28 protein-coding genes (2 of these 28 running past the window's edge) are annotated in these 57671 nt (G+C 61.6%); 24 read left to right on the forward strand and 4 right to left on the reverse strand.

The genetic code is table 11. The features are described from left to right. Nucleotides 1-215: the start of a helix-turn-helix transcriptional regulator gene (locus PI739_RS19005; RefSeq protein ID WP_003369600.1), read on the reverse strand. The gene continues 559 nt to the left of window position 1, outside the view; 215 of the gene's 774 nt are visible here — the first part of the coding sequence; the start codon lies at nucleotides 213-215; the stop codon falls past the left edge of the window. Between the two features lie 289 nt (nucleotides 216-504). On the opposite strand from PI739_RS19005, the gene PI739_RS19010 reads away from it, so the two are divergent. Further along, the gene (locus tag PI739_RS19010; protein WP_271352099.1) at nucleotides 505-10002 is read left to right on the forward strand and encodes a non-ribosomal peptide synthetase; all 9498 of its coding nucleotides are present in this window, start codon (nucleotides 505-507) and stop codon (nucleotides 10000-10002) included. Further along, a complete protein-coding gene (locus tag PI739_RS19015; protein WP_271352100.1) occupies nucleotides 9999-27779 on the forward strand; it encodes a non-ribosomal peptide synthetase in 17781 nt (5926 codons plus the stop codon). Before PI739_RS19010 ends, PI739_RS19015 begins: the two co-directional genes overlap by 4 nt. Nucleotides 27780-27896: 117 nt before the next feature. Here PI739_RS19015 and PI739_RS19020 read toward each other — a convergent pair whose 3' ends face one another. The 3 genes from PI739_RS19020 to PI739_RS19030 form a co-directional block, all read right to left on the reverse strand. Then, nucleotides 27897-28565 carry a helix-turn-helix transcriptional regulator gene (locus tag PI739_RS19020; protein WP_003434001.1) on the reverse strand — a complete coding sequence of 223 codons (669 nt, stop codon included), beginning with the start codon at nucleotides 28563-28565 and terminating at the stop codon, nucleotides 27897-27899. Nucleotides 28566-28923: 358 nt separating this feature from the next. Further along, on the reverse strand, nucleotides 28924-30360 hold the full coding sequence (locus PI739_RS19025) for a coniferyl aldehyde dehydrogenase (protein ID WP_054081429.1): 1437 nt from the start codon (nucleotides 30358-30360) through the stop codon (nucleotides 28924-28926). A 181-nt stretch (nucleotides 30361-30541) separates the two neighbouring features. Continuing rightward, nucleotides 30542-31225, reverse strand: a complete 684-nt coding sequence (locus PI739_RS19030; protein ID WP_054081428.1) for a TetR/AcrR family transcriptional regulator — start codon at nucleotides 31223-31225, stop codon at nucleotides 30542-30544. A gap of 160 nt (nucleotides 31226-31385) precedes the next feature. Between PI739_RS19030 and PI739_RS19035 the strand changes: the two genes are divergently transcribed. The 22 genes from PI739_RS19035 to PI739_RS19140 form a co-directional block, all read left to right on the forward strand. After that, nucleotides 31386-31811 (forward strand): DUF2147 domain-containing protein, encoded by a 426-nt coding sequence (locus tag PI739_RS19035; protein WP_054081427.1) that lies wholly within the window; start codon nucleotides 31386-31388, stop codon nucleotides 31809-31811. Between the two features lie 28 nt (nucleotides 31812-31839). Then, nucleotides 31840-32721: a TorF family putative porin gene (locus PI739_RS19040; RefSeq protein ID WP_054081426.1), complete on the forward strand. Its 882-nt coding sequence runs from the start codon at nucleotides 31840-31842 to the stop codon at nucleotides 32719-32721. A gap of 10 nt (nucleotides 32722-32731) precedes the next feature. After that, nucleotides 32732-34360 (forward strand): xylulokinase, encoded by a 1629-nt coding sequence (locus PI739_RS19045; protein ID WP_003372836.1) that lies wholly within the window; start codon nucleotides 32732-32734, stop codon nucleotides 34358-34360. Continuing rightward, nucleotides 34357-35040: a class II aldolase/adducin family protein gene (locus PI739_RS19050; protein ID WP_003372838.1), complete on the forward strand. Its 684-nt coding sequence runs from the start codon at nucleotides 34357-34359 to the stop codon at nucleotides 35038-35040. The genes PI739_RS19045 and PI739_RS19050 overlap by 4 nt, the downstream gene beginning before the upstream one ends. Next, the gene (locus tag PI739_RS19055; RefSeq protein ID WP_054081425.1) at nucleotides 35037-36518 is read left to right on the forward strand and encodes an aspartate aminotransferase family protein; all 1482 of its coding nucleotides are present in this window, start codon (nucleotides 35037-35039) and stop codon (nucleotides 36516-36518) included. Before PI739_RS19050 ends, PI739_RS19055 begins: the two co-directional genes overlap by 4 nt. Before the next feature lie 10 nt (nucleotides 36519-36528). Further along, complete coding sequence (locus PI739_RS19060) at nucleotides 36529-37149, forward strand: hypothetical protein (protein ID WP_003372840.1); 621 nt, start codon at nucleotides 36529-36531, stop codon at nucleotides 37147-37149. A gap of 22 nt (nucleotides 37150-37171) precedes the next feature. After that, nucleotides 37172-38347 carry an MFS transporter gene (locus PI739_RS19065; RefSeq protein ID WP_003372842.1) on the forward strand — a complete coding sequence of 392 codons (1176 nt, stop codon included), beginning with the start codon at nucleotides 37172-37174 and terminating at the stop codon, nucleotides 38345-38347. A 280-nt stretch (nucleotides 38348-38627) separates the two neighbouring features. After that, complete coding sequence (locus PI739_RS19070) at nucleotides 38628-39137, forward strand: sigma-70 family RNA polymerase sigma factor (protein ID WP_003318943.1); 510 nt, start codon at nucleotides 38628-38630, stop codon at nucleotides 39135-39137. Next, on the forward strand, nucleotides 39134-40099 hold the full coding sequence (locus PI739_RS19075; protein ID WP_054081424.1) for a FecR domain-containing protein: 966 nt from the start codon (nucleotides 39134-39136) through the stop codon (nucleotides 40097-40099). The genes PI739_RS19070 and PI739_RS19075 overlap by 4 nt, the downstream gene beginning before the upstream one ends. A gap of 69 nt (nucleotides 40100-40168) precedes the next feature. Beyond that, entirely contained in the window at nucleotides 40169-42577 is a 2409-nt protein-coding gene (locus PI739_RS19080) for a TonB-dependent receptor (protein ID WP_054081423.1), read from the forward strand. A gap of 348 nt (nucleotides 42578-42925) precedes the next feature. After that, the gene (locus PI739_RS19085) at nucleotides 42926-44302 is read left to right on the forward strand and encodes a diaminobutyrate--2-oxoglutarate transaminase (RefSeq protein ID WP_003372849.1); all 1377 of its coding nucleotides are present in this window, start codon (nucleotides 42926-42928) and stop codon (nucleotides 44300-44302) included. A gap of 195 nt (nucleotides 44303-44497) precedes the next feature. Beyond that, nucleotides 44498-46282 (forward strand): IucA/IucC family protein, encoded by a 1785-nt coding sequence (locus tag PI739_RS19090; RefSeq protein WP_044308133.1) that lies wholly within the window; start codon nucleotides 44498-44500, stop codon nucleotides 46280-46282. Next, nucleotides 46275-47483, forward strand: a complete 1209-nt coding sequence (locus PI739_RS19095; protein WP_054081422.1) for a type III PLP-dependent enzyme — start codon at nucleotides 46275-46277, stop codon at nucleotides 47481-47483. Before PI739_RS19090 ends, PI739_RS19095 begins: the two co-directional genes overlap by 8 nt. Continuing rightward, nucleotides 47480-48886, forward strand: a complete 1407-nt coding sequence (locus PI739_RS19100; RefSeq protein ID WP_054081421.1) for a DHA2 family efflux MFS transporter permease subunit — start codon at nucleotides 47480-47482, stop codon at nucleotides 48884-48886. Before PI739_RS19095 ends, PI739_RS19100 begins: the two co-directional genes overlap by 4 nt. 21 nt (nucleotides 48887-48907) lie before the next feature. Continuing rightward, nucleotides 48908-50773: an IucA/IucC family protein gene (locus tag PI739_RS19105; RefSeq protein WP_054081420.1), complete on the forward strand. Its 1866-nt coding sequence runs from the start codon at nucleotides 48908-48910 to the stop codon at nucleotides 50771-50773. Then, nucleotides 50773-51546, forward strand: a complete 774-nt coding sequence (locus tag PI739_RS19110) for an HpcH/HpaI aldolase family protein (protein WP_003433971.1) — start codon at nucleotides 50773-50775, stop codon at nucleotides 51544-51546. Before PI739_RS19105 ends, PI739_RS19110 begins: the two co-directional genes overlap by 1 nt. A gap of 3 nt (nucleotides 51547-51549) precedes the next feature. Then, on the forward strand, nucleotides 51550-53433 hold the full coding sequence (locus PI739_RS19115; RefSeq protein WP_054081419.1) for an IucA/IucC family protein: 1884 nt from the start codon (nucleotides 51550-51552) through the stop codon (nucleotides 53431-53433). Further along, nucleotides 53423-54328: an ABC transporter substrate-binding protein gene (locus tag PI739_RS19120; protein ID WP_054081418.1), complete on the forward strand. Its 906-nt coding sequence runs from the start codon at nucleotides 53423-53425 to the stop codon at nucleotides 54326-54328. Before PI739_RS19115 ends, PI739_RS19120 begins: the two co-directional genes overlap by 11 nt. Then, the gene (locus tag PI739_RS19125) at nucleotides 54325-55314 is read left to right on the forward strand and encodes a FecCD family ABC transporter permease (protein ID WP_054081417.1); all 990 of its coding nucleotides are present in this window, start codon (nucleotides 54325-54327) and stop codon (nucleotides 55312-55314) included. The genes PI739_RS19120 and PI739_RS19125 overlap by 4 nt, the downstream gene beginning before the upstream one ends. Beyond that, nucleotides 55307-56338, forward strand: coding sequence for a FecCD family ABC transporter permease (locus PI739_RS19130; RefSeq protein WP_054081416.1), 1032 nt, complete (start codon nucleotides 55307-55309; stop codon nucleotides 56336-56338). The genes PI739_RS19125 and PI739_RS19130 overlap by 8 nt, the downstream gene beginning before the upstream one ends. 10 nt (nucleotides 56339-56348) lie before the next feature. Next, nucleotides 56349-57140, forward strand: a complete 792-nt coding sequence (locus PI739_RS19135; protein ID WP_054081415.1) for an ABC transporter ATP-binding protein — start codon at nucleotides 56349-56351, stop codon at nucleotides 57138-57140. Beyond that, nucleotides 57137-57671, forward strand: the 5' portion of a protein-coding gene (locus PI739_RS19140; protein WP_054081414.1) for an IucA/IucC family C-terminal-domain containing protein. The gene runs 245 nt beyond the window's last position; only the first 535 of its 780 coding nucleotides appear in the window; its start codon is at nucleotides 57137-57139; its stop codon lies beyond the right edge, outside the window. The genes PI739_RS19135 and PI739_RS19140 overlap by 4 nt, the downstream gene beginning before the upstream one ends.

Here is a 57671-nt window from a genome sequence, read left to right on the forward strand (position 1 = left end):
CCCGCGCTGCCCAGCAGATTGATACGACTGATACTGCTCTCGCGCAGGTCCAGCGTCCATTCACTGAGGCCAAGCCCGTGAATGGGCACCAGCGAATCCACCAATTGCAGCATGTGCCCGGCAAAAGTGTCGTCGCCAGTACTGGATACCAGCTTGGCCAGTTGCAGATAAAAGCGTGGGTCGTCGTTGTACTCGAAATGTTGCGCCGTGTTCATCTTGAGCTTTCCTGATTCCGACCGCGCAAAGACGGACCATGTCGACTGCTGCGCGGCAACTACTGATTGCACTTACTGATAAGCCTGATGATGGCACTTGGTCTTTGGGTATTCAGCCTAAGCTTTCATCCTGCGTCTGTAACAAAAAACAGGGACAGGATTGCAATCCGCCGAAAGTGTATCTGCGCTGGCATTTGGCCGTACGGCACTGTCCGGGTTTAAGGGGCCATACACAGCTGGGACGGCAGTGCTTAATCCGCTGCCTACCTGCCAAGAAGGACCTTGAGTCATGCTCGCCTCCAGCGCCGCAACATTCCCATTGACCGCTGCTCAGCGCGACGTCTGGCTTGATCAGATCAGCCGCGGTGACTCTCCGCTTTATAACATTGGCGGCTATCTGCAACTGTCCGGAGCGGTTGACCCGGCAACCCTGCACAAGGCGCTGGAGCAACTGGTTGGTGCACATGAGGCGCTGCGCACGGTGCTGATGCCGGGTGCCGGAGCGGATGGCGTGCCGCTTCAGACTTATGCGGCCTCCATGCCGGTGTCACTGCCATTTTACGACCTCGGCAGCCACCCCGAGCCGGAGCAGGCAGCGCGAGCACTGATCAACGACAACATGCGCCGCCCGTACGTGCTCGACGGCAGCCCGCTACTCGACTTTTGCCTCATCCGTCTGGCGGATGATCGCCACTGGCTGGCAGGCCAGGCCCACCACCTGATTCTCGATGGCTGGGGTTTCGCACAGTTGTTCAAGTCCCTGGGTGAGCTTTACAGCGCATTGATGGCAGGTAAAGACCTCGAACTGGTTGCACCGGGGTACAGCGACTTCATTGCAGACGATGCCCGGTATCAGGCGTCAGAACGCTATTCGCTGGACAGGGCCTATTGGCTGGAGAAATACCGCGATTTGCCGGAGCCGTTGCTGGTGTCGCGCTATCACAACCGCCGGGCGACTGACCCGGCGCCGTCCCATGCCTGGGTGCAGCCGCTTCCCGGCACCTTACATGCGCGTATGAAACAATTTGCCGAGCACCACAACGCCTCTGCGTTTCATGTACTGCTGGCGGTTCTGCATGTCTATTTCACGCGCACTGCGCAACGCGACGAGTGGATTGTCGGGCTGCCGCTGCTCAACCGCAGCGGCGCGCGCTTCAAGGCGACGCTGGGTCACTTCGCTCAGGTCAGTGCCGTGCGCATGGCTTTCGACGACGGGCTGGACTTCGCTGCTTTGGTGGTCGAGGTGCGTGACGCACTGAAACGTGACTTCCGTCATCAGCGCTTCCCCTTGAGCGAGCTCAATCGCAGCCTCGAATTGTCGCGTGAGGGACGGGCGCAACTGTTCGAAGTTTCGGTGTCCTACGAGCTGGAGGACCACGGTTATTGCTACACCGATGCGCAGGCGCGGACGGTAAAAGTGTCCAATGGTTACGAGGCGACGCCGCTGGCCATCCATTTGCGCAGCAACAGTTGCAACGACGATGCCTCGCTGCACCTGGTTCACCACCGTGCCTGGATCGATGACGACGAGGCCTCGGCGATTGCCGGACGCTTGCTGCACGTTCTGGAACAGGGGCTGGAAAACCCGGCTTTGAAGATTCAGGACTTCCACCTGTCTGCACGTGCCGAGCAATTGCAACTGCAGACCTGGAATCAGACTGAAACGGCTGTGGGCGACGAGCAACTGATTCATCGACGCATCGAACAGCAGGCCCGTACTCGCCCCTATGCCGTGGCGGCGATATTCCAGGGGCAACACCTGACCTACGCGCAACTCAACCGGCAGGCCAATGCCCTGGCTCAGCGTCTGATCTACCAGGGCGTACGCCCTGACGATCGCGTGGCAATCATTTCGCGCCGTGGCCTGGAAACCCTGGTAGGGCTTTTGGCCATCCTCAAGGCGGGGGCGGCTTATGTGCCCATCGACCCGTCGCACCCGCGTGAACGCCTGCATTATCTGCTCAGTGACAGCGCGCCGGTGGTGGTGCTGACCCTGTCTTCGCTGATCGAGCGTCTGCCGCCGCTGGCAATGCCGCTGATCGAGCTGGACCATTGCACCGGCGGCCAGGGCGCCGAGAATAATCCGCAGGTAGCGGGGCTGGGCAGCGACAATCTGGTCTACGTCATTTACACATCCGGCTCCACAGGCCAGCCCAAAGGCGTGATGGTAGAGCATCGAACCCTGGCCAATCTGGTTGACTGGCACTGTCAGGCTTTCGATGTGAAGGCGGGCAGTCATACTTCTTGCCTGGCCGGCTTCGGTTTTGACGCGATGGCCTGGGAGATCTGGCCGACCCTGTGTGCTGGTGCAACCCTGCATCTGGCGCCGGTCCAGGACGGTGGTGAGGACATTGAAGCCATGCTCGACTGGTGGCGCGCGCAACCGCTGGACGTGAGCTTTCTTCCCACCCCGGTGGCCGAGTACGCCTTCAGCCAGAATCACGACCATCCGACCTTGCGTACGCTGCTGATCGGCGGCGATCGTCTGCGCCAGTTCACTCACAACCGCCGTTATGCCGTGGTCAACAACTATGGTCCGACCGAAACCACCGTTGTCGCCACCTCCGGTCAGGTGCAGGCCAATGGCGCGCTGCACATTGGCGGCCCCATCGCCAACACCCGTGTTTACGTACTCGACAAGCACTTGCAAGCGATGCCCGTCGGAGTACCCGGTGAGCTTTACATTGGCGGTGAGGGTGTTGCGCGGGGCTATCTGAACCAGCCGCAACTCACCGACGAGCGCTTTGTTGCCGACCCTTTCAGCGATGTCGCGCAGGCACGCATGTACCGTAGTGGCGATCTTGTACGCTGGAACGGCGACGGGACTCTGGATTACCTGGGCCGTAACGACGACCAGGTGAAGATTCGAGGCATGCGCATCGAGCTGGGCGAAATCGAGTCGGTGCTGGCCAGTCTGGACGGTGTGAAAGACGCAGTCGTGCTGGTTCGCGATCTCCATCTGCTTGCCTGGTTCACCGAAACCGCCACGGTCGACACCGACACGCTGTCAGCGGCAATGCGCGCACGTCTGCCGGGCTACATGGTGCCGCGCGCCTTCACCCGGCTGGCGTCGCTGCCATTGACGGCCAACGGCAAACTTGACCGTCGTGCGCTGCCCGATCCCGACCCGGCGTACCTGCTCGGCAACGCTTATGAAGCACCACAGGGCGAAGTGGAAATTGCCATGGCGGCCATCTGGGCACAAGTGCTGGGCATCGAGCGCGTAGGGCGGCACGACAACTTTTTCGAACTGGGCGGCCATTCACTGCTGGCCGTCAGTCTGGTAGAGCAACTGCGCAAGGCCGGACTCAAGGCGGATGTGCATGTGCTGCTCAGCCAGCCGACACTGGCCGCTCTGGCGGCATCTCAGACGGACGTCAACACCTTCAAAGTGCCGGCAAACCTTATTCCGGCAGGCTGCAAGCAGATCACTCCGGGCATGTTGAGTCTGGTGGCGCTCGAACAGTCAGCCATTGACCGCATCGTCGCCAGCGTACCGGGCGGTGCTGCCAATGTGCAGGATATCTACCCGCTGGCACCGCTGCAGGAAGGCATTCTCTATCACCACCTGATCGCAGAGCACGGCGATACCTATCTGCTGCAATGGCGCCTGGCGTTCGACACGCCGGAGCGCCTGTATAGTTGGGCCGCGGCCTTGCAGGAGGTTATCGACCGCCACGATATCCTGCGCACCTCAGTGGTATGGCAAGGCCTGGAAAGCCCGCAACAGGTGGTCTGGCGCAATGCCGAGCTGACAGTACAAGCCATCGAGTTCGAGGCCGAAGACCCCGAAACGGCTGTCATCGACCGTCTGCAACGCCAGTTCGACGCTCGTCATCATCGACTGGATCTGACCCAGGCCCCCTTGATGCGTCTGGTGCATGCCCAGCAATCGTCGAGCGGCGAAACCGTCGCCATTCTGCTCTTCCACCATCTGGTGCTGGATAACACGGCGATGGAGATCGTCAGCCGCGAGATGCAAGCGTTGCTGTTCGGCCACCGCTATGACTTGAAAACGCCAGTGCCGTATCGCAACTACGTCGCGCAAGTACGCCTGGCCAATGATGAGGCAAGCCACACAGCGTTTTTCACTGAAATGCTCGGTGACGTCGATGAGCCAACCCTGCCTTTTGGCATACAGGACGTACACGCCGATGGCAGTGGCATCGAGGAGGAGCGACGGGCCCTCGACCCTGAGCTGGCGCTGCGGCTGCGCGAACAGGCACGCCAGCTCGGGGTGAGCGCTGCAAGTCTGATGCACGTCGTATGGGCGCGGGTTCTGGGCGTGCTCGCCAATCGTCGCGACGTGGTGTTCGGCACTGTGTTGCTGGGACGCATGGGCGGTGAGGGCGCTGATCGGGCACTCGGTGTGTTTATCAATACCTTGCCGCTGCGCGTGGATACGGCGCAGGACACTCGTTCAGCCGTCAAAGCGGTTCACACGAAGCTGTCTGCGCTGATCGCCCACGAGCAGGCTTCACTGGTACTCGCCCAGGGCTGCAGTGCGGTGGCATCGGGTTCCCCGCTGTTCAGTGCCTTGCTCAATTATCGCCACAGCGGGGAGGTAAAACCGCAGGACGGCGAAGGGCTCTGGCAAGGCGTGCGGGTGCTCGGTGGCGATGTACGCAGCAACTACCCGCTGACCCTCTGCGTGGACGATCTGGGCGAAGGTTTCGACCTGCATATGCTGGCGCAGCAGGGTATGGGAGCCAAGCGTATCGCTTGCTGGGTGCTCAACACGCTGGAGCATCTGCTGGACACTCTGGAACAGGCACTGCCGCTGCGGCTGGAGAACGTAGCGATTCTCGATGCGGCAGAGCGCAACCATTTGTTGCTCGATTTCAATGGCAGCGAGCAGCCGTTCCCGCAGGACTGCACCGTGAATGCGTTGATCGAAGCGCAGGCTGCCAGCCAGCCAGACAGCCCAGCGGTGATTCAGGGCGGCCATGTCCTGACCTATGCTCAGCTCAACCAGCGCGCCAATCGCCTGGCCCACCATCTGATGGGTCTGGGCGTCAAAACCGATGAACGTGTTGCCCTGTGCCTGCACCGTGGTCCCGAACGCCTGGTTGCCATGTTGGCGGTGCTCAAGGCCGGTGCGGCCTACGTGCCGGTCGACCCGGTCTATCCGGCTGAGCGTATTGCCTACCTCCTACAGGACAGCGCGCCCCGCGTGGTTCTGACTGAAAACTTGACTCATGATCTGGCCGGCGATACTGCCCGGGTGAACATCGAGCAGGCTGACTGGCCTGGTTCTTCCGGCAATAACCCCTGCGTTGCGGACCTTGATGCGCAAAAACTGGCGTACGTCATCTACACCTCCGGCTCCACCGGTCAGCCCAAGGGCGTCATGGTCGAGCACTGCACGCTGGTCAATCTGGTGCACTGGCACTGTCAGGCGTTCGCTCTGCAGGCTGGCAGTCATACTGCGAGCGTGGCCGGTTTCGGCTTCGACGCCATGGCCTGGGAAGTGTGGCCGGCGCTGTGTGCCGGTGCAGTGCTGCATCTGCCACCGGCCGAAGTCGGCAACGAGCACATCGATGAACTGCTCGACTGGTGGCTGGAACAGCCACTTCAGGTCGGTTTCCTGCCCACCCCGGTGGCCGAGCAGGCCTTCAGACGCCCGCGCCAGCACCCGACGCTGCGCACGTTGCTGATCGGTGGCGACCGTCTTCGCCAGTTCGACAGCGACCCTGGCTTCGCCGTGATCAACAATTACGGCCCGACTGAAACCACTGTGGTGGCGACCTCTGGTGCCATGCAGCCGGGCGGCCCGTTGCATATCGGCGGCCCGATCACCAACACTCGCGTGTATGTGCTGGACGAGCAGTTGCAGCCGGTGCCGGTGGGTGTCGTCGGCGAGCTGTATATCGGTGGCGCGGGGGTTGCCCGTGGCTATCTGAATCGTCCGCAAATGACCGAAGAGCGTTTTATCGCCGACCCGTTCAGTGCCGCAACGCAGGCGCGCCTGTATCGCAGCGGCGATCTGGTGCGCTGGAATGCCGATGGTAGCCTCGACTATCTGGGGCGCAACGACGATCAGGTGAAAATTCGCGGCATGCGCATCGAGCTGGGCGAAGTCGAGTCGGCGCTGGCCAGTCAGGCCGAAGTGCAGGACGCCGTGGTGCTGGTGCGCGGTGACCGTTTGCTAGCCTGGTTCACCGAAAATGCTCCCGTCGAACCCGAAGCGCTGCGCGAGGCGTTGCGTGCACGTCTTCCCGCGCACATGGTGCCGCTGGCCTTCACACGCCTGGACGCGCTGCCGCTGACCAGCCATGGCAAGCTTGACCGCCGTGCCTTGCCGGACCCGGAGCTGGAAGCGCTGACCAGTCAGGCCTACGAGGCACCCGTGGGTGCAACGGAGATCCTTATGGCTGATCTCTGGGCGCACGTGCTTGGCCTGGAAAAAGTCGGCAGGCATGACAACTTCTTTGAACTGGGCGGCCACTCGCTGCTGGCGGTCAGTCTGGTCGAGCGCCTGCGCAACGCCGGACTCAGCGTCGATGTACGTGTCCTGCTCGGCCAGCCGACCGTCGCCGCGCTGGCCGCATCCGTGGGTAAAGGGCGTGAAGTCCCGACGCCGCTCAATCGCGTTCCGGCCGGTTGCACCCACATCACGCCAGAGCTGCTGAGCCTGTCACAGCTCGACCAGACGACCATCGAGCGCATTGTCGCCACGGTGCCTGGCGGTGCGGCCAATATTCAGGAAATCTACCCGCTGGCGCCCCTGCAGGAAGGCATCCTCTATCACCACCTGACTGCCGAGCAGGGCGACCCGTACTTGCTGCAATTGCGCATGAACGTCGACAGCCCGGAGCGTCTGGAGTCAGTGGCCGCTGCCTTGCTCAAGGTCATCGCGCGGCACGACAGTTTGCGCACGGCGATCGTCTGGGAAGGCCTGGAAACGCCGCAACAGGTGGTCTGGCGCCAGGCGGATCTGCTTGTCGAGCGTGTGACAATGGCGCAAATCGACACCCCGGCGGGCGCGGCGCGTATGGACTTGAGCTGTGCGCCGCTGATCCGCCTGGCCTACTGCCCGGACGCGGAAGGCCCAGGCCTGTCGGCAACGCTGCGCTTCCATCACATTGTGGTGGACGCCACTGCACTCGAAGTCATGCGCGAAGAAATGCTCGCCCATCTGCGCGGCGAGCCGGGCCCGACTCAGCCCGCTGTGCCGTATCGCAACTATGTGGCTCAGGCACGCCTGGGTGTCAGCGAGGCGGAGCATGAGGCATATTTCCGCGAACAACTGGGCGATATAGACGAGCCGACGTTGCCATTCGATCTGCGCGATGTGCAGGGTGACGGCTGTTGCATCGAGGAAGCCCAGCAGGTGCTGCCCGATGCGTTGCTACAGCGCCTTCGCAGTCAGGCACGGCAACTGGGTGTCAGCGTCGCCAGCCTGTTGCATCTGGCCTGGGCGCGGGTTCTGGGCGCGGCCACCGGCAATGACCGCGTGGTATTCGGCACTGTGCTGCTGGGTCGTTTGCAGGGCGGTGCGGGTGCCGACCGTGGTATGGGCATGTTCATCAATACGCTGCCGTTGCGGGTCGATCTGGGCAACCTCAGTGTGCGCGACGGCGCACGTGCCACGCATGCCCGACTGGCGGCACTGCTTGGCCATGAGCACGCATCCCTGGCTCAGGCACAGCGCTGGAGCGGGGTGGCAGCGCCATTGCCGTTGTTCAGTGCAATCCTCAACTATCGACACGCAGCAGGCCAGGCGCGCCAGGATGCGCAGCTCGATGCATGGCAAGGCCTGGAGATTCTGACCAGCGAGAAGCACACCAACTACCCGTTGAGCCTCAACGTCGACGATCTGGGCGACAGCCTGCGTCTGAGCGTTACCGTGCCACCCCGGGTAGGGGCGCAACGTATCTGTGCTTATGTGCAGCAGACGCTGGTGACCATGCTTGACGCCCTTGAAGGCCAGCCGGATCTACCGGTGCAGCACCTGTCGGTACTCGGCGCTGAAGAGCGGCAGCGTTCGCTGGTCGACTTCAACGCCACGGCGATCCACCACGATCTTCAGCAAACCCTGCACGGGCTGTTCGAAGCCCAGGCGGTGCGTACGCCGCAGGCGATAGCCCTGCGCGCCGGACGTGCACAATTGAGCTATCGCCAGCTCAATGAACAGGCCAACAGCCTGGCTCATCACCTGATCGATCTGGGCGTGCGGCCCGATCAACGGGTCGCGATCTGCGTCGAGCGCGGCCTGTCGATGGTGATCGGTCTGCTGGCGATCCTCAAGGCCGGTGGCGCTTACGTACCACTGGACCCCAGCTACCCGCGCGAGCGTTTGCAGTACATGGTCAAGGACAGCACACCGGTCGCCTTGCTGGTACAAGCCGGCACCCGCGATCTGCTCGACGACGAGCACGCCCTGCGGATCGATCTGGACAGCGTGACCTGGGACGCACAGCGTAATCAGAATCCGCGCGTTACCGGCCTGACCGCGGAGCATCTGGCGTATGTGATCTACACCTCGGGCTCCACCGGCACGCCGAAAGGAGTGATGGTCGAGCACCGCAACGTCAGCAACCTGGTGCAGTGGAGCTCGGTATTGTGCCCACCCAGCTCGGACACCGTCTTGCTGCAAAAGACCCCGATCAGCTTCGACGCCTCGGTCTGGGAGATCTTCTGGCCACTGAGCAGTGGTATTGCGCTGGTGCTCGCGCGTCCTGACGGCCAGCGCGATCCTGCCTACCTGGCGCAAGTGATTCAGGAACGCCAGGTCAGCGTGGTGCAGTTCGTTCCTGCGCTGTTACAGCAGTTCCTCGATCTGCCGCAGAGCAGCGCGTGCAGCAGCCTGACCGACGTGGTCTGCGGGGGCGGTGAGCTGACCGTGGAGATGGCCGCGCAGCTACGCAAACGTTTGCCAGAGGTACGCCTGCACAACGTGTACGGCCCGACCGAAACCACCGTCGATTGCAGTGTCTGGACGCTGCGACCCAACGAAGCTGTGCCGGACAGCGCCTTGCCTATCGGGCGTCCGATCAGCAACACGCGGCTTTACGTGCTCGATGCCCATGACCAGCCCGTACCGCAGGGGGTTATCGGCCAGCTGCATATCGGCGGTGCCGGGGTGACGCGTGGCTACCTGAACCTGCCAAAGACCGACGCCGAGCGTTTTATCGACAGCCCCTTCGTGACGGGTGATCGCCTGTACCGCAGTGGCGATCTGGTACGCCAGCGGGCAGACGGTAACCTCGAGTTCCTTGGCCGCAACGACGATCAGGTGAAGATCCACGGATTGCGTATCGAACCGGGCGACATTCAGGCCTGCCTGATCAACCATCCGCGTATCGAACAGGCAATCGTTCTGGTGCGCGACGAGCAACCGGGCGGGCAGCGGCTGGTGGCCTATTACACCGGCACACAGCTGCCGGTCGAGACCTTGCGTGAGGTGCTGCGCGCGCAGTTGCCGGATTACATGGTGCCAGCACTGTTCGTGCATCTGGATGCCATGCCCCTGAGCCCCAACGGCAAGCTGGATCGCAAGGCGCTGCCTGCGCCCGGGCAGGATGCGCTCCTGACCCGCCCTTATGAAGCACCGCAAGGCGAAACCGAAGCCTTGCTGGCCAGGCTCTGGAGCGAACTGCTCGGGGTTGGGCAGGTCGGCCGTCATGACAACTTTTTCGAGCTGGGCGGTCATTCGCTGCTGGCGGTGAGTCTGACTGCGCGCCTGCGCCAGGAAGGCATCGAGGCCGATGTACGGGCGCTTTTCGAACAACCTACGCTGGCGGGCTACGCAGCCATCACAGAGAACATGGAGATTACCCTGTGAGCATCAACGAACTCTTGGCGACACTCAAAGCTCACGAAATCCACCTGACGGTCAAGGACGGTCAATTGGTGGTACAGGGCAATCGCCGTGCCTTGACCGAGAACGGGCTACTTGAACATCTGCGTGAGCATAAGCCGGCGCTGATCGAGCTCATCGAACAGGGCGATTATCAGAACGGCAAGCGCGGCGCACCGGCATTGCCAGCCAACGGCATCGAACAGGGTTGCGAGCTAATCACCCCCGCAATGGTGACGCTGGTGGACCTTGATCAGGCGGCTATCGACCTGTTGATGGACGCGATACCGGGAGGTGCCGCGAATGTCCAGGACATCTACCCGCTGGCGCCGCTGCAGCAGGGCATTCTTTACCACCACGTCACCGCCACCCAGGGCGATCCCTATGTCATGCAGGTGCAATTCGCCTTTTCCGATCAGGCACGTCTGAACGCGTTCGCCGAGGCGTTGCAAACCGTCATTACCCGGCATGACATTCTGCGTACGTCGGTGCACTGGAAGGGGCTGGAAACCCCGGTGCAGGTGGTCTGGCGCCACGCTGAACTGAAGGTCGACCGCTCGCCGCTCGCGGCAGACCTGACGATGGACCTGGGCCAGGCGCCGCTGATGCGCCTGGTCTGCCATGCCCCTGCGGCAGGGCAACGGGTCGAAGCTACGCTGCTGTTCCACCACATTGCCATGGACCACAGTGCCCTTGAGGTGGTGCGCCATGAAATACAGGCCTGCCTGTCAGGGCAAGCCGAAATGCTGGGCGTACCAGTACCGTTTCGCAACTATGTCGGACAGGCGCTGCTGGGCGTCAGCGAAGCTCAGCATGAAGCGTTTTTTCGCGAAATGCTGGGTGATCTCGACGAACCGACACTGGCCTACGGCCTGCAGGATTTGAGCGGTGAGGGCGATGCGATCGAAGAGCACAGCGTCACGCTCGATCAGCAGTTGTGTCAGCGCCTGCGCGCTCAGTCGCGAACCCTGGGCATCAGTGTCGCCAGCCTGTTCCATCTGGGCTGGGCACGGGTGCTGGCGGGCCTCGCCGGACAGTCGCGGGTGGTATTCGGCACCGTGCTGATGGGACGCCTGCTGGGTGCCGAAGCCACAGAGCGGGCGCTGGGCATCTTCATCAACACATTGCCGCTGCGCCTCGATCTGGCTGAGCAGGGCGTGCAAGCCGCAGTGCGCGCCACCCATCAGCGCCTGACCGCGCTGATGCGCCACGAACACGCACCGCTGGCACTGGCGCAGCGCTGCAGTGGGGTAAAGGCGCCGACGCCGTTGTTCAACGCGTTGCTCAACTACCGCCACAGTGCGCCGGCGCAGGCGTCCGGTGAAACATGGCAAGGCATTGAAGTGCTACAGGCTCAGGAGCGCAGCAATTATCCGCTGGTACTGAGCGTCGATGATCTGGGTGAAGCCTTTGGCTTGACGGCACAAGCCACCGCAGGCATCGACCCGCAAAGCATTTGCGCCTTTATGCAATGGACCATGGAAAGCGTGGTCGATGCGCTGGAGCAGACGCCGCAGATGCCGGTCGAACAGCTTGATATCGTGCCTGCCAGCGAGCGTGCGCGGTTGTTGCTGGACTTCAATGACCGACGTGCCGACTACGAACGCAGGCTGACGATTCATCAGCGTATCGAACAGCTTGCAGAGCAGCAGCCTGACGCCATTGCCGCACAGGTAGGTGCACAACACCTTAGCTACCGCGAGCTGAACGCGCGGGCCAATGCGCTCGCCGATCATTTGCTCAGTCTTGGCGTACAACCCGATGACCGTGTGGCGGTGGTAGCGCGGCGCAGCCTGGAGACGCTGGTCGGCTTGCTGGCAGTGCTCAAGGCCGGTGCGGGCTATGTGCCGGTCGATCCGGCGCACCCGGATGAGCGCATTGCCTATCTGCTCGGCGACAGCGCGCCGGTTGCGGTATTGGCTCAACCGGCGTTTGTCGAACGCCTGCAAGGGTTGGGCCTGGCGGGATTGAACACCCCGCTGATCGAGCTGGACCTGGCAAACTGGCCGGAGCAGCAAGACAATCCTCATATCGCCACGCTCGATGCGACCCATCTCGCCTATGTGATCTACACCTCGGGCTCGACCGGCCAACCCAAGGGCGTGATGGTCGAACACCGCTCGCTGAACAATCTGATCGACTGGCACCGTGAGGCCTTCGATCTGCACGCGGGCAGTCATACCGCCAGTGTGGCGGGCTTCGGTTTCGACGCCATGGCCTGGGAAATCTGGCCGGCCTTGTGCGCCGGGGCGACGCTGCACCTGCCACCGGCCGAAATCGGCAATGAGCAGCTCGATGCGCTGCTTGACTGGTGGATCGCTCAGCCACTGCAGGTCGCTTTTCTGCCCACTCCGGTGGCCGAATACGCTTTCAGTCGCAATCTGCGTCATCCAACCCTGCGCACGCTGCTGATCGGCGGTGACCGGCTACGCCAGTTCCATCGCGATCCCGGTTTTGCGGTGATCAACAATTATGGCCCCACCGAAACCACGGTGGTCGCCACCTCCGGTCGCTTACTACCCGACGGCAGCCTGGACATCGGCAAACCGGTCGCCAACACCTCGATTTACCTGCTTGATGAACGCCAACAGTTGGTCCCGCTCGGGGTACCGGGCGAGCTGTATATCGGCGGCGACAGTGTCGCCCGCGGGTATCTGAATCAACCGCAACTGACAGCAGAACGCTTTATGCATGACCCGTTCGCCGGGCAACCACAGGCGCGCATGTACCGCACCGGGGATCTGGCGCGCTGGAATGCTGATGGCACCCTGGAATATCTGGGTCGTAATGACGATCAGGTGAAAATTCGCGGGGTGCGCATCGAGCTGGGAGAAATCGAAAACCAGTTCAGCCAATTGCCGGGTATCGAGGAAGCACTGGTACTGGCTCGTGAAGACGAACCGGGGCAACCACGGCTGGTGGGCTATTTCACCGAGCGTGCAGGCGCTGTCGCCAGCAGCGTGGAGCAATTGCGTACCGCGCTGCTGGCCCGTCTACCGGGTTATATGGTGCCCGGCGCATTGGTGCGCCTGGACAGCTGGCCGTTGACGGCCAATGGCAAGGTTGACCGCCGTGCCTTGCCGGTACCCGACCGCGCCGCGCTGTCGACCGGCGAATACCATGCCCCGCAAGGCGATCTGGAGGGTGCACTGGCCCTGATCTGGAGCGAATTGCTGCAGGTCGAGCGAGTAGGGCGTCATGACCGTTTCTTCGAGCTGGGCGGTCATTCGCTGCTGGCCATGCGCATGGTTTCTCAGGTACGTCAGCGCCTGTCACTGGAACTGGCCCTTGGCGACCTGTTTGCCGACAGTTCGCTGATCGCGGTCGCACACTGCCTGACCGCTGCCGCGCGCAGTCAGTTGCCGGTCATCGAAGTGCAGCCACGCAATGGTCCTGTACCTTTGTCTTCTGCTCAACAGCGCATCTGGTTCATGGCGCAAATGGAAGATGCCAACAGCGCCTACAACATCTCGCTGGGCCTGAAACTGAGCGGTCCGCTGGACAGTCGAGCATTGACGCGTGCGCTGGAACGTATTGTGGCCCGCCACGACAGCCTGCGCAGCCGCTTCAGCCAGGAAGACGACAATGCCTGGGTACAGGCAGCGCCGGTGACTGAAGTGCCGCGCATCTGCTGGCAGGATTTACGCGATCAGGACCCGCAAGCGCTGCAGGCAGTGATCAGGGAAGAGGCCGCGCAGCCCTTCGACCTGCAACACGACCTGCCGATCCGTGGCCGTTTGCTGTGTCTGGCTAAAGACCGTCACGTCTTGTTGCTGACCGTGCATCACATCGTTGCTGACGGCTGGTCGCTGGGCGTACTGACCCGCGAGCTGACCGCGCTCTACCAGGCGTTCAGTCAAGGGCAGGACGACCCACTGCCCGCGCTGGCGCTGCAATATGGCGATTACGCCGTGTGGCAACGCAACTGGCTGGACGACGAGCGGTTGAGTCATCAGGCCGATTACTGGCAGCAGACCCTGACGGGGGCGCCGGTATTGCTGACCCTGCCCACCGACCGTCCACGTCCTGCGCATCAGGACTACACCGGGGCCAGCGTCGCGCTGGATCTCGATCCGCGTCTGAGCAACGACCTCAGAGCCTTCTGCCAGGCACAGTCGATGACACCGTTCATGCTGTTCATGGGCGCATGGGCCGTATTGCTGGCGCGGCTGTCCGGGCAGGAAGAGGTCGTCGTCGGCATGCCGGTTGCCAACCGCCGTCGTGCTGAAATCGAAGGCTTGATCGGTCTGTTCGTCAACACCCTGGCCGTGCGTGTCGACACGTCGGGCGAGCCGGATGTGGTGACGCTGCTGGAGCGCATCAAGGCCCGCGTGGTGGAAGCGCAGGACCATCAGGACCTGCCTTTCGAACAAGTGGTGGAGCGCCTGCGGCCGCCGCGCAGCCTCGCGCACAGCCCGTTATTCCAGGCATCGCTGACCTGGGACGGCAGCCAGGGGCTGGAATTGCAACTGGGCGATATGCAGCTCGAACCGCTGGATGAACAGGCCGCTTTTGCGAAATTCGACCTGGCGCTGAGCGTCAGCGATGGCCCCGACCATTTCCGCTGCATCGTGGAATATGCCACGGCTTTGTTTGACCACGGCACCATCGAACGCTATCTGGGGTATCTGGAGGCGATACTGCGCGCCATGGTGGCTGACAGCCAGACGGTTGTGAGCCACATTCCGCTGCTGTCGGAGGCCGAGCGTCTGCAATTGACCGAAGGTTTCAATGCACCCGATGCGGTTTATCCGCAAGAGCAGACGCTGCACAGTCAGTTTGAAGCGCAAGCGCAGCGCACGCCGGATGCGATTGCCGTCAGCTATGAAGAGGAGTCTTGGAGCTACGCGACACTTAACGCCCAGGCCAACAGGATCGCGCATCGCCTGATTGGCATGGGCATTGGTGCGGACGACCGAGTCGCCATCTACACGCCTCGCGGCCTGCAGATGATCGCCGGCCTGCTGGGGATCCTCAAAGCCGGTGCCGCCTACGTGCCACTGGACCCGGCTTATCCGCTTGAACGTCTGGCTTATACCCTCGAGGACAGCGCACCGGTGGCGTTGTTGAGTCAGCGTTCAGTGCAGGGCACCTTGCCGGTCTCGGAAGTGCCGGTAATCAGTCTCGACGACGACTTGCAGGACGAATCCGTCTGCAATCCGCAGGTGCTGGTAAAGCCCGGCAACCTGGCTTATGTGATCTACACCTCCGGCTCTACCGGTAAGCCCAAAGGCGTGATGATCGAACACCGCAACGTTGCGCGGCTGTTCTCGGCCACCGAAGCATGGTTCGGTTTCAACCAGCAGGATGTCTGGGCGCTGTTCCATTCGTTCGCCTTCGACTTTTCGGTCTGGGAAATCTGGGGCGCGTTGCTGCATGGCGGGCATTTGGTGATCGTGCCGCAACTGGTCAGCCGCTCGCCCGAAGACTTCTATACGTTGCTGTGCCGCGCCGGGGTGACGGTGCTCAACCAGACGCCGAGTGCGTTCCGTCAGCTGATTGCTGCACAGGGCGAGAACGGCCAGGCGCATGTGTTGCGCAAGGTGATCTTTGGCGGTGAAGCGCTGGACACAGTCATACTCAAGCCGTGGTATGCCCGCAACGTGAATGCCGGCACACAACTGGTGAACATGTACGGCATCACTGAAACCACCGTGCATGTGACCTATTACCCGTTGCAGCCCGAAGACGCCCAGCACCTTGGCGCCAGCCCGATTGGCAGGCGCATTCCCGACTTGCAGCTGTATGTACTCGATGCTCGCGGCGAGCCGGTGCCGATGGGCGTGGTTGGCGAACTGTATGTCGGCGGCGCCGGTGTGGCACGCGGCTACCTGAACCGTGAAGCACTGACGGCCGAACGTTTCCTCGACAACCCGTTCAGCCACGCTACTGATGCGCGTATGTACCGTACCGGTGACCTGGCCCGCTGGCTGGCCGATGGCAGCCTGGAATACATGGGCCGTAATGACGAACAGGTCAAGATTCGTGGTTTCCGTATCGAACTGGGTGAGATCGCCGCTCGCCTGAACGATCATCCAGATGTTCTCTACGCTGTGGTGGTGGCGCGCGAGGATGTGCCGGGTGACAAACGACTGGTTGGCTATTACACCTCGGGTGAAGGTAAACCCGGGCTGGATATCGAACAGTTGCGTGCCTGGCTGTCGGGCCTGCTCCCCGATTACATGGTGCCTGCGGCCTATGTACGGCTGGCCAGCCTGCCGGTGACGGCGAACGGCAAACTGGACCGCAAGAGCCTGCCGGCACCGGATCGCGACAGCATTGCCAGCCGCGCCTATGAAGCGCCGCAAGGGGCGATCGAAATCGCCCTGGCGAGCCTCTGGGCCGAGCTGCTGCATGTGGAGCAGGTCGGTCGTCAGGATAATTTCTTTGAACTGGGCGGCCACTCGTTGCTGGCCGTGACCCTGATTGCGCGCATGCGTCGTCTGGACATGCGTGCGGACATTCGCGTTCTGTTTGTCCAGCCTACGCTGGCGGCACTGGCGGCGGCCGTAGGTTGCGACACTGAAATCAATGTGCCAGCCAACCTGATCGATGCGCACTGTCAGCGCATCACCCCTGAACTGCTGCCGCTGGTGGCGCTGGATCAGCCCGCCATCGACCGTATCGTGGCGCGGGTGCTGGGCGGTGCTGCGAATGTGCAGGATATCTACCCGCTGGGCCCGTTGCAGACCGGTATTCTTTATCACCACCTGACAGCCGGGGACCGCGATCCTTATTTGCTGCAGCCGCAGTTCGCCTTTGCCGACGCCTCGCGTCTCGACGCTTTTTGCCATGCCTTGCAGCGCGTTATCGAGCGCAACGATATTCTGCGCACCGGGTTGTTCTGGGAGGGTTTGCAAGCGCCGGTGCAGGTGGTCTGGCGTCAGGCGCCATTGCGGGTTGAAGAGACCGCCTTGCAGGACCTTTTCAATGCACCACGCGTGGACCTGACGCAGGCGCCGCTTTTGCAGCTGGTTTATGCCCATGATCCAGCCAACAAAAGGATCGCAGCAGTGCTGCGCTACCACCATGTGATCATGGACCATATCGGCCTCGATATATTGAGCCATGAGTTGCAGGCCATACTGCTGGACAACGAAGCGCAGCTCGCAGCGCCCGTGCCTTACCGGAACTACATCGCCCACGTTGTGCAAGGGCCTGGCGACGACGCTCATGAAGCGTTCTTCCGCGAGCAGTTAGGCGATATCGATGAGCCGACCTTGCCTTACGGCCTGTTAACGGCATCCGCAGAGCAGATTCCTGGCGAAGCCCGTCTCACGCTGGACGGCGGCCTGTGCCGTCAGGTTCGCGATCAGGCAAGGCAGTTGGGCGTCAGCGCTGCCACGTTGATGCACCTTGCCTGGGCGAAGGTACTGGGCCAGTTGTCCGGGCGTGACAGCGTGGTATTCGGTACCGTGCTGCTTGGACGGTTACGCGGCGGTGAAGGCGGTGAGCGCGCCCTGGGTGTGTTCATCAATACCTTGCCATTGCGCATGGATCTGGGCGGGCATTGCGCGCGCAGTGCGGTGCTCGACCTTCATGGTCGTCTGGTCGGGATGCTTGCCCACGAGCACGCTCAGTTGGCTCTGACCCAGCGCTGCAGTGCCTTGCCGGCTGGCGCGCCACTGTTCAATACGCTGCTCAATTACCGCCACAGTGCTGTGCCTGAGGTCGATGACCAGGCGAACAACACGGCATGGCAGGGGATTGAGGTGGTGCATGCAGAGGAGCGCAGCAACTACCCGCTGACCTTGAGTATCGATGACTTCGGCGATGGTTTCAGCCTGACAGCCCAGGCTGCGCCGGGCATTGATCCGCAACGGATTTGCGCCTACGTACAACAAGCCCTTGTCCACCTGGTGCAGGCCCTGGAGCAGCAATCGGCAGCAGCCCTGATCGAATCGTCAGTGGTGCCGGAGGCAGAACGCGAGCGTCTGTCGGTAACGTTCAACGATACCCGGCGTGACTACCCCCGCGAACAGCCCGTGCACCTTCTGTTCGAACGCCGCGCTGCGCTTCACCCGCATGCAGTGGCTGCCGTACATGGCCGTCGTTCACTCACTTACGGTGAGTTGAACGAACGCGCCAACCACTTGGCTCACTACCTGCTGGGACAAGGTGTGCGGCCGAACGAACACGTGGCAATCCTGCTGCCGCGCTCGCTGGAGCTGCTCATCAGCCAGTTGGCGATCTGCAAGTGCGCAGCGACCTACGTGCCGCTGGACGTCAACGCGCCTGCCGAGCGCCAGCATTACATGCTCGATGACTGCCAGGCGAAATGTGTGCTGACACAGAGCGCCATCTCGATGGGCTCGACGGTGCAGCGCATCGATCTGGACCGGTTGAACCTTGATGACCAGCCTGCGCATGACCCGGGCCTGCCACAGGCGTCCGACACAGCGGCTTACGTCATGTATACCTCCGGTTCGACGGGCGCCCCGAAAGGCGTCCGCGTGGCCCATCGCGGCATTGCCAGGCTGGTATTGAACAACGGTTATGCCGACTTCAACGAGCAGGACAGCATCGCCTTTGCCTCCAACCCGGCATTCGATGCCAGCACCATGGAAGTCTGGGGTGCCTTGCTCAACGGCGGGCAACTGTTGGTGATCGAACACACCACGCTGATCGACCCGACGCGTTTCAGTGCAGCCCTGCGTCAGGGCAATGTCAGCGTGCTGTTTTTGACCAGCGCGCTGTTCAACCAGTACGTGCAACTGATCCCCGAGGCACTCGCCGGCCTTCGGCTGTTGCTTTCCGGCGGTGAGCGTGCCGACACAGCGAGCTTCCGCACGCTGCTTGCCCAGGCTCCGGGCCTGCACTTGTTGAATGTGTATGGCCCCACAGAAACGACTACCTTCGCGACCGCCAGCGATGTACGAACGCTGGACGATAATGCCGAATCAATACCGATCGGCAGGCCTATCGGTAACACGACGGTCTACGTACTCGATGCTCATCAGCACCTGACGCCGTTGGGCGCGATTGGCGAGCTTTACATTGGTGGTGACGGTGTAGCGCTGGGCTATCTGAATCGTCCGGACCTGACCGCAGAGAAGTTTATCGCCGACCCGTTCAGCGATCAGCCCGGCGCGGTGATGTACCGCACCGGCGATCTGGGCCGCTGGCTGGAGGACGGCCAGCTGGAATGTCTGGGACGCAACGACGATCAAGTGAAAATCCGCGGTTTCCGTATCGAGCTGGGCGAGATCGTCAATTGCCTGCACCAGTTGCCGGGCATCAGGGAGGCTGTCGTTCTGGCGCGCGAGGATGAGCCGGGCAATGTGCGTCTGGTTGCCTATTTCACCAGCCGACTGGACGCCGAAGCGCCTGCACCAGAGCAAATGCGGGCTCACTTGCAGGCCAACCTGCCGGAATACATGGTGCCTGGAGCCTTTGTCGAACTGACCGCTCTGCCGCTGACGGCCAACGGTAAGCTGGACAGCCGTGCACTGCCCAAACCGGATCATTCGTCGCTGTTGGGGCTGGCCTACGAGCCACCGCAGGGCGAGATTGAAATCGCTCTGGCGCAGATCTGGGCTGAAGTTCTGCAGCTCGAGCGGGTCGGTCGCCACGATCACTTTTTCGATCTGGGTGGGCACTCCCTGCTGGCCATGCGCATGGTGTCGCAGGTGCGTCAGCAGATGGGGATGGAATTGCCATTGGGCGAACTCTTCGCGCTGGGCGAACTGGCAGCCGTGGCCAGTGCGCTGGCTGGTACCGGACGCAGTGAACTGTCACTGATCCTGCCTGCGCCGCGTGATCAGTCGCTACCGCTGTCGTTTGCCCAGCAGCGTTTGTGGTTTCTGGCACAAATGGAGGGCGGCAATCAGGCCTACAACATCCCGCTGGCCCTCAGTCTGCAAGGATCGCTGGATGTGGCAGCGTTGACGGCCGCGCTTGGGCGGATCGTCGAGCGCCACGAAACCCTGCGCAGCCGCTTCATCGCCCGCGAGGAGGGTGCCGAAGTGGTGTTTATACCTGCGACGGCCATGTCGTTCCTGCCTATCGAAGACCTGCGTCAACACCCGCACACCCTGACCGAACGCGTCGTAACAGAGGCCACCGCAGCGTTCGATCTGACGCGTGGGCCGCTGATCCGTGGCTGCCTGCTACAGGTGGAGGACGAGCGGCACGTGTTGTTGCTGACCGTGCACCACATCGTCTCCGATGGTTGGTCGATGGGAGTTCTGACCCGCGAATTACTGGCGTTGTACCCGGCGCTGCGTCGCGGCGAGGCCGATCCACTGCCAGCGCTGAGCATCCAGTACGCCGACTATGCGGTCTGGCAGCAGGGCTGGATGAGCGGCGAACGTCTGCAACATCAGGCTGCCTATTGGCGGCAGGCGCTGGAAGGCGCACCGACACTGCTGACCCTGCCTGCAGACCGGCCGCGTCCGGCGCAGCAGGATTTCGCCGGTGCCAGCCTCAACGTGCGGCTGGATGGGCAACTGACCGCAGGTCTGCGTGCGCTGGCACAGCGGCAAGGTGTCACGCTGTACATGACCTTGCTGACTGCGTGGGGCGCACTGCTGTCGCGTCTTTCCGGTCAGGCCGAGGTGGTGATCGGCAGCCCGATCGCGGGCCGTGGTCGGGCCGAGCTGGAAGGGCTGATCGGTCTGTTCGTCAATACGCTGGCCATACGCATCGACACGGCATCGGCACCCACCGGTGAGGCGCTGCTGGCACAGGTCAGGACGCGAGTACTGGAGGCTCAGGACCATCAGGATCTGCCGTTCGAGCAGGTCGTGGAAATCCTCCGCCCGACACGCAGTCTGGCCCACGGTCCATTGTTCCAGACGACGCTGAACTGGCTGGCCGGGGAAACGACGTTACCGGAGATGGACGGGCTGTTGCTGACGACGGTTGAGCAGCAGAGTCAGGTCTCCAAGTTCGATCTGTCGCTTAACCTCGGCGAGCAGGGTGATGCTTTGTTCGGCACGCTGGACTACGCCACTGCACTGTTCGACGAGGCAACAGTGCAGCGTTATTACGGTTATTTCGAACAGTTGCTGCGCACGCTGGTGAATAACCAGCAGGTGGTGCTTGCTGATATCCCGCTGGTGGGCCAGCAGGAACGCGAGTATCTGCTCGAAAGCCTCAACGCCAGCGCGGTGAATCTGCCGCAAGGTCAGACCATTCATGCCCTGATAGAAGCACGCGCCGAAGGCACGCCCGAAGCCGTTGCCGCCAGGGTCGGCGAGCAGTCACTGAGCTACGCGCAGCTGAACCGTCAGGCGAACAGCCTTGCCCATCATCTGATCAGCCTGGGCGTGCGCCCGGATGATCGCGTCGCGGTGGTGGCGCGTCGTGGGCTGGACACGCTGGTGAGCCTGCTGGCCGTGCTCAAGTCCGGTGCCTGCTATGTGCCGGTGGATCCGGCGCACCCCGATGAGCGCATAAGCTACCTGCTGACCGACAGCGCGCCAGCAGTGGTGCTCGCGGAACAGGCGTTCATGGCGCGCCTGCCTGCACTTACAGTGCCGCTGCTCGCGCTTGATCGACCTCAATGGCCTGAGCAACCGGCAAATCCGCTGGTGTCGGGGCTGACGCCCGGCGATCTGGCGTATGTGATTTACACCTCCGGCTCGACCGGGCAACCGAAAGGCGTGATGGTCGAACACCGCACGCTGGCCAATCTCGTCCACTGGCATTGCCAGGCGTTCGCTTTGCACGCCGGCAGTCACACGGCCACGGTGGCCGGTTTCGGTTTTGATGCCATGGCCTGGGAAGTCTGGCCGGCGCTGTGTGCAGGGGCAACGCTGCATATCCCGCCCGCCGAGATCAGCAATGAACAGCTCGATCTGCTGCTCGACTGGTGGCTCAAGCAGCCGCTGCACGTGGCGTTTCTGCCGACACCGGTGGCTGAATATGCGTTCAGCCGCGAGCTCTATCACCCAACGCTGCACACGCTGCTGATCGGTGGCGACCGCCTGCGGCAGTTCCACCGCGAGCCAGGTTTCGCAGTGATCAACAACTATGGCCCGACCGAAACCACGGTGGTCGCCACTTCCGGTCGTCTATTGCCTGACGGCAGCCTCGACATCGGCAAGCCGATCGCCAACACCCGCGTGTACCTGCTGGATGAGCACCAGCAACTGGTGCCGACCGGTGTTGCTGGCGAGTTGTACATCGGCGGAGAAGGCGTAGCGCGCGGTTATCTGAAACAGCCGCAACTCACTGCCGAGCGCTTCCTCAGCGATCCGTTCTGTGAGCACCCGCAGGCGCGCATGTACCGCACCGGTGATCTGGCACGCTGGAATGCCGACGGCACGCTCGACTATCTGGGGCGTAACGACGATCAGGTGAAAATCCGCGGTATGCGCATCGAACTGGGCGAAATCGAGGCGCAACTGACCTCGTTGCCGGGTATCGAGGAATCGCTGGTGGTGGCGCGCGAGGACGAACCTGGGCAGTCACGTCTGGTGGCGTATTTCATTGAACAAGGCCCGCGCCCGGCGCTTGATATCGCCAGGCTGCGTGCCGACATGCTGGATCGCCTGCCGGGCTACATGGTGCCGAGTGCATTCGTGCGCCTTGATGCCTGGCCACTGACCGCCAACGGCAAGGTCGATCGGCGTGCTTTGCCGGTGCCGGATCGCGACGCCATGCCAGGGCGCGAATACGAGCCGCCGCAAGGCGAGCTGGAAATGGCCCTGGCCGACATCTGGAGCGATCTGCTGCAAGTCGAGCAAATAGGGCGCAACGATCATTTCTTCGAACTCGGCGGCCATTCAATGCTCGCCGTTACCCTGATCGCGCGCATGCGTCGCCGTGGCATGGATGCCGATATTCGCGTGTTGTTTGCACAGCCGACCCTGGCCGCCCTGGCGCGTGCCGTCGGCAGCGGCGCTCAGGTGAAGATTCCGGCCAACCTGATCGGTGTGGATTGCACATCAATCACCCCGGACCTGTTGCCGCTGGTGAAACTGGATCAGGCAGGGATTGATCGCATTGTCGCGAGTGTTACCGGGGGGGCGAGCAATATTCAGGACATCTACCCGCTGGGGCCTCTGCAGGCGGGCATTTTCTATCACTACCTGTCCGCCGCTGAGGATGATCCCTATCGCTTGCAGGCACGCTTCGCCTTTGCCGACCGCTCGCGACTGGATGCCTTCAGCCAGGCGCTGCAACAGGTCATCGCCCGCAACGACGTGTTGCGGACTTCACTGTGCTGGGAAGGTCTGGAAACGCCTGTGCAAGTGGTCTGGCGGCATGCCGATCTGCCGGTGATCGAGGTGACGCTGGCGGCGCTGGATGCGCCCGAGCCGCTGGAGCTCGTGCGTGCACCGCTGTTGCGTCTGGTTCATGCCGATGACCCGGAAAACGGGCGTATCGTCGCGGTACTGCTGTTCCATCACCTGATCATGGACCACGTTGCCCTGGACCTGCTGAGCCAGGAATTGCAGGCGGTACTGCTCGATCAGGCAGCGCAACTGCCTGCGCCAGTGCCTTACCGCAACTACATCGCGCAGACCTTGCTGGGGGCGGGGGACGACACGCACGAAGCGTTCTTCCGCGAGCAATTGGGCGATCTGGATGAGCCGACCCTGGCGTACGCTCAGACCTGGTTGCCAGGGCCGGAGGTTGCAGGCGAGGCCCGAGTGCGTCTGGATGCGGACCTGAGCAGGCGGCTACGCCATCAGGTGCGGCAGCTGGGTGTCAGTCCTGCCAGCCTGATGCACCTGGCGTGGGCGCAGGTACTGGGCCGATTGTCCGGGCGTGACAGCGTGGTGTTCGGCACCGTACTGCTGGGTCGCTTGAATGGCAGCGAGGGTGCAGAACGTACACTCGGGGTATTCATCAACACCTTGCCGCTGCGCATCGACCTGGCCGATCAGAGTGCACGCGATGCTCTGTCCCAGACTCACCGCCGCCTGACCGGATTGCTTGCCCACGAACAGGCCTCTCTGGCAATTGCTCAGCGTTGCAGCGCCTTGCCTGCGGGCGTACCGCTGTTCAGTGCACTGTTGAATTACCGCCACAGCGCGGTGCCCAGTGAGGTAAACGAGGCTGCCGACGAGGCCTGGCAGGGTATCGAGCTGTTGCAGTCCGGCGAGCGCAGCAGCTATCCGTTGACGCTCAGCGTCGATGATCTGGGCGAAGCGTTCGACCTGACGGCGCTGACCTCGACAGGTATCGATGCCCGACGTATTTGTGCGTACCTTTCCAGTGCCGTGAACGGGCTGGTCGATGCCCTCGAGCAGTCACCGGCGGAACCGATTCAAACCCTGAATATTCTGCCCGGCACCGAGCGAACCGAACTGCTCAATGGCTTCAATGCCGATCGCCTTACGGCGGAGTACCCGCTGCCCGTTCACCTACGTATCGAACAGCAGGCGCTTGACCAGCCGAACGCACTGGCTGCTCAGGCGGGCGACCAGCATTTGAGCTACGGCGAGTTGAATGCCCGTGCCAACGCATTGGCCCATCATCTGATCGGACTGGGCGTACGTCCTGACGACCGGGTGGCGGTGGTCGCGCGGCGCGGTCTGGAGACGCTGACGGGGCTGCTGGCAGTGCTGAAAGCCGGGGCGAGCTACGTACCGGTCGATCCGGCCCACCCGGATGAACGCATCAGCTATCTGCTGGAGAACAGCGCGCCCGTGGTGGTGTTGGCTCAATTCGACCTGCTGACGCGTCTGCCCGAACTGCAGGTGCCGGTGATCGCGCTTGATCGCCCGGACTGGTCACAGCGCACCGACAACCCGTCCGTGCCGGAAATGACCACGCACCATCTGGCTTACGTGATTTACACCTCGGGGTCCACCGGGCTGCCCAAGGGCGTGATGGTCGAGCACCGCACGCTGAACAATCTGGTGGATTGGCACTGTGAAGCGTTCAACCTGCGTGCCGGCAGTCATACCGCCAGCGTTGCCGGGTTTGGTTTCGACGCCATGGCCTGGGAAGTCTGGCCTGCGCTGTGTGCCGGTGCGGTGCTGCACCTGCCGCCAGCTGAGATTGGCAACGAACAGCTCGATGTGCTGCTCGACTGGTGGCTGGCTCAGCCGCTGCAGGTGGCGTTTCTGCCGACCCCGGTGGCCGAATACGCCTTCAGCCGTGAATTACACCATCCGACGCTGCAGACTTTGTTGATTGGCGGTGATCGTTTACGCCATTTCAACCGTGATCCGGGTTTCGCCGTGGTCAACAACTATGGCCCGACAGAGACCACGGTGGTGGCCAGCTCTGGCCGGATGCAGCCGGGCAAGGTGCTGCACATTGGCAAGCCGGTTTTTCATGCCCGACTGTACGTACTGGATTCGCGTGGACAGCCAGTGCCACTCGGGGTGCCCGGCGAGTTGTACATCGGCGGCACAGGCGTGGCTCGCGGCTATCTGAACCGTGCGGACCTGACCGCAGAACGCTTCCTCGACGATCCGTTCAGCGACAGCCCCGGCGCCCGAATGTATCGCTCCGGCGATCTGGTGCGCTGGCTGTCCGACGGGACGCTTGAATACCTGGGCCGCAACGATGATCAGGTGAAGATCCGTGGCGTGCGTATCGAGCCGGGAGAGATCGAACAGCACCTGGCGCAATGCCCGGGCGTCGGCGAAGCGGTGGTGACCACCCAGCGTCTGGACGATGGTTCGTTGCGTCTGGTGGGCTACTTCACCCGTCGCGATGCATCGCTCGACAGTGCCGCCTTGCGTGCGCATCTGTTGGGGCAGCTCCCGGAATACATGGTGCCTGCGGTATTTGTAGGTCTTGATACGCTGCCATTGACCCAGAACGGCAAGGTCGACCGCAAGGCGTTGCCTGCGCCGGACCTGGCCGCTCTTGCGAACCTCGCCTACCAAGCGCCTTCGACAGCGCTGGAAGAGCGTCTGGCGGAGGTGTGGGCCGAGGTTCTTGAAGTCGGAAAAATAGGCAGGCACGACAGCTTCTTCGAATTGGGCGGCCATTCGCTATCGGCCATCCGTCTGGTCAGCCTGCTGCAAAAAGCAGGCGTGTCACTGACGCTGGCCGAGCTGTTTCAGCACCCTAGCGTCGCAGCACTGGCAGGGTTGCTCGACCAGCGTCCAGGATCACCGGACGAAGCTCGTGAGGTGATCACAGTGCGTGCCGGTGGCAGCGAGTCACCGTTGTTTCTGCTCCACGATTTCACAGGGCTGGATGCTTATTTCCCTGTGCTTGGGCAACATCTTCAGGGCGACTTTCCGATTTACGGCTTGCCGGGCATTGGCCTTGGGCAGCAGCAATTACGCACCATGGAGTGCCTGGCTGCGCGGATGGTGGAGCGCATTCGTCAGGTCCAGCCGCGCGGTCCGTATCGGTTGGCTGGCTGGTCGTTTGGTGGGGTTATGGCCTACGAAGTGGCTACTCAACTGCTGGGCATGGACGAGGCCGTCACATTCCTCGGCCTGATCGACAGCTATGTGCCACGCCTTACCGATCAGGGCAAGGCACGCTGGCAGGGACCTGACTTGCTTGAGCGGCAATTGCTCTCGCACTGCACTGCGCACTGGCAAGCCCAGGCGGGTGAGGGTGCCGCCAGGTTGGCGCGCCTCACCTCATTGAGCGAGCAAGCACCGCTGCCGGACTTCGCGACGCTGTTGCAACTGTGCCGCGACGAAGGTCTGTTGTACGAGGAGCTGGCGCTGGCGAGCGATCAGCAGTTGCACCATTACCTGGACCGGGAAGTGGCGCATGGTCAGGCCCTGGCGCATTACCAGCTGGAACCGCTCAGCCTGCCGATCCATTTGTTCCGCGCCGAACAGCGTCCAATGGCGCCGATCGGAAGCAGTTCGACCCTGGGCTGGGGTGAGATTCTCTCCAGAAATCAACTGCAGTGCGTCGATGTCCCGGGGGACCACATGACGATGATGCAGGCACCGCACGTGGCCGTGCTCGGTCGGAGCATCGTTCAGGCGTTGCACAGCGTGCCCGCCACGCCACCGCCGGCACCGGCTCATCAGTCGCTGCTGGCGATCCAGAGCGGGCGTGACGGGCATGCGCCAGTGTTTTGTGTACCGGGCGCCGGTGACAGCGTCACCAGCTTCATTGGCCTGGCAGAGGCGCTGGGGCCGGACTGGCCGATCCACGGCCTGCAACCGCGCGGCCTGGACGGTCGCAGTGTTCCGCACAGCAGGGTGGAAGCGGCAGCGCAGAGCCATGTGCAAGCCATCGAAGCGCTGTATCCGAAAGGCCCGCTGCATCTGGTTGGGCATTCGTTCGGAGGCTGGGCGGCGCACGCCATGGCGGTCAAGCTTCAGGCCCGAGGCCGCGAGGTTGTCTCGTTGACCTTGATCGACAGCGAGGCGCCTGGCGGCGAGGGTCTGAGCAGCAAGCCTTATACCGCCACCGCCGTGCTGGAACGCCTGATCGAGGCGCTGCAGCTGTCCAGTGGAAGAAGCCTGGAGCTCGACCCACTGGCGTTTGCCGACAGCGACACGGTCGCGCAAATGCACCTGCTTCAGCAGGCCATGGTGCGCGTCGGGTTATTGCCGCCACGTCTGGCGGCACAGGCCCTGCAAGGGATCGTCCGCACGTTTGCCAGCGCCTTGCGCACGGTCTATCGACCTGAGCCGGGAGGCTACAGCGGCAGGGCAAGTCTGGTACTGGTGAATGACCCGCATCTGGATGCGCTGGACAATCAACTCGAACATGCCGCTTGCGCAAGCCAATGGCAGCATTTGCTGCCGCAACTTTCGCTCTGGGAGGGGCCGGGTAACCACTTCAGCGTCCTGAAAGCTCCGGACGTCTACAGCCTGGCGGCCTGGTGGTATGACGGATTGACAGTCGGTGTGGGGGAAACGCAATGACTTGGTGGGTATTGATAAAGCGTGATTGCAGGCGCAGGGAGGTCTTGCATCGGAGGCGGTGAGGGTGGATCCGGGAGGGGCGATCGGTATCGCCCCGTCCGTTGCATCGACTGGCGGTCAGCAGGTTGAAAAAACGCCCGCTGATGAGCCATACATCCAGCGCATCAGTGAATTACGACCGCTGATGCCCAGTTTGATCGCCGCACGGCGCTGGTAACTGCCCACGGTATTGACCTTGAGTGCGAGCCGCTCGGCCTGCTCAAGCGCGGTATGACCGGCGAGCAGCCCAAGGCACACCTGGGTTTCGCGTTCGGACAACGTCAGACCCGTTTCGCGCAGTCGTTCCTGGAAGCGCTTCTCAATGCTTTCGGGCTTTTTATGCTCGATGCCGGGCATTGCCGATTGCAGAGCATTGACATGTTTTTCAAGTATCGAAAACAGCAGAGGGGAAATGTCGCCCAGCTGCCGGCGTTCCTTTTCTGAGAATTCGTGCGCGGGAAGCGCCCGAAATACCGTTATTTTACAACTAAAGCTTTCCGAGGCCTGATCAGGGTAAAGATGAATGGAGTCACTGAGCAACAGCGTGCCCCGCGATGATGTGACGGTCTCGTTAAAGACCGTTGGTGCAGAGGCAGGCGGCGTTTGCCAGGGCTGCGGCAGTGATGAGAGGTGCGTGGCATCTACGGCAAGCTGAGTATCGATCAGCTTGTGGAACATGCTGGAAAAATTCCCGCTACCGATGCTGGCGATGGCCCTGCCAATCTGCGGAAGTAGTGTGTGAGGCATTTAGTCATCCATGAGTTTAGAACTGCTGACAATGTTATAGACGCTGTAAGCATGGCGCAGTCACATCAACTTAGTCGCTGGCGTTTTCGGCGCGAGATCAGCGTTAGATGCCCACTAGAGCATCTCTAGTGGAGTACAGCAAAGAGTATCGTCCTGAGGTTACCTAAATACTTCACTATCAGAAAGAGTGATGGTCAGCGGTCGGACGGCGGACAATGGCGTCGCAGAAGTGGGGCGGGCTGGCCGGCGTTAGCTCATGCTGCCTGATGTTGTGACGGGAAGTAGAAAGTGAATAAACCCCCCGCGCATATGCATGTAAACGTCGTGGTATGGCGGGGTAACATCGTTCGGCAGGCGCCTACTTCCCGATCATGAGTCGGGTGACCAGACGCGTAAGCCGTCCGTAAGGTGCCGAGACCTTGTCGGACATGTTGAAACGACCGAGCTTGAGAACGCCGCGGGCATGGGACAGGCGAACGAAGCCTTCGTAGCCGTGATAGGCCCCGGTGCCACTGTCGCCGACACCGCCAAAGGGCAGGTCATCCTGGGTTGCGTGCAGCATGGTGCCATTGATGGTCACGCCGCCGGACTGCGTGCGGTTCAGCACCCTGTCCACAGACGTTTGAACGTTGGAAAAGCAATAAAGGGCCAGCGGTGCCGGACGAGCATTGATAAAGGCGATGGCTTCATCCAGAGAGTCATACGCGAGCACCGGCAGCAGCGGGCCGAAAATCTCTTCGCCCATGACATCTGCGTTCAGGGACACCTGAGTGAGTGCCATTGGTGCAATCTTGCGTTCGCCCGCCGTTGCAGGCGCATTGTGTTGCCACGCCTTGGCCCCCGTCGCGACGGCCTGACTGGCCATCGCCATAAGCCGGTCGTAGTGGCGCTGGGAGATGATCGAGGTGTAGTCCGGATTGCCATCGAGGGTCGGGTAAAGTTTTTTTGCCGCAGCCAGCCACTCGCTGGCAAAGCTGTCCACCTGTTCGCGCGGGACGAGGACATAGTCAGGTGCTACGCAGGTCTGACCGGCGTTGAACAGTTTGCCGATAGCGATCGTCCGAGCGGCTTTCGGGATCGAAAAGTCGTCGCAGACCACGACTGGCGACTTGCCGCCCAGCTCCAGTGTGACCGGTGTCAGATGGCGTGCCGCCGCCGCCATGACCTGGCGGCCCACGTGGGTCGAGCCGGTAAACAGCAGATGGTCAAAAGGCAGCTCACTGAACTGGCCCGCCAGCGTGGCGTCGCCAGTGACCACGACAACCTGCTCGGCGGGAAACGTTTCGCCGAGCAACTGCCTGAGCAGCTCGGAGGTTCGGGGTGTCAGTTCCGAAGGTTTGATCATCGCCCGGTTACCTGCAGCCAGCGCCTCTATCAAGGGCACCAGCGTCAGCGTCAACGGGTAGTTCCACGGAGCGAGAATGCCGACGACGCCCAGCGGCTGATAAACCACCCGTGCTGCGGCGGGCCTGAAGACAATACCCGCCTTGCGCCGGGACGGACGCATCCACGCTTTGAGGTGCGAGCGGATGTGCTTGATGCCGTTGACCACCGGCATCAATTCACCGAGCCGGGTTTCGTCGAACGAACGGTTGCCGAAGTCTGCGCTGACCGCCTCGAGCAACCTGTCCTGATTATCGCTGACCATACGCAGGACGGCGTTGAGGTCTGCGATTCGTTGATCGTAGGAAGGTGCGCCCTGAGCACGGAATGCAGCCTGCTGTGCCTCGAACAGCTCGGTTAGCCCGGCAGCGTGGAACGTGGTACCTGGCGGAACCCTGGCGGGTTGATTCATGACGCTGCTCCTGTGGCTGCGTGTTTTTTATAGTCACTGCGACCGAACCTGCCGCAAGTGCAGGCGTGTCAGCGGTAATGTGTCGATGTCCTGGCTCACCTAACCGTATAGGACACTGCAAAGCCAATGGAGGGGCGATCCGGCCGGTTAAAGTGGCTGGAACGGCCAACCTGTATTGCAATCATTGCTCGCCATGCACAGGTTCGGGCGCCAGGCGATCCAGATGACTGACAATCATCGCTGCCACCATCGCGCAGGTTTTCGCGGGCTCCAGCGGTTCATCGAACAACAACTCAATGGTCGCGTGAATCATTTCCACCGCAACGCGGGCAACCATGGCGATGTCCTCGGACGCCGCGTCTGGAAAAGCACTGCCGATGATGGCGGCCTGAGCCTTGGAAACCCTGCGGTGGGAGTCGAGCCGCACATGCTCCAGCGCGGGAACCGCCCTCAGTGCCTTGAGCGTCCACATGCCGCCCAGCGTGGCATCGGTGACCCGGTACGTATCCAGAATAAGCTCGGCGAGCGCCTGCTCAAGCGCCTGAGGCGTACCTGCGATCAGCTCGGGGGTGATCCAGTGATCGATCCGCTCGTTCTGTTTCTCGAGCAGACGTTCGCCCAGCACCGTCAACAGCGCGTACTTATTGGGGAAATAGCGATACAACGCGGGCGGCGTAAGGCCGGCCCGTTCGCATACCAGATTGGTCGACAAACGTTCTATGCCGACCTCGCACAGGGTGTTTGCCGTGGCGACCAGAATGCGTTCGTAGGTTTCGGTAGCACGCTGCTGCGCGGGCAACTTCTTGCGTTCAACGCTTTTCCCGGCGATCTGCTCGGGAAGGGTTTCGGTTTTCAGCCTGGCCATAAGTACCTGTCAAGAAGAATGGGGCGCCAGCATGACGATCAAAAAAACAGTTGCTGCACGATAAAATGATAGTTATAACTATCGTGTAGCGATGACTATCATAACTGAAGCGTCGTTATTGTGACGGTCTGTCAAAACAAAAAATAAAAAAGGTGACGCTATGAACGTACGGCAGTGGCTTTTCCTCTCTTCGGTTCTGATGTGCTCCACCGGCATTCATGCTGCTGCCGGTCCGCTTGAGGCCAAGGGCCTTTGGCTGACGGCGGAAAAGGACGCGGTAGTCAGGCTTGACGACTGCGCAGACAAGACCGGCGCTATCTGCGGCCAGATTGTCTGGGTCAAGGATGCTGCTTCGACGTCGAGTGACTGCGGCGTACAGATTCTGCAGCTGACCCGCTACGACCAGGACGCCTGGCGTGATGGCTGGGTGTATGACCCCCGTGATCAGAAAAAATATAAGGGCGCCGTTCGAGTCAAGGATGGACGCCTCAATGTAAGGGCTTTTGTTGGCACCGAAGTTCTCGGCAAGACAGAGCAATTCGAGCGAATCGCAACACTGCCTCCTGCCCCGGTTTGCAAATCGTAAATCCGGCCCTTTAGCGTGGGAGAGAATCATGCGCACGTATACAACCCGTTATGTAATGGCTGCAGCCCTCTGCTGCGCAGCAAGCCCGACTCTTGCCATCGCCGATGAAATGTCGAGCTACGCAGTGGATGTTACCGCCAAGGTCAGCTCGGACATTCGTACCCGCGGGATTTCCGATTCTCTGAATCGGCCCGGGGCCAAGGTGACCCTCCAGGTCGCCCATGAAACAGGCCTGGTGGCGCTTGCCGAATTTACCACGGTCAGCAAGAAACAGTTCCTCGACGGCGACGGTGCAGGTGTATTGCTGGCGGGCGGTTATCGCTTCGGCGATCCGGATGCCTGGCACTATGGCGTCGGGCTGGCGGCCGAGATGTTTCCAGGGGCTCAGTTCAAGGCGCCGAACCGGTTCGATTTCGAAACGTTCACGCCAGGTGAAGAGCACTCGACCAATTACAACAGCCAGTTCGCCGTGCTTGAAATCGGTTACGGCGCGCTCGAAGGGCGAATCGCCCGGGTGCTCTCGAAAAACTACCGGGGTGCCAACAGTGGCGGGGTATGCGGCGCGCAATTGCAGTTCCGCGATGACCCGACCAAAGGCCTCGATTGCTATGCCAAGGGTGACCGCAACTCCCGGGGCAGCATGCTCTATGACCTCGATTACAAATACGCGCTGGGCATCAACACCAACCTGAAGCTGCACGCCGGCTATCAACAGATCGAAAACTTCTCGGAAGCCGACTTTGCCGATTATGGCGCAGGTCTGGTCCACCACTGGTGGGGCTTCGACTGGGGGCTTGACTGGGTGACGACCAAGACCAGGGCGCGCGAGCTGTATATGGCCGAGGACGACGGACATGTGCGCACCACGGACGGCAGTCGCTGGGTAGCGTCGATTTCCCGCACATTCTGAGTAGACCTTTATGACTTCGCTTTTCATTTCCCGGACGCCTGAGGCGGCTACCGGCCTGGAGCAACTCGTCCTCGCGATCGACCTGGGAACGTCCGGCTGCAAGTGCGCGCTGGTCTCCATGGAGGGAGACATCCGCGCCTGGGCGTTTCACGGTGTACCGCTGCACGTCAGTGGCCTGAGTGCCGAGCAGGAACCCGAGGACTGGTGGAACGCGTTTCTGCTTGGTGCCCACGAATTGCTGGCAGCCGACCCGCTCAGGCGTCGTCAGGTGGTGGCCGTGTGTTGCTCGACGCAAAGCGAAGGCACGGTCTGTGTCGATCGCGACGGGACCGCGATTGGCCGGGCGCTGCTGTGGCTGGACAAACGCGGCGCCGACTCGATCAAAAAACGCATGGGCGGAGGCTGGTGCAATCTGGGCGGCTACGGGCCGCTCAAACTCTGGAAATCGCTGCGACTGACCGGCGGGGTAGCGTCGCTGTCGGGCATGGATTCGGCCGGGCACATGGCCTATATCCTTGACCACGATCCGGCAAGGTATGACCAGACGCACAAGTTTCTGAATGTGCTCGACTATATGAACATGCGCTTGTCTGGGCGTTTCTGCGCCACAGGTGACTCGATGCTGACCGCCTGGGTAACCGACAATCGCGATCCTCATCACATCCGTTACGACGCCAGCCTGATCAGGGCTCTGGGTATCGACGCAGGCAAGCTGCCTGAGCTGGTGGGCTCGACGGAAGTCATCGGCACCTTGAAGCCCGAGCTCGCCGATGCTTTGGGGCTGCTTCGATCCACACCTGTGGTGGCGGGTGCTGTGGACACCTCGGCGGTGGCCGTTGGCGCCACCGTGCGCGACTTCGCTCCGCATCTTTATCTGGGCACCTCGTCGTGGGTCGGCGCTCACGTGCCGTTCAAGAAATCCAGTGTTCGCCACCACATTGCTGCGGTACCCAGTGCGGTCAAGGGCCGGTATCTGGCAATGGCCATGCAATCGGCGGCGGGCTCCAATCTGTCGTTTCTGCGCGACAAGGTGCTGTATCACCCGGACGAGTTGCTGAGCGATGAGCAGCAGCCGGACGTGTACGCCTTGCTGGACCGTATCGCCGCCCGAGTGCCACCGGGTTCGAGGGGGCTGATCTACACGCCATGGTTGTGTGGCGAGCGCTCTCCGGTAGGTGATCCGAGCCTGCGTGCCGGCCTGATCAACCTGAAACTCGAGCACTCGCGGGAAGACATCATCCGGGCCTTCATGGAGGGCGTCGCGCACAACACGCGCTGGATGCTGGAACCGTTCTCGCAATTTATCGGCCAGTCGCGCGGAGTCATCGTCGCCACCGGAGGCGGAGCGCAATCGGATGTGTGGTGCCAGATCATGGCCGATGTCTGCGGGCGAGTCATTCAGCAACCGCATAACCCGATTCAGACCAACGCACGCGGTGCGGCCTTCATTGCTGCAGTAGCGCTCGAAAAACTGCAGTTCAACGATCTGCCGGCCCTGCAACGGCCGCATCGGCTGTACGAACCCTCCGAATCAACCCGAAACCTGTATGACGACCGCTTCGCCACGTTCAAGGAAGTCCGCAAACGTCTGGCGCCGCTCTATCGCAGGTTGAACCCATCGCAGGAGACGGCACCATGAGCAATGTTCAACAGCAGATCGTCGACCTGTCGCGGCATCTGTCACGCCGCGGCTTCTTTGCCGCAACCGGCGGCAACCTTGCGCTGCGTATCGACGCATTGCACATCGCGGTCACTCCGTCGGCCACCGACTACTTCAGCATGCGGCCAGAGGACGTCTGCGTATTGCGACTCAAGGACCTAAAGCAGCTGTCGGGTGAACGTTCGCCCTCGGTTGAAAGCGAGCTGCACGCGAAAGTCCTGCGCAGTCGCCCGGACGTCAATTGCAGCATTCATACCCATCAACCATTGGCCAGCGCCTGCACATTGTTCGGCAAATCGCTGGAAGTGCCATACCCGCCGCTGTGGCAATCGCTGGGCCGGCGAATTCAGCTGGTGGGTTATGCGCCGTCCGGTTCCGGTTGGCTGGCGGGCAAGCTGGAAAAGACCATCCGGCCTGACCAAAACGCCTACCTGATGCGCAATCACGGCGTTCTGTGCTGTGGCCCGGACATAGAAGCCACCCTGAAGCGCCTGGAGGACCTGGAAACATTCTGTCGTGACCATCTTCTCAACCAGATCAAAGCCAACAGCCGTGGCAAACCCGAATCACGCGTTGCAATAGCACGCCTGATCGACGCCCTGACCAGTGCCGGCTCGCATGCCCTCAGCCCTCAGACTTTTTCAGAGACTCAATCATGAACAGACCTCTCGATCCTGCCAACATCCCTGACATTCCCGCATCGGCCGTGTCGCAATGGCCCGATGTCGATTCACTGTATCGCCGCTTCGATGAGCTGGTGAAACAGCCGATTCGCCCGATCAAGCGCGACGCGATGAACACGATCATGGGCTATTTCGACGAGCGCTGCCAAGGCTCGAAGCGGCTTTCCGAGGCGGCGAAAAAGGTCATACCGGGAGGCGTGCAACATAACCTGGCGTTCAACTATCCGTTTCCGCTGGCCTTCGCCCAGGCTAACGGTGCGCACCTGACCGATGTCGATGGCAATCGCTACACCGACTTCCTGCAGGCAGGCGGCCCGACGTTGCTGGGCTCCAACCATCCGGCCATTCGCGAACAGGTTGACCGGATTCTCGATGAGTGCGGGCCGGTGACCGGCTTGCTGCATGAATATGAAGTCAAACTGGCGGAACTGGTCTGCCAATCGATGCCGGGCGTCGACATGCTGCGCTTGCTGGGCTCGGGCACCGAGGCGGTCATGGCCGCGGTTCGCCTGGCCCGTGCCTATACCCGCAAGAAATGGGTGATCAAGATCGGCGGCGCCTACCACGGCTGGAGCGACCAGTTGGTCTATGGCATGCGCTTGCCGGGCACCGGGCGCATGGAGGCAGTGGGAATCCCGCGAGGCGCCACCGCAAACACTCAGGAGAGCCCACCCAACAATCTCGATGCGTTGCGTCGCAGGCTGCAAATCAATCGTCTGCGTGGTGGCACCGCAGCCATTATGGTCGAACCTTTTGGCCCGGAAAGTGGCACGCGTCCGGTGCACGCCGACTTCAACCGACAGCTGCGTGCGCTGTGCAACGAATTCGATGCCCTGCTGATCTTCGACGAAGTGGTCACCGGATTCCGTGCCGGTCTGGGCGGCGCACAGGCTTATTTCAATGTCATGCCGGACATCACTGTACTGGGCAAATGCCTGACCGGGGGCTATCCGATGGCGGGTGCCATTGGCGGGCGCCGGGACGTGATGCAACTGCTTGCCGGTGGCATCGGCACATCCTCGCGACGGGCGTTCGTCGGCGGCACGCTGTCGGCCAATCCGTTGTCATGCGTCGCTGGTTATTACGCGCTGGTCGAAGCCCGCCGCCTGAACGCGCCGGCGCTGGCGGGAAGGGCGGGCGACCGTATGCGCGCAGGACTGGAAGAGATCATCAATCGGCGCGGCTTGCCCTACGTGGCGTACAACATGGGCTCCATCGTTCACCTGCAGACGTCCGGCGTCCTGCTGCTCGATACCGGCAACCCGCTCAAGCTGCTGAGGGCGCGCAATGAAGCCAAGACTCGCAAGCACATGATGGAAGAGATGGGCGCCGCGTATACCGCTCACGGCCTGATCACGCTGGCCGGGAGCCGCTTGTACACCAGCCTGGCTGACACCGACGATGTCATCGACGACGCGCTCGAACGCTTCGACGCTGTCTTTCAGTTGGTGTGAGGTGAGCAGCATGCGCGATTCACTTCGAAAACAGTGGTTTGATCTGCGTGAACGCCTGATGGGGCAGGTGGACTCACACAGCAGTGTGTCGTTGCGATTGCCGGGCGAACAGAGCATGTGGCTGGGCAAGCTCGACGACCTGGCGCCGCAGGTGGTTGATTGCAACGACTCGGCAGCGGGCGACGGCCAGACGCACGCGGCGATCTACCGCGCCCGAGCTGACGTCGGCGCCGTTCTGCTCGGCGGCGGTGCCTTCGCCAAAAGCCTGGTGGATTTTGGCGGAGTCCTGCCGATTCTATTTGATGAGCAGGCACGCCATATAGGCCATATGGCTACGCCTGCCAGTTCCGAGCAACCACTGGCGCGACTGTTGAAGCGTGGGGGAAATGCTGCGGTGATCGACAGCACACCGGTGGTGATGGGTACTACAGGGGCGCGAATGGTCCTCAATGCAGAGTTGTTCGAAAAATGCGCCAAGGCCTATACGCTGGCCAAGGCATGTGGCACGCACCTTACGTTACTGCCCTGGTGGGTGGTGCTGGTGGCCAACGGAAGGCTGATGAAAGACGAGAAGCGGGCGGCGCAGTGTTTTGCCGAAGGCCGTATTCCGCCTGAAACCCGCGGTTACTGAAACTTCCGAAGAGGCGCATGCCATGCAAACGTCGTCCGCTGTAACTCGCAGGCACCTGAGTGCCGCCTTGGCACTGGGCTCTGTCGCGGTGCTGATGGTAGGGCTGCAACCATTGCTTCTTGGCGAGTTACTGGCGCAAGACCACGTATCACTGGAAGGTGTCGGGCTGGTCGCAATGGGTGAAATCGTCGCGCTGGGGCTCGGTGTGGTGCTGGGCGACCTGCTGCGTTCGATGCTCAACCTGCGCCTGCTGACGGTCATCGCCATCCTGTGCGCTGCCGGAATGGATCTGGTCACGGCCAATGTCACCGGCGACGGGCCGTTGACCGCTGCACGCGCGCTGGCGGGGCTGGCCGAGGGCCTACTGCTCTGGGGCGCCGTCAGCCTTATCGTTCAGGGGCCTGCGCCAGACCGGGTGGCAGGCGTGTTCATGGTCGTCCAGACCCTGGCTCAGGCACTGATGGCCGCAGCGCTTGCGTACCTGATACTGCCTGATCGTAGCGTGCATGCAGGGTTCGTGTTTCTGGGAATGCTGACCGCAAGCTCAGTGCTGTTCGTTGTCTGGTTACCAGGACGCTTGCCGCAGCAGCCTGACAGACAGCTGGATACATCAGGTTTCAGATGGAATTTGAAGCAAGTGCTGCTGCTGATGCTGGTGTTCATGCAGCTCTCGGCCGTTGGCGGGTTGTGGGCGTATCTGGAGCCGCTGGGCCTCCACGCAGGGCTGGGCGCTCATGCGGCGCAATTGCTGGTGTCCGCGATGTTATTCATGCAGGTGCTGGGCGGCTGCCTGGGCATTCTGCTGGTACGCAGGGTGCCTGATTACTCGATGTTGGCTACCGCCGCGTTTCTTCTGGCCGGCATTGCATTGGGCATGTACATAACAGCCGATCAGGGGGTAAACGTATTTCTGGGCCTGTGCGCGCTGTTTGCCCTGATCTACCTGATGCTGACCCCGTTTCAGGTGCGCATTGCGCTGCAGATAGACCCCTCGGGACGCATCGCCGGGCTCATTCCCGGCATGCAACTGCTGGGCTGCGCATTCGGACCGCTGCTGGCGTCGCAATGGGTGTCTGGCGACAATGCTCAACCGGTACTGCTGGTCAGCGTCTGGCTGTCGGTATCGGCTTTGTGCCTGATAGCGCTGCTGCACCGGCGGGCAGTTGATAGAAGGGTCGGGGTTGTGGGCGGGGTTTGATTGGCGGCGTACTTAACAGTAATGGGAGTAGCCGATTCACCCATCCCGGCAGGCATTGTCTCGGAAAACGTACAAACAGGACACAAGGGGCGCTTTTTCAGCGCTAATTTGTCGTGCAGGTCAATCGCCCGGATGCAGCGCGGATCAACGTGTTGCGGGCTGACAGCCCCGATTTCACGCAGCGGCGATGGGCCTTTTGAAAAAAAGAGCGTGGACTCGGGATATAACACTAATTAGAATCAGTCTCATTTGGCGCATCCCATCGCTCAAGGCTTTTGACATGACTCAAGCAGCGACGCTATCACAGCAGACCTTGCATTCCCTGTACCGCGATCATCATGGCTGGCTGGAAAGCTGGCTGCGCAGACGCATGGGCAATGCCTGGGATGCGGCTGACCTGAGTCAGGATACGTTCCTGCGCGTGCTCTCCAGCTCCCAGCAGATCGCCGATATGCAGGAGCCGCGTGCCTACCTGCTGACCGTGGGCAAGCGGCTGCTGAGTAATTTCTACACTCGCCGCAGCCTTGAACAGGCTTATCTGGAAGCGCTGGCGCAGTTGCCCGAAGAAAGCGTGCCGTCGCCGGAGCAGCGCTGGTTGCTTCTGGAAACCCTGCAGGCGCTGGACGAGCTGCTCGATGGTCTGTCGGCAGTGGTGCGGCGGGCGTTTCTCTGGAGTCAGCTCGAGGGGCTGGGCTATCGGGAAATCGCTGAACGCCTGAGTGTTTCCGAACGCACCGTCAAACGCTATATGGCACAAGCCTACGAGCACTGTTTGCTGGTGGACTGGTGATTCGTCCGGCACCTTCTACCGAAGAACGCGAGGTAGTACGCAAAGCGGCGCAGTGGCTGGCGCTTCTGGAATCCGGTGGTGCCAGCGATGAAGATCACGCCATGCTGCAACACTGGCGTGACAGCTCCGCCAGTCACGAACGCGCCTGGCAAAAGGCCCAACAGCTGCGTCAGCGTTTTTTCGGTCTGCCTGCCAACCTCGCCATGGCGACGCTGGATCGTCCTGACAAGGCCAGGCGTGCGACGCTAAAAAGAGCGTTGGGCGCCGTGACACTGGTCCCTGCAGTCTGGCTGCTGGGGCGTCAATTGCCGCTGGATGTCTGGCGTGCCGACCTGCAAACCGCAGTCGGCGAGCACAAGCGCCTGTCGCTGGCTGATGGCAGCATGTTGCAACTGAATACCGACAGTGCGGTGAACGTGGACATGGGCGCCCGGGCAATCACCCTTGTACGGGGCGAAATAGCCCTCAAGGTGCCTGGCAGCGCGCCGCTGACCATCAACGGTCCTTACGGGCGCATCGTGGTTGGCCGGAGTGAAGTCTGTGTGCGTCTCAACGCAAGCGATTGCAGGGTCTCGGTCATCAGCGGCACGGTGCAGCTTTATCCCCTGCGCGGGCCGGTGCTGGCCTTGAATGCGCAGCAGCAGGTCACGCTGAAGCAGAGCGGCATCGGTCCTGTCAGTGCCTTCGACGCCTTGCTGCCTGGCTGGCGCGACGATGTGCTGAGCGCGCAGAACCAGTCACTGGGCGATTTCCTTCGCGAGCTGAGTCGTTACCGTCCGGGCCTGCTGCGCTGGGAACCTGAGCTGGAAAACCTGCGAGTGACGGGCAGTTTCAGGCTCGACAATACCGACCGCGTGCTGTCCTTGCTGGCGGCCAGTCTGCCGGTGGACGTGCAGATGCGCACGCGTTATTGGGTGACCCTGGTGCCTCGAAAAAACATTTCGACAAAAAATAGTGCGTAATGCTGTCCCTTTTTTTTGTCTCGCTGGTCATTCCAGGTAAGTGCACAAAAAATACGAGAGCTTCCCTCTATGTCCGCAGTGTCTTCCTACCGTTTGCGTCCACTTTTGCATTTCAGCCTGTTGCTGACGTTGAGTTCCAGTCCGTTATTTGTCTCGACCAGTTGGGCCGACACATCGGGCAGACGCGCCTATGAGGTGCCGGCCGGCAGCCTGAGCGCTGCGCTCACCCGTTTCGCCGGGCAGGCCGGGGTCAACCTGTCGGTAGATCCTGCGCTGGTGAACGGGCGGAACAGTTCGGGGTTGTCCGGCGAGTTCGCGGTCGAGGAAGGCTTTGCGCGCCTGCTGCAAGGTTCCGGCCTGCAACTGATGCCCGTCGGGGAGCAGGCCTACACGCTGATCCCGGCACCTGACAGCGCCAGCGCAGGCCTGCAACTTGCACCCACCTCGATTGTCGGTGACAGCGGCTCTACCGATGGCCAGGAATACGCAGGCGGCCAAGTGGCACGCAAAGGCTCGCAGGGCATGCTGGGTTCGCGGGACTTCATGGAAACGCCGTTCAGCATGACCACCTACACCAAGGACGCGGTGAAAAACCAGCAGGCCCGAACCTTGGGCGACCTGATCGCCAGTGACCCGTCAGTGCGTGCCACCAACCCCGCAGGCGGGCGTTACGAGCAGTTCACGATTCGCGGCTTCAGCCTGTTCAACAGCGACGTTTCCTACAACGGCCTGTACGGCATTCTGCCCACTTACACGATCGACATGGAAATGGCCGAACGGGTGGATATCCTCAAGGGGCCGAGCCAGTTGATCAACGGCATTTCGCCGCGAGGCAGTGTCGGCGGCGGGATCAACGTGGTCCCCAAGCGCGCGACGGATAAACCGCTCACCGAGCTCACCACCAGCTATGCCTCCAAGGGGCAGGTGGGTGCTGCAGTCGATGTAGCCCGTCGGTTTGGCGAAGACGACAAGTTCGGGATTCGTTTCAACGGCGTGAAACAGTCCGGCGACACTGAATGGGATCACCAGAGCGTTGATCGCGACATGGCCGTTTTGGGCCTGGATTTCCGTGGTGATCGCCTGCGTCTGTCGACGGACATCGGGCACACCGAACGCGACACCGATGCTCCGCAGGAACGCGTGCAGGTCGGTGCCAACGCGAAGGTGCCCAACGCCAACGATGTGCGTGACAACTATGCGCAGTCCTGGAGCAAGGCGCGCACCAAGGATACGTTCGGCTCAGTGAATGCCGAATATGACCTCAGCGACTCGGTGATGCTCTACGGCGGTGTCGGCGCGCGCAAAAGTAACCATGACTTCCTGCGCCATGCGGTATCGGTCACCAACGATGCAGGCGACTTCAGCGTTCAACCACGCGATTTCACCCGTGACGAAAATGTGCGCACAGCCACCGCCGGCGCGCGCAGCTGGTTCACTACCGGGCCGGTCAGCCACGAGGTCAACCTGGCTGCCAGCTATTTCTATATGGACTTTGAAAACGGTGGTGCACGCTATGCGGCAGCGCCGAGCAATCTTTACAACCCGGTCGACACGCCGACACCCTCGAATCCCACGCGGGCCGACTCCAAGGTTTACACCGAGAACCGTTTTAGCGGTGTGGCGCTGACTGACACGCTAGGGTTTTTCGAGGACCGTCTGCTGCTGACACTCGGCGCCCGCTGGCAGCGTGTCAAGGTTGATGACTGGACCGATGGCGTGAAAGGCGACACCGCCTACGATGAGGAAAAGGTCTCACCATCAGGCGGCATCCTGTACAAGGTGACCGACGACTTTTCGGTGTACGCCAACTACATGGAAGGCCTGAGCCAGGGCAAGATCGCTCCGTCGACCTCGGTGAACGAAGACCAGATCTTCCCGCCGTTCGTCAGTCGTCAGGTCGAGGTCGGCGCCAAATATGACCTGGGGTCATTCGCCTTCACCGCCAGCGTATTCCGTATCAAACAACCGGCCTACGAGACCAATACCACCTCCCGTGTGTTCGGCCCGAACGGCAAGCGCCGTAACGACGGTGTCGAGCTGACCATGTTCGGTGAGCCGATGAAGGGCTTCCGTCTGCTGGGCGGGGTGATGTACATCGACAGCGAACTGACCAACACCGTCAATGGCACATTCGACGGCAACCGCGCACCGGCCACCCCCAAGTACAACGTCAATCTGGGGGCCGAGTGGGACGTTCCGGGCGTAAACGGTCTGACCCTGACCGGACGGGGCATCTACACCGGTTCGCAGTATCTGGATCAGGCCAACAGCAAAAGCATCGACTCATCGGAGCGTTTCGACGTCGGTGCGCGGTATGCTTTCAAGGTCGATCAGAAGGACATCACACTGCGGGCCAACGTCGAGAACGTGATGAACAAGTACTACTGGAGCTCGGCCGGCGCGTCGGATGACAGCGAGCCGGGGCTGACCCTGTCGACACCGCGCACCTATCTGTTGTCGGCCACCATCGGTTTCTGAGTGGATACGCGACGCCCAGGGAAGGGCTCACGTGTATAGCGAACGACCGGCAGTCCTCATCGAGGGATAACCTGTGTGCAGTATTAAATAATCAACCTCAACACGGCGACACCACAGTCTGTTATTTAAATAGACTGCTTGGTCATATGCCAGAATAACAAATGGCCACTTTCAATAGTGGCACATTGAGTTATACCGATTAATTCTGTCGGTATAACTGCGTGCCTTATTCATTGTCAGGCGCGCAGAAACGTTCATTTAAATTTCATCTTTGTTTTCGAAATAATGGGTTGCACTTTTAGGTAAATGATAATAATTTGCATCCAGAAATCCAGCGAGGACTTACAGATGTTGAATAATGGCTTATTGCACTCTACGACGTCGCAGAAAACCAATGCCAACTATCTGGACAGGCAGAGCAAGTTTGAATCGAATGTAAGGAGTTACCCGCGCAAGTTGCCATTGGCGATAGCCAAGGCACATGGCGTATGGGTCACGGATGTCGAAGGCACCACGTATCTGGACTGCCTGGCCGGCGCCGGAACATTGGCACTTGGACACAATCACGAAGCTATCATGGCCAGTCTCGACAGCTTCCTGACCTCGGGCATGCCGATGCACACCCTTGACCTGACCACTGCGGTCAAGGACGCCTTCAGCGAAACGCTGCTGAGTCTGCTGCCAGGACAGGGGCGTGATTACTGCCTGCAATTCTGTGGTCCGTCCGGGGCCGACGCCGTCGAAGCCGCGATCAAACTGGCCAAGACCGCCACCGGCCGTCATAACATCATCAGCTTTTCCGGCGCCTACCACGGCATGACCCACGGCGCCCTGGCGCTGACCGGCAACACGGCGCCAAAAAACGCTGTCGCTAACCTGATGCCCGGTGTGCAGTTCCTGCCGTATCCCCACGAATACCGTTGCCCGCTGGGCATTGGCGGCGAGGCCGGCACTGAAGCACTGAGTTATTACTTCACCCAGTTCATCGAAGACGTGGAAAGTGGTGTGTCGCTCCCGGCCGCGGTAATTCTGGAAGCGGTGCAGGGCGAGGGCGGTGTCAATCCGGCACCTGCGGCATGGCTGCGCCAGATTCGCGAAGTCACCCGAAAGCACGGCATTCTGCTGATTCTGGATGAAGTGCAGGCCGGTTTTGGCCGTACCGGCAAGATGTTTGCCTTCGAACACGCGGGGATCGAACCCGACGTCATCGTCATGTCCAAGGCGGTCGGCGGCGGTCTGCCGTTGGCAGTGCTGGGTTTCAAACGCGAGTTCGACGCCTGGTCTCCGGGCAATCATGCCGGCACCTTTCGTGGCAACCAGATGGCCATGGCCACCGGCCTGGCGACCCTTGAAGTGCTGCAGCGACAGAACCTCGCTGGCCAGGCCGCAAAACGTGGCGACTGGCTCAAGGAACAGCTCGGTCTGTTGCAACAACGCTATCCGGCGATCGGCAATGTGCGCGGCCGCGGCCTGATGCTGGGCATCGAGATTGTCGATGAGCGCAAAGCGGCTGACCGCCTCGGCAGCCTGCCGATGGACCCGGACCTGGCTGTCGCCATTCAGCAGCATTGTTTCAAACAGGGGTTGTTACTTGAACGCGGTGGTCGCAATGGCAATGTCATTCGCTTATTGCCGCCGTTGATCATTACCGAAGAGCAATGCCACTTGGTGATCCAGCGTTTTGAACAAGCGCTCAAGGCGGCACTGTCCCAGCTACGTAAATAAAAGTTTGTAATAAGCAAGGCATAAACAGCCCATCATCGTGACACTGATATCACGATTGAAACAACACCGCACACAACGTTTGGCTGGGCGAACTTATCGCCCCTCGACAGCTCGATTGTTGTGCCGCAAGCGATAAATCAACGTTTGTTGCGACGTCATTTGAACGGTCAGCGTAAAGGCGACTGTGGAGCAGACATGACTAATACCGATCGCACCGTCTTATCAAACATGGTGAGCGAGTTGGCAACCACTCGCGCGTTACTCAATTGCCTGATCAAGGAATTCGCACTGCCGGAAGAGTGCCTGCATTACACCTGGCCTGAAGGCATGCAAGGCATAGCGCCTGGCAGTTTCGTCGATGGCGGGCAATGGAAGGGCATTCCGCTCACCATCAGCCTGCCCAATCAGCAGCAGTTCTTTGTTCTGGTGGACCGCCGCGACCACCTGGGCAGCCATCGCTACCTTTCCGATGTCTACGCTCGTCAGGGGCAGGGCACCTGGCGCTGTCTGGCGTTCGCCGAATTCGCCCGGCAACTGCTGACCGCCTGTGAGCACATGACCCGTGCCAGCAATGACGAACTACTGGATCAGGTCCTGCAAAGCCAGCACCTGACTGCTGCCATCGTTGCGCACAACATGACCGGTCAGCATCCGGCACCGCTCAGCGGCTATCTGGCCAGTGAGCAGGGTTTGTGGTTCGGCCACCCCAACCATCCGGCGCCCAAGGCGCGCCTGTGGCCTGAGCATCTGGCGCAGGAGACCTACGCCCCGGAGTTTCAGGCACAGACCGCGCTGCATCTGTTCGAAGTGCCGCTGGAAGGGCTGCGAATCACCTCCAATGGCTTGAGCGAAGCCGAGGTGATGTCAGGCTTCGCGGACCAATCGCGGGCCCGGCCCGGGCATGCGCTGATCTGCATGCATCCGGTACAGGCGCAACTGTTCATGCAGGACCGCCGCGTGCAAAGGCTGCTTGAGCTGGGGGATATCTCGGACCTGGGTGCCAGTGGGCTGCTGGCCAGCCCGACGGCGTCGATGCGCACCTGGTACATCGAGGGGCACGACTACTTCATCAAGGGTTCGCTGAATGTGCGCATCACCAACTGCGTGAGGAAAAACGCATGGTATGAACTGGAGAGCACGCTGATCATCGACGAACTGTTTCAGCGCCTGCAGCAGACTCGTCCGGAAACCCTCGGTGGGCTGTCCACAGTCGCCGAACCCGGTTCGATGAGCTGGGCGCCCAAAGGTGCGAGCGAGGCTGACGGTCACTGGTTCCGCGAGCAGACCGGCGCCATTCTGCGGGAAAACTTCTGCCGCCGCTCCGGCGCCGACAGCAGCGTGATGGCGGGCACACTGTTCGCTCGTGATCTGCGTTCACGCCCACTGGTGCACGACTTCCTCCAGCGTTTCAATGGCGGGGAGCTTGAGGACCAGCATCTGCTGGACTGGTTCGATGAGTACCAGGCCTTGCTGCTGAACCCGGTCATGGCGTTGTTCTTCAATCACGGCATCGTGATGGAGCCGCACTTGCAGAATGCGGTGCTGATTCACGACAACGGACGCCCGCAACAGCTGCTGTTGCGCGACTTTGAAGGTGTCAAGCTGACCGAAGAGCTGGGCATCAAGGCGATTCAGGTGGGGCTGCACCCGAGAATTCGCCAGTCGTTGCTCTACAGCCGCGAACAGGGCTGGAACCGCATTACCTATTGCCTGCTGATCAATAACCTGTCCGAGGCGGTACTGGCCTTGAGCTGGGAGCGCCCGCACCTGGCACCACTGATGTGGCAGCGCGTCGAGCGGCAATTGCAGCGTATCCGTGATGAACTGGTGCTGCCTGCGCCCGAGCTGGACGCGCTGATCGCAGGCCAGTCGATTGCCTGCAAAACCAACCTCAAGGTCCGGCTCGCCGCCAAGGCCGACCGCGAAGCCAACTATGTGCGTCTTGCGTCGCCGTGGGCCACGGAGGCACGTTATGCATAAGGTGCCGGAAACCGTACTGGCGGCCATCAAGGAGGCTCGGGCGCTGGAAGCCGATCCGCTGGCGGCCTTTGTCTACGATCTGGACGCGCTGCAGCAGCATGTCAGTGAAGTCATGGCGGCGCTGCCCGCCGGTGTCGAGCTGTATTACGCGATCAAGGCCAACAGCGAAGCGCTGATGCTGGAAACCCTGGCCCCGCTGGTCAGTGGCTTTGAAATTTCCTCTGGGGGCGAGATCGAGCGGGTGATGGCCTGTCCGACACGCAAGCCCTACGTGTTCTCGGGCCCAGGCAAACTTGATTCCGATCTGCGTTCGGCGTTGCTGAACAAGGTTGAAGCCATCCACCTGGAGAGCCTCAACGAAATCGCGCGTCTGCAACAGTTGGCAGAACAAGCGGGGCGCGTGCAGCCGGTGTTCCTGCGCATCAACCCGCAACTGCCCGCTGCGCAATCGAGCAGGCTGGCGATGGCCGGGACCGCGACACCGTTCGGGATTGACGAAGCTGATCTGGCCGAGGCGGTCAGACGCGTGGACAACGCCAGTCACCTGACGCTCAAGGGCTTCCACGTACACGCCATGTCGCATCAGATGTCGGTTGAACGTCATGAGCAACTGCTCGATTTCTACCTGCAGCGCTGGCAGGAATGGAAGGCTCTGGCCCGCGATCCGAGCCAACTCACCCATTTCAACGTCGGCGGCGGTATTGGCGTCGATTACCTCAACAGTCAGCAGTTCGACTGGCAGCGGCTGTGCCGTTATCTGGAAAAACGCCTGGGCGAGCAGCACGACGCGCCGATCCTGCGCTTCGAGCCGGGACGCTTCATCAGTGCCTATTGCGGCTATTACGCCATTGAGGTGCTGGACAGCAAAACCAGCCACGGCGAGCATTTTCTGGTCTGTCGAGGCGGTACTCACCAGTTTCGCCTGCCGGTCGCGCAAAGCCATGACCATCCGGTGATCCACCTGCCGAATGCACCGCAGAGCACTGAGTCGTCAGAGCAGGCTTACACCATTGTCGGGCAGCTGTGCACGCCCAAGGATGTGCTGAGCCGTCGCCAGCCACTCAAAGGTGTGAACATTGGTGACCTGTTGGTCCTGCCGCTGGCGGGAGCCTATGGCTACAACATCTCCCACGCCGACTTTCTCTGCCATCCACGACCGTCACAGCACTTCGTGCGCAACGGTGAACGGGTTCGCCAATGAGTTTCAACGTCCCACGCCGCTGGGTGGTGTTCAACGTGCTGCTCGGTACGCTGACGGTCAGCCTGAGCAACAGTTCGCTTAACCCGGCGCTGCCGACCTTTATGGATGCGTTCAGGATCGGCCCTCTGCTGGCCACCTGGATTGTCGCCGGGTTCATGACCAGCATGGGCATGACCATGCCGCTGACCAGCTTCCTCAGTCAGCGCATCGGACGCAAACGCCTGTATCTGTGGGGTGTGGCGCTGTTCATCGGCGGTTCGCTGTTGGGCGCGCTGGCCGACTCCATCGCACTGGTGATCACCGCACGGGTGGTACAGGGCATTGCCAGCGGGCTGATGATCCCGTTGTCGCTGGCGATCATCTTCTCGGTGTATGAAAAGCACGAACGGGGCAGGGTGACCGGGCTCTGGAGCGCAGCAGTAATGCTCGCACCGGCGCTTGGTCCGCTGTGTGGCAGCCTGATGCTGGAGTGGTTCAGCTGGCGCTCACTGTTCCTGATGAATGTGCCCATTGGTCTGCTGGCACTGTTGCTGGGCGTCGGCGTGCTGCCGGACTCCGAGCCTGCCGAGCGCAAGCCGTTCGACCTGATCGGCTACCTGCTGGTGGCGTCGGGCATTGGCTTGCTGATGGTCGCCATCAGCCGCATGCACCATGCTCAGGCGCTGCTCGACCCAGTCAATCAGGCCATGGTGCTGGTCGCGATGGCTTGTCTGCTGGCGTTCGTCCGCGTCGAGTTGAGTCGCCAGGCACCGCTGCTGAATCTGCGCCTGTTCAACCTGCGCGGTTATCGCCTGAGCGTGATCATCGCCGTGGTGCAATCGGTCGGCATGTTCGAGTGTCTGGTGCTGTTGCCGCTGCTGGTGCAGAGCGTGCTGGGCTACAGCCCGATCTGGACCGGCCTGGCGCTGCTGTGTACCGCCAGCTTCGCGAGCCTGTTCGGGCAGTGGGGCGGCAAGGCACTGGACCGCCATGGCCCGCGCACCGTCGTCGTCGTCGGCCTGCTGTTGACCGGCGTTTCGACCCTGGCGCTGGGCATGCTCAAGGCCGATGCCGCAATCGGCGTGGTGTTCGTGCTGATGATGATTCGTGGCGCCGGTCTCGGGCTCTCCTACATGCCGGTGACCACGGCGGGGCTAAATGCCTTGCCCGAGCCGATGGTCACTCAGGGCGCCGCGATGAACAACATTTCCCGCCGTCTGGTCGCGTCGCTGGCCATCGTCATTGCGTCGCTGTGGCTGGAGTTCCGCTTCAACACCGCGGGACCGGCCGCCACGCCCTCGGCCATCAGTGAAGTGTTCATCGCCACCGGCCTGCTGATCCTGCTGGCACTGCCCTGTGCCTGGCGTTTCCCCCTTAACGACGAGCGCGCCGAGGCCCAGCCCGACGCGGTCGAACCCCGATAATTTTTCGTTCGAGGTATGAACATGGCTACCCCTTTACCGCTGCAACGTAACGCCGCTTCGACAACGACAAATACAACGACGGGTACGGGTGCCTGGCTGGCCCACGTCAGCGCCGAGCGCTATCAGCAAGTGCAACGCCGCGTGATCGGCCAGTTGCTGCAAACCCTGCTGTACGAGGCGGCGCTGCCTTACCGCTGTGAGCCGCTGGATGATCATCGGCATCGTTTTGCCGTGGCCGTCAGTGGCGGTGTGGAATACCACTGCGACGGTCTGCTGAGCACCAGCTTCGAGCTGATCCGCCTCGATCACGCCACGCTTGAGCGGGTGGACAGTACCGGCGAACGCAGCGTGCCGGATCTGCATCTGGCGTTGACCGAGCTGCTCAGCCCGTTCAAGGACAGCCCGCACCTGACGCGCTTCATCCAGGAAATCGAGCAGACCCAGCTCAAGGACCTGCAGGCCCGTAATCAGGGGTATCAGCCCGCCAGGCCTGCGCATCAGCTGGATGTCGATGCGCTGGAGCAGCACTTCATGGACGCCCACAGCTATCACCCGTGCTACAAGTCGCGGATCGGCTTTTCCCTGGCGGACAACCGCCACTACGGGCCAGAATTTGCCACGCCTTTCGCGGTGGTCTGGCTGGCCGTGGCGAAATCCAGCGCCTCGGTCGGCCACTCGCGGAGCATGGATTTTCAGGCGTTCATTCGTCAGGAGCTGGGCACACAGCGCTGGCAGGAAATAACTCAAGAACTGGCCGCGCAGGGCAAGTCCATCGACGACTATCAACTGATGCCGGTGCATCCGTGGCAGTGGGATAACGTCACGGTGTCGACCTTCTACCCGGAACTGGCCAGCGGCGAGCTGATTTACCTGGGTACTTCGACCGATCGCTACAAGGCTCAGCAGTCGATTCGCACGCTGGCCAACGCCAGTCAGCCACAGCGCCCATACGTCAAGCTGGCGATGAGCATGACCAACACCTCCAGCACACGCATCCTGGCGCGCCACACGGTGTTGAACGGCCCGATCATCACCGATTGGCTGCACCAGTTGATCGCAACCGACAGCACCGCTCAAGCGCTGGATTTCGTGATTCTCGGTGAGGTGGCGGGGGTGAGCTTCGATTACCGCCATCTGCCGGAATCGCGTTCGGCGCAGACCTACGGCACGCTGGGTGCGATTTGGCGGGAAAGCCTGCATCAATACCTCCGGGACGACGAGCAGGCGGTGCCATTCAACGGCCTCAGCCATGTGGAAAATCGTTACGGTGATGGCCAGCAGACGCCTTTCATAGACGCATGGGTCAGCCAGTACGGGCTCAAGGAATGGACCCGGCAACTGCTGCAGGTCACGGTGCCGCCGATCATTCACATGCTCTATGCCGAAGGCATCGGCATGGAGTCCCACGGCCAGAACATCGTGCTGATCGTCAAGCAGGGCTGGCCGCAGCGCATCGCCCTCAAGGACTTCCATGACGGCGTGCGTTATTCACCTGAGCACCTCGGGCGTCCCGAACTGTGCCCGGAGCTAGTGCCGCTGCCCGCCAGCCACGCAAAGCTCAACCGCAACTCGTTCATCATTACCGACGACGTCAACGCGGTGCGCGACTTTTCCTGCGATTGTTTCTTCTTCATCTGCCTGGCCGAAATGGCGATTTTCCTGCGCCAGCAATACCAGCTGGACGAAGCACTGTTCTGGCAGATGACCGCCGACGTCATTCTTGACTATCAGCAGGCTCACCCGCAGCACCGCGACCGTTTCGGGCTGTTTGACGTGTTTGCGCCCTCGTACGAAGTCGAAGAGCTGACCAAGCGCCGCCTGTTGGGAGATGGCGAGCGCCGCTTCCGCTCGGTACCTAACCCACTGCATACCTACAGGCCGCAATGATGCTGAGGACCAATGCGCTCAAAAGCAGAGTTGCGGACGGACAGCCGGCACACGGGGTGATCAGTTCGATTCCGGCCCCGGCCGCCATCGAGTTGATCGCTGAAGCCGGGTTCGACTTCGTGATCATCGACATGGAGCACGTCCTGATCAACCCGGAAACCGTGGAAAACATGATCCGTGTGGCAGAGAGCTACGGCCTTACACCATTGGTGCGGGTCGCCGATCTCAACCCGAAAACCCTGCTGCGCCTGCTCGATGGCGGCGCGCAGGGCATCGTCTTGCCGATGATCGAGAGCCCTGAGCAATTGGCAGATGCGATTGCCGCCTGCAAGTACTACCCGCTGGGTCGTCGCAGCCTCAATGCCGGACGTCCCGGCTCTTTCGGCAAGCACAGCCTGGCGCAGTACGTGGAGGCCGCCAATCAACAGATCATGGTGGTGGCGATGATCGAAAGCGCCGAAGGCGTGCGACGTGCCGCCGAGATCGCCAGCGTGCCGGGGCTGGACATGATTCTTGAAGGCGCGGCAGACCTGTCGCAGTCACTGGGCATGCCCTGGCAGATCGATCAACCAGATGTACAAAACGCGCTGCTTGCAACCTGGCAAGCCGCCGACGCGGCGGGCATCGCTTATTGCGCGATCCCTCGTCAACCCGGTGACGCTGCCCGCTGGCAGGCTCGCGGGGTCAACACCTTTGTCCTCGGGGATGAGCGCGGCATTGCCTTTCGCGCGCTTCAGGCCCGCCTGGCTCAACATTCAGCAGAAGGAAAATAAACCATGAACTTCACTTCACTCGCCGCTGACCTGGTCATGCAGGATTTGGTCGATTGCCTGCTGGCTGAAGATTTCTTTGGTCGCGAGCCATTGCGCCTGCAGGACAGCAGCCAATGGCAACTGCGCCATCCACAGGCTCCGCAACTGGTGGAGCAGGGCAGTGCGCAGCAAATCTGGGAATGGTGCTGCGATGATTCGGAGCAGCGCTTTATCAGCATCGCGTTGCGCGCCGGTATTACCCAGCAATGGGAAAAAGTACCCGGTACGCCGGTACTGGGGCGACAGGACGAGCGCTGGACGCAGTTGTCGCCGGAAGACTTCATGAAGTGGGTGTTCGCCGGCAAGGCAACGCTGCTTCAGGACAGCGAGCGCCAGGACAACGAAAAGGGTATCGCGCTGTTTCTCGAGGTATTGCGTATCAGTGTCTGGCAGACCGCGCTGTCGCTGGACCACAAGGTCGACGGGCAGAACCTGATGGCTCAGGACGGCGCAACCTTCTTCAGGACCATGGAGCAGTGGGCGTCGCTGCGTGATCGCCCGTATCACCCGCTGGCCAAGGCCAAACAAGGCTTGAATGAACAGGAATACTTACACTATCAGGCCGAGTTCGCCCGGCCGGTAGCGCTGAACTGGGTGGCGGTCGACAAGACCTTGCTGCAATGCGGCGACGGCGTAGAGGACTTGAACGCATCGTTTCCGGCCCGCTATCTGCTGCCCGAGCACCTGCAAGCGGAGCTTGACCAGGAGATGCAGACGCGTGGCATTGCCGGCAGCCATGTTGCGCTGCCGGTTCACCCGTGGCAGTTCGAGCATGTTCTGCAGGCCCAGCTGGGCGATGCGTTCGCCAAGGGCGATTGCCAGCGGCTTGACTTCAATCAGGCGCAGGTCCACGCCACTTCGTCGCTGCGTTCGATGACACCGTGCTTCAACAGCGCTGACTACCTGAAGCTGCCCATGGCAATTTATTCGCTCGGCGCTTCGCGTTACCTGCCAGCGGTCAAAATGATCAACGGCGGGCTGAGCGAAAAACTGCTGCGCCAGGTGGTCGACAAGGATCAAACCCTGGGCCGTTCGCTGCACTTGTGCGACGAGCGCAAATGGTGGGCATTCATGCCGCCGCAAGCCACGTTGTTCGACGAAGGGCCTCGGCATCTTTCGGCGATGGTGCGCGGCTATCCGGCCGCCTTGCTCGATGATCCGGAGTGCCGCCTGCTGCCCATGGCGGCACTGGGCACACCGCTACCGGGGAGCAATCGGCATTTCTTCGACGAGTGGATGGACTATCGCGACCTGCCGCGCAATCAGGCTTCGGTACTGACACTGTTTCGCGAGTTGAGCCACAGTTTCTTCGACATCAACCTGCGCATGTTCCGCCTGGGGATGCTCGGCGAAGTGCATGGCCAGAACGCGGTCATGGTCTGGAAAGCCGGACAGGCGCAAGGGCTGTTGTTGCGTGACCACGACTCGTTGCGTATTTTCGTGCCCTGGCTGGAGCGCAACGGCATGCACGACCCGGAGTATCGCATCAAGAAAGGTCATGCCAATACGCTTTATCATGACCGTCCCGAGGACTTGCTGTTCTGGCTGCAGACACTGGGTATTCAGGTAAACGTGCGGGCAATCATGGATACGCTGGCGCAGGTGTATGACGTGCCTGTCACAGCGCTGTGGACCGTATTGCGTGATGTTCTGGATAATCTGATCACAACCATCGAATTTGACGACGAGGCGCGTGGCATGATCAGGCAACAACTGTTCGAAGCCCCCAACTGGCCGCAGAAACTTCTGCTGACACCCATGATCGAGCGCGCGGGCGGTCCGGGCAGCATGCCGTTCGGCAAGGGCGAAGTGGTCAACCCGTTCCACAGGTTACGCCGTGCAACCTGACCGAACCCTGCATCCTTCGCGGCGCACAGTGTTGCGCCTTTCGCTGGGGTTACTGGCGCTGCCTGGCATTGCCCGGGCAGCGCCGCTACGCGTTGTCACCCTGTTTCAGGGGGCGTCCGATACTGCCGTGGCTCTGGGCGTGACGCCTTGCGGCGTGGTGGATTCGTGGAGCGAAAAACCGATGTATCGCTACCTGCGCCCGGCGCTGGCGGCGGTACCGCATGTGGGTCTGGAAACCCAGCCGAGCCTTGAAGATATCGTGCTGCTCAAGCCGGACCTGATCGTCGCCTCACGCTTTCGTCATCAGCGCATTGCACCGTTGCTGGAACAGATCAGTACGGTACTGATGCTTGAAGAGGTGTTCGAATTCAAGCGCACCCTGGCGATGATGGGTGCGGCCCTGCAGCGTCAACAACTGGCCATCGCGCTGCTCGGGCAATGGCAACAGCGTGTGGCAGCGCTGCGTGGCCAGTTGCAGGCGAAGTTCACCGGACGCTGGCCAATCACCGTGTCGGTGCTCGACATTCGCGAAGACCATATCCGTAGCTATCTGCCGGCCAGCTTTGCTGGCTCGGTGCTCAGTGAACTGGGCTTTGCCTGGACGCCCGCGGCCCGCCAAGCCACGGGCGTGTCCCTTAAACTCAGCAGTAAAGAGAGTTTGCCTGTGGTCGATGCCGACCTGTTCTTCGTCTTTCAGCGCGCGGACAGCACCGCCGCGCAACACACTTACGACAAGCTGGTACAGAACCCGTTCTGGCAACAGTTGCGGGCAGTACGCGACGTTCAGGTATGGCGCGTGGATGCCGTCGCCTGGAGTCTGTCCGGCGGCATTCTGGGCGCCAACCGCATGCTTGATGAAATCGCTCGCGTGGCGCTGGCGGATAGCGCCTCATGACGGCTGCGGTAAAACTGGGCCTGGGGCTGTTGGTACTGGTAGCGTGCATGGGGTTGAGTCTGGCCACCGGGGCCACCTGGATATCGCCCGCTGCCATTGTGCGAAGTGCCTGGCAGCCCGATGCGCTGAGCGCTATCGAGCACGTGCTGCTCGACACACGGCTGACACGCACCCTGATGGCCGTCGCAGTGGGCTCTAGTCTGGCGGTTGCCGGGGCGCTGATGCAGGCGCTGACGCGCAATCCGCTGGCATCGCCTGGCCTGTTCGGCATCAATGCCGGCGCGACGTTTGCCATCATCGCCTGTTCGTCGCTGCTTTCACTGTCGTCCATGAGCCAATGGCTGTGGTGCGCGTTCATCGGCGCTGCGGTGGCGGGCACGATCGTCTGGGTCATCGGCAACCGGGGGCAGGGCAGCCTCAATCCATTGCGCATCGTATTGGCTGGCGCAGCGATCACTGCCTTGTTTACCGCATTCAGTCAGGCCTTGCTGGTGGTCAATCAGGACGGTCTGGATACCGTGCTGTTCTGGTTGGCTGGCTCCTTGTCGGAGCGCGAACTGAGCACCGCTGCGCCGCTGCTCTTCTGCGTGGTCATGGGGCTTGTCGGCGCACTGGTGCTGGCGGGGCAGGTCAACGTGCTCAACACCGGGGAATCCATCGCGACGGCTTTGGGACAGCGTACGGGGCTGATTCGCCTGATGATGAGCGTGGTGATCATTGCCCTGGCAGGCAGCGCCGTGGCGCTGGCGGGCAGTATCGGCTTCATCGGTCTGCTGGTGCCGCACATGGTGCGCAAGACGCTGTCCATCGACCATCGCTGGCTGCTGCCCGGCTGTGCGTTGCTGGGCGCGACGCTGTTGTTGCTGGCCGACACCCTGGCACGAGTGGTGATTGTCCCTCAGGAAGTGCCGGTGGGTGTAATGACTGCGCTGTTTGGTGCGCCGTTTTTCATTGCGCTGGTTCGGCGGGGGGCGCGCTATGGATAAGCATGTCACCGTGCGCTACCGGAGCTTTTCCCGGCAGTTCAGCCTGACAGTGTTGACGCGTTTGCTTACGGGTCTGGCGCTGACGCTGCTGGTTGCCTTGATCTCGCTGGCCGTGGGCAAGATCAACCTGTCGCCCACGACCCTGCTGCGTGTTTTTACCGGCCAGGCGGACGCCAGCCTGGTGTTCATCGTTGAACAACTGCGCATGCCCCGGCTCGCCCTGGCCGCACTGGTCGGTGCGGCCCTGGCGGTGTCCGGGCTGATCCTGCAAAGCATCATTCGCAACCCGCTGGCCTCACCGGATCTGTTAGGCATCACCAGCGGCGCCAGCGCCGCAGCCGTGTTGTACCTGTCATTCTTCTCGGCTGCACTGGGTGCGCAGTTTCTGCCCCTGGCGGCGATCTCTGGCGCAGGCCTCGCGGCACTGGTCATTTATCTGCTGGCCTGGAATCAGGGCGCTTCACCCTTGCGCATGGTATTGATCGGGGTAGGGGTGTCGGCTTTGCTGGCTGCTGTCACCACGTTCATTCTGGTGTTCAGCCCGTTGACCACCACCTTGTCGGCTTATGTCTGGCTGACCGGGAGCGTGTATGGTGCCAGTTGGCCGGAGCCCCGCGCGCTGGCCGGCTGGCTATTGTTGACGTTGCCGCTGCTGGCGCTGCTCGCCCGTCAGGTGCGCATGCAACAACTGGATGACGCGCTGGCCCAGGGCATCGGCGTGCGCGTGCAATGGTTGCGTGCCGGTTTGCTGCTGGTGAGCGTGGCGCTGGCCGGCCTGGCGGTCGCCTGGGGCGGGGCGATTGCCTTTGTCGGGCTGATAGCGCCTCATATCGCCAAACGCCTGATGCCGCCGGGGTTCGTCGGTCAGGCGCTGATGGCGGCGCTGATCGGTGCCAATCTGGTGATGCTTGCCGATCTGGCCGGGCGCACGCTGTTTCTGCCGCTGGATCTGCCCGCAGGGATTTTTGTCGCGGTGCTGGGCACACCGTTTTTTCTGTACCTATTGATCAACCAGCGGCATTAAGGAATTACGGATGGCGCCAATCGCAACCCACGACCTGACCCTGAGTTACCAGCGGCAGGTGATCATCGACAGCCTTGATCTGCAGCTACCCGCAGGCCAGGTGACCGTGCTGATCGGCAGTAACGGTTGCGGCAAAAGCACCTTGCTCAAATCCCTGGCGCGCCTGCTCAAACCCCAGCAAGGCACCGTCGTACTCAACGGTGCCGACATTCACCAGAAGTCCACTGCGACTGTCGCGCGTGAACTGGCGATTCTGCCGCAGATGCCCAGCGCACCGGAAGGCATCAGCGTACGGCAATTGGTGGCGTTGGGGCGTTATCCCTATCAGAACTGGATGCAGCAATGGTCCGCCGAGGATGAAGCCATGGTCGCACGGGCTCTGGCGCAGACCGGCATGCAGGAACTGGCCGACAGACCTGTCGATGCCCTGTCAGGTGGTCAGCGTCAGCGCGCATGGATCGCCATGACCCTGGCGCAGGATACCGACATTGTATTGCTGGACGAACCGACGACCTTTCTCGATCTGGCTCATCAGATCGAAGTGCTGGACCTCTTGCGCGACCTGAATCGGCAAGAAGGCAAGACCATCGTGATGGTACTGCATGACCTGAATCTGGCCTGCCGTTACGCCGATCACATGGTCGCTGTCCACGAACGCAGCGCCTTTGCCCAGGGACGTCCGGCGGACATCCTCAGCGAGGCGCTGGTCAAGCAGGTCTTCGGCCTCAACTGCCGAATCATCGCCGATCCATTCTTTGGTACGCCGCTGTGCATTCCCTTTGGCCGGGAACTGCCGCAATGAGTCTGGCGCAGGCGTTCAGCGAGTCCGAATGGTCGTTGCTGTCCGGGGCGCTGCGGCTCAGGCCGGCAGGTGAACACGATCCGCGCTCACTCCCGGCCCGAGCGCTGCTGGACGACGCCGTCTGCGAGCAATTGCTCGGCGTGCTGGGGCCGGTGATCGGTTCTCCGACCCCGGCAATCACCGCGTCATTGCTGGCCAAGCGCTTTTCCTTCCTCAGCACCGGTGCTTGTCTGTACGCGATGTCGGTCTACGACAAGGGCCTGGCCCTGTCGCTGGACAATAGCGTGGTTGAATACGCGCACGATAACGGCCTTTGGACCTCTTCAATGCCCTTGCTCGATACAACGCCTGTGGGTTACGCACCGGGGGCTCGCGAGGCGTGGCGTGATGTGATCGTCGCCACCCTGTTCCGCGACCTGCTTCAGCCACTGTGGGAAACCTTCAACCGTGTCACTGGCATTTCCCGACGCATTTTGTGGGAAAACACCGCAGTACGTGTCTATTCGCTGTACGACAAGCGCATGGACACGG

Origin of the sequence: Pseudomonas cerasi (assembly GCF_027983475.1) — a bacterium.
GTDB lineage: Bacteria > Pseudomonadota > Gammaproteobacteria > Pseudomonadales > Pseudomonadaceae > Aquipseudomonas > Aquipseudomonas cerasi.

Bases quoted from the DNA above. Each gene is read 5' to 3' on its own strand.
- PI739_RS19010 (WP_271352099.1), top strand. From the start codon at position 505: ATGCTCGCCTCCAGCGCCGCAACATTCCCATTGACCGCTGCTCAGCGC.
- PI739_RS19020 (WP_003434001.1), bottom strand. From the start codon at position 28,565: ATGCCTCACACACTACTTCCGCAGATTGGCAGGGCCATCGCCAGCATC.
- PI739_RS19025 (WP_054081429.1), bottom strand. From the start codon at position 30,360: ATGAATCAACCCGCCAGGGTTCCGCCAGGTACCACGTTCCACGCTGCC.
- PI739_RS19030 (WP_054081428.1), bottom strand. From the start codon at position 31,225: ATGGCCAGGCTGAAAACCGAAACCCTTCCCGAGCAGATCGCCGGGAAA.
- PI739_RS19035 (WP_054081427.1), top strand. From the start codon at position 31,386: ATGAACGTACGGCAGTGGCTTTTCCTCTCTTCGGTTCTGATGTGCTCC.
- PI739_RS19040 (WP_054081426.1), top strand. From the start codon at position 31,840: ATGCGCACGTATACAACCCGTTATGTAATGGCTGCAGCCCTCTGCTGC.
- PI739_RS19045 (WP_003372836.1), top strand. From the start codon at position 32,732: ATGACTTCGCTTTTCATTTCCCGGACGCCTGAGGCGGCTACCGGCCTG.
- PI739_RS19050 (WP_003372838.1), top strand. From the start codon at position 34,357: ATGAGCAATGTTCAACAGCAGATCGTCGACCTGTCGCGGCATCTGTCA.
- PI739_RS19055 (WP_054081425.1), top strand. From the start codon at position 35,037: ATGAACAGACCTCTCGATCCTGCCAACATCCCTGACATTCCCGCATCG.
- PI739_RS19060 (WP_003372840.1), top strand. From the start codon at position 36,529: ATGCGCGATTCACTTCGAAAACAGTGGTTTGATCTGCGTGAACGCCTG.
- PI739_RS19065 (WP_003372842.1), top strand. From the start codon at position 37,172: ATGCAAACGTCGTCCGCTGTAACTCGCAGGCACCTGAGTGCCGCCTTG.
- PI739_RS19070 (WP_003318943.1), top strand. From the start codon at position 38,628: ATGACTCAAGCAGCGACGCTATCACAGCAGACCTTGCATTCCCTGTAC.
- PI739_RS19080 (WP_054081423.1), top strand. From the start codon at position 40,169: ATGTCCGCAGTGTCTTCCTACCGTTTGCGTCCACTTTTGCATTTCAGC.
- PI739_RS19085 (WP_003372849.1), top strand. From the start codon at position 42,926: ATGTTGAATAATGGCTTATTGCACTCTACGACGTCGCAGAAAACCAAT.
- PI739_RS19090 (WP_044308133.1), top strand. From the start codon at position 44,498: ATGACTAATACCGATCGCACCGTCTTATCAAACATGGTGAGCGAGTTG.
- PI739_RS19095 (WP_054081422.1), top strand. From the start codon at position 46,275: ATGCATAAGGTGCCGGAAACCGTACTGGCGGCCATCAAGGAGGCTCGG.
- PI739_RS19100 (WP_054081421.1), top strand. From the start codon at position 47,480: ATGAGTTTCAACGTCCCACGCCGCTGGGTGGTGTTCAACGTGCTGCTC.
- PI739_RS19105 (WP_054081420.1), top strand. From the start codon at position 48,908: ATGGCTACCCCTTTACCGCTGCAACGTAACGCCGCTTCGACAACGACA.
- PI739_RS19110 (WP_003433971.1), top strand. From the start codon at position 50,773: ATGCTGAGGACCAATGCGCTCAAAAGCAGAGTTGCGGACGGACAGCCG.
- PI739_RS19115 (WP_054081419.1), top strand. From the start codon at position 51,550: ATGAACTTCACTTCACTCGCCGCTGACCTGGTCATGCAGGATTTGGTC.
- PI739_RS19125 (WP_054081417.1), top strand. From the start codon at position 54,325: ATGACGGCTGCGGTAAAACTGGGCCTGGGGCTGTTGGTACTGGTAGCG.
- PI739_RS19130 (WP_054081416.1), top strand. From the start codon at position 55,307: ATGGATAAGCATGTCACCGTGCGCTACCGGAGCTTTTCCCGGCAGTTC.
- PI739_RS19135 (WP_054081415.1), top strand. From the start codon at position 56,349: ATGGCGCCAATCGCAACCCACGACCTGACCCTGAGTTACCAGCGGCAG.